This is a genomic window from Streptomyces sp. NPDC058052, assembly GCF_042885515.1.
In the GTDB taxonomy this organism is placed as follows: Bacteria; Actinomycetota; Actinomycetes; order Streptomycetales; family Streptomycetaceae; genus Streptomyces.
In genome coordinates, this window is the sequence record NZ_JBHVRX010000002.1 from 1 (window position 1) to 52,573 (window position 52,573).

The following is a 52,573-nucleotide window of genomic DNA, read 5'->3' on the forward strand; positions in this document are numbered from 1 at the left end:
CTGGGAACGGCGTGACGACATCCACGAAGCCTTCCTGGGCCTCGCGGCCTGCCTGATCACCCACCGTCATGTCCAACGCCTTTGTTAGGACCTCTTAGCCCCGGATGGCCACCGCACCGAAGCCCACCGCGATCTTGTCCCCGGGCCCAACGGATACTGCTGCCCCTACTGCCGTCACCCCGTGCACCTCAAGCGCGGACGCGTCAAGGTCGCGCACTTCGCTCACGCTGCCGGCGCCGACTGTCCAGCCGCATCCGAGCCGGAATCATCGGAACACCTGGCTGCCAAGGCGCTCCTCGCCGCAGAGTTCCGTGCGCTCGGTTACGACGTCATCCTCGAACGCCCCCACCCTCAGCACCGTCGTCGAGTCGACGTCGCCGTCCGCATCCCGGGTCGGGCAGGGCCGGTTCAGATAGCCGTCGAAGTCCAGGCGTCAGCGATCAACACCAAGGAGATCATCCGGCGCGAGCGTGCCGACCGTGCCGCCGGATACCTGTCGACCCTGTGGTGCTTCACCCGCTCTCGCGCCCCAGAACTGCTGACCCTCCGCCCCGACATCGAGGTCCGCGTCCCCGAAGAGATCAGGTTCATACATCGCACGCACACCACCGACGTCGCACTGCTGGACGTCAACGCCCGCACGCTGTGGCTCGCGCATCTCGCCGGGACGTGGCGCGACGGCAACAGCTGGTTCGACAGCTCCGGCAATGAGCAGTCCAGCCGCGGGCGACGGCCACGCACAATCCGCACCGTGGAACGGACACCGGCGACGTTCGCCCTTCGCCCCGTGTGGGTTACCCCGCCAAAGCAGACCCCTCGATGGGTCGCTGCGTTTAGAAGCCGTTGTCTCTCCGAGAGTGACGGGTGTGTTTCCGCTGGTCAGGTGTAGGTGCGGTGTTTCGGCGGCAGGGACGAGGTGTGGTGTCGTCTCTTTGGTGGAGGTGCCGGGATGCCGTCGGTGATGGGGTTGCTGGAGGAGCGTGAACGTGCTGCTCGGCAGCGGATGGAGGCTCTCCAGGCCGAGCTGCGGAGGCCGAAGCCGTGTGGGAGCGGTTCGTGATCGCTCGTGAGACGGTGGGCGAGGTGCTGGCAGAGCCGCGCGAGGGCGAGGACGTGTCGCTGGTCACGGCGGCCGGCGAACAGCCGGTGCAGGCCGCGGCGGCGGTGCCCGGTTCGATGGTGCCTCACTGGCACGAAGGGCTCGCCCCGACAGTTCTCGCGCCGGACTATCAGCGGATCATGGACGTCCTGTCCGGCGGTAGCAGGACGGGCGGGGAGGCAATGGACTGCCGGCAGCTCGCGGCGGCCATCGGTCTGGAGCCGGTGCCGGCGAAGGCCGAAGGGGTCCGGTCGAAAGCGAAGCGCCTGGCCGCGCGGGGCTGGCTGGCGGAGGAACGTCCGGGGTTGTTCAGCCTGCCGACCGGGCGAGCCGGTGGCTCATGACCAGGCTCATCGACCACCGGATCACCGCCTCCGAGGTGTCGGTGCGCGTCTCGTAGTCACGAGCCAGCCGGCGTGCATGCATCAGCCACGCGAACGTGCGCTCCACCAGCCACCTTTTCGGCAGTACGGTGAAACCGCTGGTGTCGTCGCTGCGTCTGACCACGGTCAGCGCGATGCGCAGGGCATCGCGGGCGAAGTCGACCAGGCGCCCGGTGTAGCCACCGTCGGCCCACGCCTGCGTGACGCGCCAGTGTCGCTCGCGCAGCCGGGCCAACAGCGCCCACCCCGCGTCCCGGTCGGTGACCGAGGCCCCGGGTCACCATCACGGCCAGCAGCAGTCCGAGGGTGTCCACCACGATGTGCCGCTTACGGCCGTTGACCTTCTTCCCGCCGTAGAACCCCCTGGTCGCGGCATGGACCGATGCAGCTGCCCTAACCGACTGCGCGTCGATGACGGTGGCCGTCGGCTCCCCGTCCCGGCCGAGGCCGTGCGGACCCGTTCCCGCAGCCGGTCGTGGAACTAGGCGGTCAGGCCCTTGTCGCGCCAGCGCTGGAAGAAGGCGTAGACGCGGTCCCTACAAGGCGGGGAAGTCCGCGGGCATCGCCCGCCAGCTGATGCCGCCCGCGACCAGGTAGCGCACCGCGTCGACCATCTGCCGGTGGCAGTAGCTCTCCGGCTGTCCGCCGCGGCCCTCCAGCCAGCCGGGAACCGGCATCGCCTCGCGTACGACGGCCCACTCCGCATCGCTCATGTCGGACGGATACCTCGGGCGCCTGTGCGGCCGGTCCCCGGCGTTCCCGAACCGGTGAGCGAGACAATCACACGTCGGAGCGGCCGAGTTGGACGGCAGCGATGCCGAGACGGAAAACTGCAGCACCAGGGGCCTCCTGTTGCTCGGTTGGATTCGACACCCACGAGCTGTGCGGGAGGCCCCGCTCTCATGCCCGAGCAGTCAGAAGATCACCCGACCGAGTCGACAACCTCGAAGTCACGCCCACCAAGATCGATAGAGCAACGGCTTCTGACACCACACCAGCCGGAGCGGCAGTCCCGCGTCGGGACCCGGTGGGCGTCACCACGTACGGGCGAGCAGCGGGCTCAGCCCGACGTCTCTTCGGCGGTGGCTGTCTGAGGTGTGAGGCAAGATGCTCTTACGCGGCATTTCGAGGCTGCCGCGTTCGTTCAGTCAAGGGGGCAGTGGTGTCCGGTGGCGGGGCTACGCAGGCGTTCGACTGGTTCAGCATCCGTTCATGGGCCGGCAGTCAGGACCGTGCCTTCGAGGAGCTGTGCTTTCAGCTGCGGGATGCTGTCCAGCCTGGGTGGCGGACGGTCAAGACCGCTGCACCCGACGGGGGCGTGGAGTGGTACGAAAAGGCCACCGATGGGCGTTGCCACGGCCATCAGGTCAAATTCGTTCATGACGTCCAGCGGCTATTGCCCCTCGCTACCGAGAGCATCGCAGCGGTGGGCCGTAACCGAGGGGTGCGGAACGTCGTCCGACTGACGTTCTGGGTCCCCTTCGACCTGCCTGACCCGGCTCACAAGGTCAAGGGCAGGCCAGTACGGGGGGCTAGACAGCGCTGGAACGACGAGGTCGCCAAGTGGAAGCGCGAGTTGCCTGGCGTTGCGGACATCGACATCGATCTGATCGACGGTGGCCACCTGCTGGAGCGCTTGTTGGAACCGGGCAATGAAGGGCGTCAGTGGTTCTTCTTCGAGCAGCGTGCGCTGGGCCTGGAGTGGCTGCGTGAGCGACAGCGAGTCGCTGAGGATATCGCCCACGACCGCTACACCCCCCAGCGTCATGTGGCGCTGCCGATCGCGTCAGTCATTGACGGCTGCGCCTTGTCGTCGACGTTCCGTGCGCGCTTGGAAGCGTGTGCACAGGATCTGGTGGACGCCATGCCTGGAGTGCCCTCCCTGGCTCGAGTCCTACCTGCCGGACTGAACGAAGCGGGCAGAGCCCCGTTCAACGAGCTGTACGCGCAGATGTCCGACGGGGTTGCCAAGGCCACCGAAGGTGCGGTTGAACTGCTCTCGGTGGCGCGTGAGGCTGGGCCGAGGTGGATGCCGGCCTCGAACTTGGCAGATGCAGCTGCGCAGGTAGCCCGTCTTCTGTCAAAGGCTCAGGAGGCGGGCCAGCGGATGCAAGATGTGTCCAACGAGGCAGCACATTCGGCGACCCGTGACGAGAAAGAGGCAGGCCCCCGAGGCTGGTCGCGAGAAGACACATCACGCATCGGCGGAGCGCGCCGGCGTGCGGAGAAGCTGCGGACGTTCTGTCTCAGCGACGCGGCCCGAGCAGCTGAAGCTGGGCGCTGGGTTCTGCTGGGCGAGGCGGGACAGGGCAAGACCCATCTTCTGGTAGATGCCACCCGCCGTGCGCTGGAGCAGGGCCGTCCCTCGCTGACGATCTTCGCTGAACAGTTGTCGGCTGTGGACCCTTTGACGCAGATTGCCCAGCAGTTGGGGCTCGGGGCGCTTCCACACGAGGTCCTACTGCAGGCGATGGATGCTGCGGGCGCGGCAAGCGACGCACGCTTCACGCTGTTTATCGATGCGCTCAACGACTCTGACGCTCCTGGAGGCTGGCGTGTGACGCTGCCGGTGCTCGCAGCCGAGATGGAACGGTACGAGCACGTGGCTCTGGTGGTCTCATGCCGGTCGTCGTTGGCTCGGGCTGTTCTCCCGGACGATCTGAAGGGAAGAGGGTTTCCCGTCACCGAGCATCCGGGGTTCACGGGCCATGAGGTCGAGGCGCTGGAGGCGTACCTGCGCGAAGCTCCTTCAGCGTTGCCGCGTACGCCGTTGCTGACTCCTGCGTTCTCCAACCCTCTGTTCGTCAAGCTGTACAGCGACACCGTGCTGTCCATGCCTGAAGGAAGACGTCACACCGCCACGACGACACTACATCGGAGTGCGGTGTTCGATGCGTTCGTAGACAGGCGCGCGCGACAGATCAGTGGGCGGTTGTCTCTGGACCCGGCCGAACGTTCCGTACATCAGGCGGTACAGGAGCTGGCCGCATTCATGGCAGCAAAAGGGCGGGAAGTGGTCTCGCACGCTGAGGCACGGACGGTGGTGGATTCCTTTGCACCCGGGCGGACGTCGTGGCCGGACACCATGCTGGGACAGCTAGTAGCCCATGGGGTGCTGGCCACCGACCGCTATATGCACAGCAGCGGCACTTTGGAGGCCGGCATCGGCTTCGCCTACCAGGCGTTCAGTGACGACCGTATTGTCCGCGCCATGCTCGATCAGCACAGCGAGGATCTAGAGCTGGCGAAGGCATCGGGTGTCTTGCAGGCCGGATCGGCATTGAGGGCATGGCTGGCCGACGCCTCGGGCAACCTCATCGACGCCGCCACCGTCCTCCTGCCCGAGGTCACTGGCCATGAACTGATCGACCTGCTTGCTCTTGGGGATGAGACAAACGAAGAGGGACGTCCTCGCAGCCATGACTACACGCTCTATCGAAGCGTGGTCCACACACTCGGGCTACGGAAGGGTGACCATGTCACCCAGCGGACGGTGGACCTGCTCAACGAAGCGGCCGACAAATGGGAGATGGACCAAGAGGTCCTGGAGGCAGTACTAACGGTTGCCACCCAGCCCGGCCACCGCCTCAACGCCGACCAGCTACATCGCAACCTGCTCAGCCACTCCCCCGCCGACCGGGACGCCTGGTGGGGCATCGACACCTACTCGATGCTGAACGAGACCTCGGCCCTGCACCGGTTGCTGCGCTGGGCCGAGCAGCTTCCCACCCCGGACCGCGTCCGCCCTCGACCGGCCCCCGCCACCACGTGGGTGCGGCGGCCGGGGGCCTTCATGGCTGCCACAGGTTCAACGCAGGAGCCACCCGAGGAAGTCGCGCGGCTCGCCGCCGTCACCCTGGTGTGGACGTTCACCTCCCCCAACCGCTTTCTGCGCGACCGCGCCACCAAGGCAGTCGTCCAGCTCCTCCTGGGATATCCCGATGTGCTGGTCGGGCTGCTCGACCAGTTCCTCGACCAGGACGCCGCGTTGGTGGACGACCCCTACCTCTTCGAAAGGCTCGTCCTGGCCGCCTACGGCGTTCTGGCCCGAACCGATGCATCGCGCACTCAGCCCGAACTGCTGGCCCGCGTTGCACGCCGGGTCCTCGGCAGTGTCTACGGTAATACAGCTGGGGCGGCTCACGCCTCGCGCAGCGCCCTGCTGTGCGATGCCGCCACCCGAATCGTCAGAATGGCACATCGAACAGGGGGTGTCAGTGACGAGGAAGAAGCACGAAGCCACCATCCCCATGCATGCCCGGAGGTGGGGGAAGCACCGGACGAGAACACCCTTGATGCCCGCTACCCCATTCGCGGTGAGGCCGGGGAGCGGCTATGGGCGAGCCTCAGGTCTTCTTTCTCGGGACTGGCGGACTTCACCAACTACGAGGTTCGCCCCGCAGTCGACCATTTCAGCGATCTACCTCTCACCACTCCCCGTCCTCCGCAGCCCGAGTCCGCACCGCTTGTACACGAGGCTGTTGCCCTGTTCCGGGACAGCTTGCCTGAAACCGTCCGAGACGTCCTGGCATCGGACGAGAGCATCAGAGCGCTCCTGAAGAACAGCTGGCGGCAGCAGCAAGTCCTCAACGAGGGGCAGCAGCAATTGCTCACCGCGTGTGCGCCAGAGCCGACCCGCGAACAGCTACTTGCCGCAGCCACTGTCGACAAGGAGTGGGCCAGCCGCTGGATCCTCGACAACGCCGCCCGCCGCGGCTGGAGCCCTGAGAGATTCGGTGCCATCGACGACATCTACGGTCAGGGCCGCGGCGGACGGGAAGGCCACAAGGCAGAACGCTTCGGAAAGAAATACTCCTGGCTGGGCCTGCATGAACTGGTCGAACGCCTCGCCAACCATCGACACATGAAACACGGACCGACCCGCCAGTTCACCCACTATCCAGGCGCTGCGGCACTGTACCTGACCGACATCGATCCCACGCTCCCGCCGGCCCCCCATCCCCTGTCCGAACCGGTCGACGCCGTCCCGGCACCCGACGCGGACACCCGTCACGACACCTTCCGCCCGACTGTCCTCGACAGTCAGTGGAACCCGCCCGCTCCCTCACTGCCCGAACGTGACCGACTCAAAGAGTGGATTGAAAGCACCGAACAGCTGCCAGACCTCGCACAACTGGGCAGCCGCACCCTGGACGGAGCCGCCTGGGTCGTACTCAACGAGTACGTCTCCGATCACGCCGCCGGGAAAGACTGGACCGGCCAGGCGGAACAGTGGCACATCGTGCACAGCTGGCTCGTCGAGGACGCCCAGCACGAACAGGTCATGGAGTTCCTGAGTTCGCGCAGTCTCATGGGCCGCTGGATGCCGGAACCCCCCGCCTGGCGTGCCGTCTACCTGGGCGAGCTTCCCCTGCTCGAACACGACGCGGATGACGACAACACGCTCTCCCACCCCGACTACGCAATCGGCGACGCCGAACCACCCGCCGCACCCAACGGCGGCCCCGCTACGAGCGGCGACAGCAGCTCTCCCGCAGTTGTCGATCCCAGCAATCTGGATGACGAGGAGATTTTCGACCTTCTGGAGCAGTTCAAGGGCCGCCGCACGAAGACAGCCCTCACTGACGAGGACCGGCTTGCCAATCTGCACAAGCTGACTGCCCAGTGGTCCAAACCTCTACCGGTCCGCGCGTCCCCAGAAGGGTTCGCCCGCACCACCGACGGCTCCCCCCTCAGGGCCTATCCAGCCTTCCAGGAGTACTCATGGAGCAGCAGCGGTCACGACTGCTCCATGGAAGCCCCTGCCGGCTTGCCCCTCCCCTGCACTCGGCTCATGAACGGAGCCGGTCTACACCGCGACCCCGACAACGGCAACTGGCATACCTCCGAAGGCCAACTGGTCGTGAAGGCCCTGCGAGGCATCAGGCCCACCGGAACGATCAACACACTCCTGGTCCGGCGGGACTGGCTCACCCAGCGTCTCGAGCAACTACAGATGCGGATTGTGCTGGGCATGTTTGGCGAACGTCAGCCCCGCAGCAGTGACCACCTGCGCACCTGGCGCGAGTACAGCCAGACCGCGCTCCTTACCCTAGATACAGGCGGGCTCGCCGCGTCCCGGCTCCTCACACAGGTTCGGCGGAACCCGGGACGCTGACTCCCGCATACGGCCGCTGCCCGGGGTGTGCCATGAACCAAGCGCAGAAGCATCGGGCCAGCTTGACCAAGGGCCACGGTACGCGACCAGCCGCGACAGGCCCAGGCGGCGGCCTCGGTGCGCGGGCAGCGGACGGCTGCCCCCTTCCGAGCCGTGGCACTTCGAGACCACCACCGTGCACGCGGCCGACGAGGAGATGCGAAACCTCACCGCCGAGCTCCACACGCTTCTCACGGGCACGGTCGAGTAGCTGGAGCGCGGGAGCTTAGTTTTTCGTGTAAGCCCTGGCGACTTTCTCTCTCGTGGCGCGTTGGATCGAGGCATGCGCTGTGGCGACCTGTCGGCCCGCCCCTCGCTTGCGTGCCAACTCGCCGCCACTGATGAGGATCCCGGAAGACGGCCAGGGCTACTCACGGTTCCTCACTACGTCATGCCTTCAACTGAGTGGGGAGTCTCAGCGAGCATGGCGCGCCTCGTGTCCAGGAAGTCGAAGTGGTACCCGCTCTCCGGGACGATGACCGCCACCTGTTCTGCGGCCCGGGTGAGGCTGGATTCCCGAGCCGCGAGCTCGCCACCGGCCTCCACGCCGCTGAGGGCAAGCGCCCAGCCGGTCCGGAGAAACCGGGTGCCGGGCGGCCCGGCCTACCGGAAGAATCATCGACTATGCCGCAGTCTGTCCCCGCGTCCGGCGTCCCGGACTCCCAGTACATCCGGCGCATCCAGCGCCACTCGCAGAGCTCGCTCGTGGAACTCATCGCTTCCACGAGCGCCCAGCTCCCGAACCCTCGTGACCTGCGAACTACCGAAGGGCTCGGCGTGTACGGCCCCTGGGCCCTCGCCGACGCTGCCTGGATCTCCCTCGCCCTCGGCCAGGAGCTCAACCGCGCCCCGGCGAAGCCACGCGACCTGGGGCAGATCCTCGGCTTCTACCTTGCCCTGGACGACCCCTTCTACCAGGAGTCGCCGGAGGAGAAGTTGACGCGCCTGCTTCTGCGGGTGGCCGGCCAGCAGTTCACCTGGCAGGTGGACGAGTACTCCGAGCTGAGCCGCGCCGTCACCCTCCTCACCCAGACCAGCACCCCGGAGCCCCTCAAGGTGATCGACCCCGGCTGGGCACAGGACGTACTCGGGTGCTCGGTGCCCGACTACGTCGGCCTCGCCCGCTACGTCTGGGCGACCGCCACGGGCCACCCGGTCCCGGAGTTCAAGGGTCGCTTCATCCCGGACATGATGCTCGCCCCGGCGGACTACTCAGGCTTCTCCACACTGCGATCCGCCGCCGATGCGACCGCGGTCCTGGAGCGCCACTTCGTAACCGACGCCTCCAGGCTCCGGGCGGCCTACCCGGCTTCCCCGGACCCGCTGTTGCGCCGCTACGGCCACAACCCCCTGCGGACGACCCCGCTGGTCGCCGGGTTCGGCGAGGGCTACCTGGTCCCGGTGCCGGCCGCCGTCCTGTCCAAGGCGAGCGTGCTCGGCCTCTACTACACCGGCGGCGAGGAGAACCTCACGTCGCGCGGCAAGGCGTTCACCAACGACCTCGGGACGCTCTTCGAGGCGTACGTCGGGCGCCAGCTGGACCTGCTCGACAACACGACAGTCCACCCTGAGATCAAGTGGCAGGGTGAGAAGAAGGGAGAGGGCGGCAAGTCCGTCGACTGGATCGTCGTCTTCCCCGACCTGGTGCTGCTGGTCGAGGTCAAGTCCGCCCGGCCGAACGCAGACCTTCGCCTTGGCGCGGAGAACTATGCCGAGAAGCTGGCCCGGACGCCCGGCGAGGCGTTCCCCCAGATCGAGAGGACCGACCGGCTCATCGCCGAGGGCAACCCCGCGTTCGCGCAGATCCCGGCCCACCTGCCGCGGCGGGGCATGGTGATCACGATGGAACCGTTCCACCTGCTCAACACCGCAGAGCTTCGCGCCGGGATCCAGCGCACCCCAAACCCGGTGACGGGCAAGACAATCCCTATCACCACGGCCTCGATCTTCGAGCTGGAGCACGCCGTCACCATCACCGACACCAGCTTGTCCCAGCTGCTGCTCAACAACCCGCCGAACGGCGCCCTGACGCTGCTCCAGCTGCTCGCGGGGCACGAGTTTCTGGAGCACAATCCGATCCTGGAGAAGGGCTGGACCGCCATCCCCTTCCCAGGTCATCCGCAGTCCTGACGCGATGCGGCAAGCGGAACGGTCACGGCCCGTCTCTGGGCGGCGGACCTCTCTATGAGTACGGCGGAGGGCCCGCACCCTGGAGTGCGGGCCCTCCGCCAAGGTCGTTCCGCCCAGTCCACCTGCCAGAGGTTCAGTGTGTGGGGGCGGAACGACCCTCCGCCGAGCCAGCGGCAGTGGGCGGGCCGCACTGGCCAGTCAAGGGCGCATGCAGCAGGCCGGCTATCGGGCACGGCCCCTTCCGGCCGCAGTCCAGTGCGATGCGGGTGGGGAATCGCGTGCGTAGGTCTGGGGAGCACCTGAGTGCGGGGTGGGGAAACCAAGGATCCTCATCACTGCCACGGGCCATGGCCAGAGGTCCTCTCCGTGCCGACCAAGATCCGGGCCATACGCGGACCAGCCGCTTGCAGCTTGGCCGGATAGTGGCCGTTTCCGCTGGTCAGCGGCCACGCGAGGCGTGTACCACCAGCACACGAAGAACCTGCTGGTGAGCTACTCGCCGAAGAAGCTGGGCTTCTTCTAGCGGCACGGAAGAAGGTGCCTGACCTGGGGTTTTCCCCGGGTCAGGTGCCTTCTTGGAGCGCTCAAGCCTTTCCATGGGGGATGCGTCTAAATACCCCTCTTCTCGCAGTTCACCCCACCCCCGTCCCAGTCCTGACCAGCAGTTCCGGGCCATACACGGGCCAGATCGCGGCTCAGCCCTTGGCGCTGCTGCCCTCGCTGCGCCGACCCCACACCTGCATCGACTCCTCGATGAGCCGGTTGGAATGCTCCTGCAGACCGTCCAGGAACTTGGCGTAGCGCCGACGAAGGCGTCCGGGGAGTGGGCAGCCTGGGCAACGCCGAGCCGCACCCCACCGGCCCGTACCGACGCCGGCCGGTGCACCACCCGCTCCGTCTCGGTGCCGACCGGGGTCCCCGCCGCGCAAACGGAAGGGGACTCCGTTTCCCCGTGAGACGCGGGCGGCCCCGCCCGCGATGGACGCCGCGGGCAGGTACGGACCCCCGCGCGGCGGCGCCCGCGGGCATCCGGCCAGGCACGATCACCCGCGGGAGCAGCGGCCAGTGCCCGCAGGGACGTGCCGGCGGGCGACCGCAGCGCGGCCCGCCGCTCACACGCTCGCGCCCGTTCCGGAATTTCCGGCCGGGCGGTGCGGCACGGCAGCACCAGGCACCTGTCACCGCGCATTGGCGGGGCCTTTTCTTGATCGAAAACGCCATTCCAGGGACGGTATTGTGCCACGAGAATCCCTTCGCTACGATCGCAACCCTCACCGGCCGTAAGTCCGCTCATTGCAGGGGGCGATGTGGGTGCGTCAGCGTCAGAATTACTTCCCGAGCGGGATTCTTGATGGGCGAGGTCGAGGGGAAATCCGCGTCTTCCGGCCCTGAATTAGCAGAAGACGAGCGATTACTGAAAGACTCGCTTTCTTCTCCTTTCCGAAGACGGGATTTCTCGCTCTTCTGGGCGGCGGGCGCCATCGACGGTCTCGGGACCTGTGCGTCGTCGCTCTTCCTTCCGCTGATCCTGCTGGGCGCCGGATACTCGTCCGGGCTCGCCGGCCTCGTCGCCTCGGTGGCCCTGGTCAGCGGGCTCGTCGTCTCGCCGATCGCGGGCGTGTTCGCCGACCGGTTGCCGCGCAAGCCGATGATGTACACGGCGGCCCTGGTCGCCGCAGGCGCCACGGGCACGGTGTTCGTGACGGTGGCACTCGGCCATGTCGTCCTCGTCCACATCCTCGTCGCGGCCGTCGTCGAGCAGGCGGCGAGCGCCACCTACGGGGCGGCCGCCTCGGGGACGATCCGGCGGCTCGTGCCTCCCGAGGAGTACCCCCGGGCGATCGGGTACCTCCAGGCGCGGGACCAGGCGGTGCAGATCGTCGGGCCGACGCTGGGCGGTGTGCTCTACCAGATGGCGCGGTGGGTGCCGCTGCTCGCGGACGCCGTGTCGTTCCTGCTGGTGGCCGTGCTGAGCCGGGCGATCCGCGCGGACCTGACGCCCGAGCGGGAGGGGCCCGCGGCATCCTTCAACCGTGAGCTCGCCGAGGGCCTGCGCTTCGTGTGGGCGGAGCCGTTCCTGCGCTTCGTGGTCGTGTGGACGGCCGGGATCAACGCCCTGCTGGGAGCGCTGTATTTCCACGCGGTCTTCGCCTCGCACGCCGAGGGCGCGAGCCCTTCCTCGATCGGTCTCATCCTCACCCTCGCGGGCGTCGGCGGGCTTCTGGGCGCGCTCGCCGCACCGTGGCTGGTGCGGCGGGTGCCGGCCACCCGGATCGTCACGGGCGCCTCGTGGGCCATGGTGCCGACGGCGGCCGGGCTCGCCTTCGCCTCCCAGACCTGGGCCTACGGGCTGCTGCTGTGCGGGGTGTCGCTGATCGTGCCGTCGGTGGCGGTCGTGCTCCAGACCCGGGCGGTGCTGGTGACCCCCGACCGTCTGCTGGCCCGGATGGGCACGGTGCTGGGCACCGCAGGACAGGGCGTCGCCGTGCTCGCCCCGGTGCTGGCCGGGGTGCTGGTGGCTGCGTACGGGGGCCGCTCGGTGGCGCTGGGCTGCGCCGGCGCGTTCGCCGGGCTGGCCCTGTACGCGACGGCCAGGTCCGCACTCGTCGTCCGGGAGGCGCCGTGACACCGCCCGCGCCGAGAACAGCGACCCGCACCTACGGCGTCTACCGCCCGGTGCTGCCGGTGACCAGCCCCCGCAACCCGGACCGGATGGTGTACACGGGGGACGCCGACGGCCGGTGCGAGATCTTCACCTGGGACCGGTCCAGCGGCAGCGGACGGCAGTTGACGGACCGTCCGCACGGCACGCTGCTGTGCGACATCGACGGCGACGAGGCCGTGTGGTGGTTCGACGAGGACCGCGGCGGCAGCGGCGCCTGGCGCACCCAGGACTTCGACGGCGGCCCGGACCGCACGGCGCTGGCCGGGGTGCCGGCCGGGCGGCCCGCCGGGCTGGCACTGACGGAACGCGGCACGGTGGCCGTCGGGATCCGCGGAGCCGAGGGATTCAGCGTGCACCTGGGGCGACGCGGCGGCAGGGGCACCCCCGTCCTGCGCACGACGGACTCCGCCACCCTGTGCGATCTGGCGCCGGACGGCGGACTGCTGGCGGTGTCCGGGCCCGCGCACTCCGCCCGAGCCGTGACGCTGCTGACCCCGGACGGTGCCACCGCCGCGGTGCTCTCCGGCACCGCGGAACGCACCTGGGCGCTCGGTTTCGCGCCCGCTGCCGCGTCCGCCTCCGGCCTCGGCGGTACGTCCGGCCGCACGCTGCTACTGGTCATGCGCGAACGGGCCGGGCGCTACCACCTGGGGGTCTGGACCCCGGGCGGCGGACTGGAGCTGCTGCCCTGGTGCTCCTTCGACACCGAGACGACCGCCCGCTGGTACCCCGGCCCGGGGAGTGCGCGGGTCCTGCTGCGGCAGGACCGGCACGGCCGCAGCAGGCTGTTCACCGCCGACTTGGACCGCGACGAGCTGACTCGGGTGCCCACCCCCGAGGGCAGCATCCTGGCCGCGTCGCCCGCCGCCGACGGCGACGTGCACCTCATCTGGACCGACGCGGTGAACGTGCCCCGCGCGATGTCCCTGTCGGGTGCGTCGCTGCCGGGGCAGAGCGAGTGGCGCCTCCCCCGGTTCGGCCACCGCCGGGACCTGTGGACCCCGGGGCCCGACGGGCCCGTGCACACCTTCGTCACCACGCCCTCGGACCGCCCCGCGCCGCACCCGCTGGTGCTGCTCGTGCACGGCGGCCCGGCCGACCACGACCGCGACGCCTACGACCCGATGGTGCAGGCCCTCGTCGGCTCGGGGTACGCCGTGGCCCGCGTCAACTACCGGGGTTCGACCGGCTACGGGCCGCGCTGGCGCTCCGCCTGGTCCGAGGGCGTCGGCCACACGCAGGTCGCCGACCTGGTGCGGGCCCGCGCCGACCTGCTGGACCGGGGCGTCGGCCGAGCCGGCGCCGTGGGCCTGTGCGGCACCTCGTGGGGCGGCTATCTGACGCTGCTGGCCATGGGCACCCGCCCCGACCTGTGGGACGTCGGGGTGGCCGTCAAGCCGCTCGCCGACTGCGCCACCGCCTTCCGGCACTCCACGCCCGCCCTCCAGGCGCTGGACACCTCGCTGTTCGGCGGCACTCCGGACGAGGTGCCCGACGCCTACGCGCACGCCTCCCCGTCCTCGTACGCCGCCGCGATCCGCTCCCCGCTGCTGGTCGTCGCCGCGCGGCGGGACGCCAAGTGTCCGCCGGAGCAGATCGAGGCGTACCTGGCCGTGCTGCGCGCGGGCGGTGTCCCCCACGAGGTGATGTGGCTGGACTCGGGCCACGACGGCTACGACGGAGCCGAGCACCTGGCCGTCATACGGCGGTCCCTCCAGTTTCTCGGCGGCGGGCTGCCTTCCGCGCCCGATCAGGCCGAGCCGCCCCCACCCCCGGAGAGGAGGTGAACATCATGCAGAAGGACATCATCCACGGCGACCCGCTCGACGGCGACGAGGAGAGCCGCAAGCCCGGCGTCGGCGTCGTCGTCTACCTCCGCTCCGCGGAGGAGATGGAGGACGAGGACAAGTAGCGGCCAGGGACTTTCGTCCGGATCAGGGCACGCGAGCCCGCCAGGATCCGCACGCGAGGCCCCAGGGGCCGGTCCGCATCCGTGCGCGGCCGGCCCCCACCCGGCCGGAATACCGGCCGGCGTCCGGTCACGGAGGTCGTCGGGCGCCCTGCCCGGCGCCCGACGAATTTCCGGCCGATGCCCGACCGACACGTCATTCCGTGCACTGATCACATGAGAAGAGGCGAGCCGTGCGCGTACTCCTGGTGAACATGCCCTGGGCCCCGATCGATCTCCCGTCGCTGGCTCTCGGAATTCTCAAGCGCAGTGTCGACGAGCGCGTGCCAAACGCCACGGCGGACGTTCTGCACGCGAATATTGAATACGTGGACTGGATCACCAAGAACACGGAATTCACTTTGGAGGACTACTCCTACTACGCGCTCGGCTCCTATTTCCTGGGATGCGGCGACTGGGTCTTCTCCTCCGCGCTCTACGACGATCCCGAATGGCGTGTACCCGAGTTCACCGAGGCGATGGCCAACCGGGTGCGCGGGGCCCGCATGGAGATGACGCAGGCACTGCACGTCACCGCGCCGGACTTCGTCCGGCACATCGCGGAACGCATCGTGGAACTCGCCCCGGACGTCGTCGGGTTCACCTCGACGTTCCAGCAGAACACCGCGGCCCTGGCGGCCGCCAAGTACGTCAAGCGGCTCGCCCCGCACATCGTGACGGCCATGGGCGGCGCCAACTGCGACGGCAAGCAGGGCGAGGCCGTCCACCGCAACTTCCCCTTCGTCGACCATGTGCTGCGCGGCGAGGGCGAGGTGTCGTTCCCCGCCCTGGTCAGAGCCCTGGACGCCGGCGAGCCGCTGTCGGAGATCCCCGGGCTGTGCTGGCGCGACACGGACGGCACCTCCGTGGTGAACGCCATGAACACCAAGCCGCTGCCGCCCGCCGCCATCCTGCCGCCGGACTACGCCGGGTACTTCGAGCGGCTCGCCTCCTCCCACGCCCGGAACTGGGTCGAGCCGAAGCTGGTCGTCGAGGGCGCGCGGGGCTGCTGGTGGGGCGAGAAGCACCACTGCACCTTCTGCGGGCTGAACGGCTCGTTCATGGAGTTCCGCAGCAAGAGCCCCGACGTGTTCTACGACGAGATCATGGAACTGGCGCGCAGGCACCGGGTCCTGGACATGTACGTCGTGGACAACATCCTGGACATGGGGTACGTGAAGTCGGTGCTGCCCCGCATCATCGACAGCGGGTACGACCTGCGGATGCACATCGAGATCAAGTCCAACATGCGGCGGGGACAGCTCCAGACCCTGGCGGACGCGGGGCTGATCTTCGTCCAGCCGGGCATCGAGAGTCTCAACAGCCGGGTGCTGACCCTGATGGACAAGGGTGTGACCGGCGGCCAGAACGTGCGGATGCTCCGCGACGCGGCCACCGTCGGCCTCTCGGTCGCCTGGAACTACCTGCACGGCTTCCCGGGCGAGGACACCGAGGACTACGACGACGTGGTGGACCAGCTCGCCGCGCTGGAGCACCTGAACCCGCCCGTGGGCCCCTCCTCCCGGATCGCGATCGAGCGGTTCAGCCCGTACTTCAACGACCCCGGCCTCGGCTTCTCCGAGCTGCGCCCCGCCGAGCCGTACCGGCTCACCTACGACCTCCCCGACGCCGAGATGTTCGACCTGGCGTACGTCTTCGACGTACCGCCCCGGGGAATCGGCGAGGACGTCGTCGCCCGGCTCGACGAGGGCATCGGGCACTGGAGGCGGAACTACGCCGGCAGCCGCCTCACCCACTGCGACCTGGAGGACCGTATCGTCCTGGTCAGCAGGCGACGGGCCTTCGACTGGACGCGCCTGGAACTGACCGACCCGGGCGAACTGGCCCTGTTCCGGCTGCTCGACCAGCCGCACACGGTGAAGGCGGCCGCGCGCAAGCTGGAGGCGGACCACCACTTCGGCGAGGCCGCCCTGCTGGGGGTCCTCAAGCGGTGGCGGGAGCTCGGCATCGTGTTCGAGGACAGCGGGCAGTTCGTGCAGATCGCGCCGCCGGCCCTGAACGAGGAGTTCCTGCGGATCGACTTCATGCGGCACACCGCCGCCCGCGAGGCGGAACTCGCCCCGACGACCGTCTGACAACCGCGCGACCGCCCGACCGAGGGACGACGATGACTCCTGTTCTCACCGGCACCGCCCCCTTCACCGTGACCGCCTCACGGGACTACGACCCCGAGGTGGGCACCCTGCCCGCCATGTCCCTGGGCCGCTTCGAGATCGACATGTCCGGCGGCGAGGCCGCCCGGCGGCTGTTCGCCGCCGGGGCCCGGCACGTCACCCTGCCCCGCCCCGTGGACCTGACGGACACCGCCGACGCGGCCTGGACGGTCAGGGCGCTGAGCTTCGTGGGTGACCTCTCCAGCCTGGCCGTCTCGGTCGACTGGCAGATCCACACCGGCTCCGACCCGGACGCCTGGCGCCACTTCGGGCACCTCCACCCCCCGACCGCCGTCCTCGGCACCGCGGACCCGGTGGCGACGGCGCTCGCCTGGCGCACCACGTACTACATCTGCAAGTGCGTCTTCCGGTACGGCCCCGGGTTCATCCAGGTCCGCGACCGGCGCTACGGCGAGCTGCGCCGCTTCACCATCGACGAACCGGAGTACCACGAGGCCGTGGCGGCCCTCACCGACGGCGCGACCGTCGACGCGATCGGGCGTCCGATCCTGGACGACCTCATGGCGGAGACCCTCGTCCTGCGCTTCGGCGACCACCTCTGGTGGGCGCCGTACCGGGTGCGCCGCTGGTCGGAGGCACCGCTCGTGATCTGAGCCGGTGATCGCCGAGGCCCCGCGGAGAGGCGTCCCGCGGGGCCTCGGGCATGTCCGCTCCCGGGTCAAGCGGGGATGTTCCGTCGTGCATGTCGGTGACGGGGGTGTCGGCGGCGTGGTCCGGCGCGAGCGAAGGTTCCTCGACGGGAACGTCCCTCGCCAGATGGTGCAGAGGTACCGCCCCTCCGGATCGAGTTCGTCCCCCCAGGGGTAGCGCTTCTGCTCCAGGCCGCCGCGGGCCGCGTACTCCCACTCGGCCTCCGTGGGCAGGCGCTTGCCCGCCCAGCGGCAGTACGCCTGAGCGTCGTTCCACGAGACATGGACCACGGGATGGTCCCACCGGCCCGCCGTGGTGGCCCCCGGCCCTTCGGGCCGGTCCCAGCGCGCTCCGGCGACACCACACCACCACGGAGTGCGGGCCGGGCGAGGCGCTCTTCGACGCAGGACGGCGGGCAGGAAGCCCGCGAAGACGTAGGACCAGCCGATGCGTTCCGCGTCAGTGACGTATCCAGTGGCATCGACGAAGCAGGCGAACTGCTCGTTGGTGACCGCGCAGATGTCGATGCGGAAGGGCGCCAGAATCACCCGGCGTACCGGCCCCTCGCCGTCACCGGGGAAGCCCTCGGAGTCTTCGGCGCCCATGAGGAACTCGCCGCCGGTCAGCGCCACCATTCCCTCTGCCGACCGGCTGCCGCCGAAGGCCACGGGCACGGGTTCGGCGGTCCGGACGGCGGCCGGATTCCCCCTGGCCGTGCAGCAGCTACCGGGCAGCTGGGTAGGGGTGTCCATGACGAGCATTCTTCCGTGTCATGAACGGCCGAATCCAGTCCTGGGACCGTCGTGCCGCAACTCCCTGCGCTACACCGTGAGGGCAGTTGATGAGCCGTCAGTAAAGTCAGCGATGGGTCAGCGATGGGTCAGCATATGGGGCGGTTGGCCTGGTCCCCTACACCGTCGAAGACCGGGTCGGCTCTGGGAGTCGACCCGGTCTAGTGAAGGTGCGCGGTGTACAACCGGGACCTGGATGCCTCGGGTGTCGGCCGCACCTCGGAGATCCACACCGGCACCGTCCACGGTTTCACCCCTGCCCGACACCGACGCCGACGCCTTCAGCGTCCGGACCGAAGCGCCACTGGAATCGCCTGCTTCCGCTCCTGCGCCGCATCAGGCCCTGACCAGGCGAGACGGACTGCTCCGACTGGCGCTCCCCGGTGGTGGACGTCCTGGGGACGGCTGACGCTGGCACGGCGGTGGCCGCCGCCCGACGAACGGGACGCGCGGAGCCGCGCCGCATCGTCGTCGGGTCTCGGCGCGGCCGAGGTCCTCAGAAGGACGGGACCGCATGGCGGAACAAGACATCGGAGCAGGCTGCCTGGCGTTCGCTCGTGGGAGCGGCATGCTCGTACGGAAGCGGAGGCAACGGTCCCGCGCACCACGACCCGCCCGGCGGTCGCCCGCCAGGATGATGATCGTCGCGGCCGGTCTGGCGCTCCTGGGCGCGGTCGGCACGGCACCGAGCGGTGCCGTGTCGCCTCCCCCCGTCGAACCCCGTCCGGGGGGTCCGGCACGGTTCGTCCCCGGTCCCTGCCCGGCCACGCCCGACCCGGTTCCCGGACACTGCGGAACCCTGGAGGTGCCCGAGAACCGGACCCGCCGCGGCGGACGGACCATCAAGCTCACGGTCGCCATCGTTCCGGCCGCGTCGACGACTCCGGCGCAGGACCCGGTGGTGTTCATGGAGGGAGGCCCCGGCGGCGAGGCGATCAGCGCCATCCCCTTCCTGATCGACTCCGGCCTGAACCGGGACCGCGACCTGATCGTCATGACCCAGCGCGGCGCGCTCCACTCGCAGCCGAACCTCGCCTGCCCGGAGATGGACCGGTTCAACGCGAAGGCCGTCGGACTGCCCTACGACGCCCCCTCGACCGGGCGGCTCCTGGTGCGCGCCGCGAAGGAGTGCCGGGACCGCCTCACGGCCGACGGAATCCGGCTGAGCGACTACAACACCACTGAGAACGCCGCGGACTTCGCCGACCTGCGCAAGGCGCTCGGCATCAGGAAGTGGAACGTCTACGGATACTCCTACGGCACCGACCTGGCCCTCACCTACCTGCGCCGGCACCCCGAGGGGATCCGCTCGGTGGCGATCGACTCGGTCGTGCCGCCGCAGATCGTGAGCCTGCCCTGGGCCTGGGACAGCGCGCAGGAGGGAATTCACGCGATCTTCGCGGCATGCGAGGCCCAGCCGGCCTGCAAGAACCGCTACCCGGACCTCTCCCGCACACTGACCGAGCAGGTCCGGCGCCTTGAGGCGAACCCCCTGAGGCTGACGGTGCAGCCGCCCGGAGGGGGCGGCCCGGTGAAGGTCGTCCTCGACGGCGGCACGCTGATCAACCTGCTGGTCGCCGACGGCGCCGCCCTGCCGTCCGTCGACGTCCCCGCTGCACTCGACGAACTCGCCCACGGAGACCCCCAGCGCTTCGCCCAGGCCCAGGCGGCCGGCGCGACGCCCGCCATCGGCGAATTCGCCCACGGTCTGACGCACTCGGTGGCGTGCGGCGAATGGGCGCCGGGCTTCACGAAGGCCGACCTCCTGGAGGCCGGGCGCCGGGCGTTTCCCGGCTGGCCGGACACGGTCCTGGCCCACGCGCCGCAACTCCCCTTCGAGTACGACCTGTGCCGCGTCTGGAACGTCCCGGACCGCACCGCGATCCAGCGGGTGACCACCTCCAGCAAGGTGCCGACCCTGATCATCTCCGGGACCTTCGACGCGAAAACGGGGGCGAGCTGGGGACCGTACACCGGTCGTACGCTGCCCCGCTCGACCGCCGTACAGATCCCCGGGATCGGCCACTTCGTGGTCCCGCAGTCGCCCTGCGCGCAGCGCGTCCTGGCGTCCTTCCTCACCCGTCCGACCGCGCCCGACACCGGCTGCGTGGCAGGACTCACGCCGGCACCCTTCACCCTCACCCCCGAACTGGAGACCCGATGACGTCCCCCACCCCACCCCGACGCGGGCGCCCCTCGCGCCGGCTCCCGGCCGCGCTGGCCGGAGCCACGGCCGGCGCCCTCGTCCTCGGCCTCGCCGCGCTCCCCGCCCGGGCCGAGTCCGGCACCGGGGCGCCGCTCGGCACGGTTGCCCGGACTGCGGGCGGCGGCCACTTCGAGCCGGGCCCGTGCCCGAGGACGGCGGACCCGATCCCCGATCTGGCGCGCGCCCGCTGCGGAACGCTCACCGTGCCCGAGAACCGTTCCCGGCGCCACGGGCGAAAGATCACCCTCGCGGTCGCGATCATCCCCGCGGTCGGCAAGAGACCGGCGTCCGACCCGATCGTGTGGCTCGCCGGCGGGCCGGGGGACGACGCGGTGTCCGAGATCCCGATGGCGGTCGCCGGCGGCCTGAACCGCGACCGCGACGTGATCTTCATGTCCCAGCGCGGAACCTACTCGGCCGACCCGGAGATCACCTGCCCGAACATCGACGCGTTCAACGCGCGCGCCCTCGGCCTCGTCTCCAACGCGCCGTCCACCGGGCGCCTGCACGTCGAGGCGACCAGGGAGTGCCGCGACCGGGTGGCGAGCCAGGGCGCCGACCGCAGTGCCTACAACGACATCGAAAGCTCGGCCGACTACGACACCCTGCGCAAGGCTCTGGGCGTCAGGCAGTGGAACGTCTTCGGCATCTCCTACGGCACCCACCTGGCGCTCAACTACATGCGCCTGCACCCGAAGGGCATCCGCTCGGTCGGCATCGACGGCGTCCTGCCGCCGTCCCTGGCCGGCGGGGCGGTGACCTGGAAGGCCGCGCGCGAGGGCTTCGACGGCCTGTTCAAAGCCTGCGAGGAGCAGCCCGCCTGCCACACCCGCTACCCGGATCTGAAGGGCACCTTCCTCCGCCTCGTCAGCGAGCTGGAGGCCCGACCGGTCACCACCACCGTGACGGTCCCGGGCCACCCGGAACCGGTGAGGGTCGTGCTCGACGGCAGCAACCTGGTCACCTGGCTGACCTCGGCCACGCACGTGGCGGCCGGAGTGCCCCGCTCCCTCGACGAACTGGCCCACGGCAACCCGCAGCGGATCGCCGAGCAGCTCGCGGGCGGCAAGTACAGTCCGCAGGCCATGGGACGGACCGCGCACGGGCTCGTCTACGGCATCTTCTGCAGCCAGTGGACCCCGTACGAGAGCCGGGAGGACATCGTCCGGGGCGGACGCCGCGCGTTCCCGACGTTCCCCCGCTCGATGCTGGCCAACGCCCCGCAGCTGGCCTGGCTGCACGACGACTGCCGTGCCTGGGACGTTCCCGCGGCACCGCCCTCGATCCGGGACGTGACCCGCAGCGACATCCCGACCCTGCTCCTCTCCGGCGGGTTCGACGCCCAGACCGCGCCGAGCAGCGGGGCGTACGCCGCCCGGACGCTGAGCCGGTCCGTCGCCGTGACGGTTCCGTACGTCGCGCACGTGGTCTTCGCCGACTCGACGTGCGCGCAGACGATGACCGTCTCGTTCTTCGACCGTCCGGACGCGCCGGACACGCGTTGCCTCGCGGGGCTCCAGCCGCCCGCGTTCGAGATCGCTCCGTAGACCGTCCCAGGCGGGTGGCATGACCAGGCCCTTGCGACGGGTCGTGGGGTACCGGGCTCCGATGATCATGGACGCCGCCGGCGCCCACATCACCATCATCATGAATGCCGCGAGGACGGTCAGGCTGCCCGATCGCGATCCCCACAGCCCCCGCGGCGACCTCCTGCCGGGCGGCCGTGGGGGTCGCGCAGACCGAACAGAGCGTGTCGTCGTCGGAGAACGGCATCCGCACCGGGACCTGTTCGCCGCCCAGCGGCGCCCGGAACCCGACGTCGGTCCCGCCTCCGCAGGCGACTCGACCCGGGTGCTCCTGATCGGCGCCGCGCCCGCGCGCCGTCGCCCCGCCGGACCGGGCCGTGAGGGCAGGTACGCCCACGGCCTCCGCGAGGCGTCGAACGGGTCCTGAGGTGCGCGGGACGCGAGAGGGGCCGAAAGTGGAAGTGGCTCGATCACGGCCGGCACGGCCGAGGTCCGGGCGGCGAGCCTTTTTCTCCGCCGAAGCCGATCAGCCCGTCCGTTCCAGCCCCCATGCACGAAGGCCCACGAACTCTCCGGAGGCCATGCACCATGTCCACCGCATCCGACACCCCCGTCCTGGACACCCTCGCCGCCATGACCATCGACTCGGTAGAGCGCTGCGGTCTGGCCCCGGACATGCTCATCCTCACGCGCATCGCGGCCCTCGCCGCCTCGGACGCCCCGCCGATCTCCTACGCGGCCCACATCGAGCCCGGCATCCGGGCCGGCCTGACCGCCGAGCGACTGCAGGACGTCCTGGTCGCCATCGCGCCCATCGTGGGCACCGCCCGCGTCATGACGGCGGCGGGCAACATCGCCGCGGCACTCGGCATCGCGATCGCCGTCGCCGACGCCGAGATCGAGGGCGAAGCCTGAGAGCGCACGCCCCACCCGGCATCGCGGCCGGCTCGTCCGGCATCGGAGGAGACCGCAGTGCCCTTCCGGCCATCCGGGCCGGTGCCGGACATTCCGACGGCCGCGCGTCCGGACAGGAGAGTCTTCGATGCCCCAGAAGTCGACCACGGCACTGCGTGCCGCACCTCACGCCACGCCCGAGGAGCGCGCGGCGCTCGGCAAGGCGGCGAGACGTCGTGCGCCGCGATCCGGCCATGCGGTGTACGAACCGTCTCCTGACAGGCCGGACCCGCTGAAGATCCTGGAGGCGCAGTCCGCGACGCGCGTGCCCGAGCTCGTTCCTCTCCGCTACGGCCGCATGACGGAGTCCCCGTTCCGCTTCTACCGGGGCGCCGCCGCGATCATGGCCTCCGACCTGGCCGCCGCCCCGCGCTCGGGGTTCACGGCCCAGCTGTGCGGGGACGCCCACATGCTCAACTTCCGCCTCCTCGCCTCGCCGGAACGACGCCTGATGTTCGACATCAACGACTTCGACGAGACGCTGCCGGGCCCCTGGGAGTGGGACGTCAAACGGCTGTCGGCGAGTTTCGTCATCGCCGCCCGGGCGAACGGCTTCGACGACGCCGAGCGCGACCGCATCGTCCGGCACACGGTCCGTTCGTACCGCGAGGCGATGACCGGCTTCGCGGCCATGCGCACCATCGACGTCTGGTACGCGAAGATCGACGAGGACCGTCTGGCGTCCCTGGCCACGGACCGGCTCTCCAAGAGCGGCCAGAAGAATCTGGCCCGTGCCATCGAGAAGGCCCGCGGCCGCGACAGCCTCCAGGCATTCGACAAGCTCACCGAGACGGTCGGCGGCCGTCCTGTGATCGCGGCGGATCCCCCGCTGCTCGTCCCCGTCGGCGACCTGCTGCCGGACGTCGAGCGCCATGCCCTGGAGCGCCAGTTCCGCGGCCTGATCGAACGGTACGGTTCCACCCTGACGTCCGACCGGCGCACGCTCCTGTCGGACTACCGTCTGGCCGACGTCGCCCGCAAGGTGGTCGGCGTCGGCAGCGTCGGTACCCGCTGCTGGATCTTCCTGCTCCTCGGCCGGGACGACCGGGATCCCCTCTTCCTCCAGGCGAAGGAGGCCGACACCTCCGTGCTCGCGGCGCACGTCGGCGCGAGCGCGTACCGCAACCAGGGCGAACGGGTGGTCTCCGGCCAGCGGCTGATGCAGGCCGCCAGCGACATCTTCCTCGGCTGGGAGCGAGTGGACGGCATCGACGGCAAGAAGCGCGACTTCTACGTCCGCCAGCTGCGCGACTGGAAGGGCATCGCTCTTCCCGAGACGATGGATCCGAGGCGCATGCGCGCGTTCGGCGAAGTGTGCGGGTTCACGCTGGCGCGTGCGCACGCACGGTCCGGCGACCGGATCGCGATCGCCGCGTACCTGGGCGGCGGCGACTCCTTCGACCGGGCACTCGCCACGTTCGCGGAAGCCTATGCCGACCAGAACGAGCGCGACCACCAGGCCCTCGTCGATGCCGTGGCCGCGGGCCGGCTGCCCGCGGAGCAACTGCCGACGACCTGACCGGGGGAAGGGACCTCGGGGCCGGACCGTCCTACGACGGACGTGCGGCCCGGCGCGGAGCCGTTTCCGTCACGTGGTCGGCCGGTACGTGTCGAGGACATGGGCGTGGTGCGCCTGCACCTCGTCACGTCTCGCCTCTGGGCCGATGACGATCACCAGGTGGTAGCGGCCCGCGACGAGGAGGGCGGCGTTGCGGACGAACACCTCGCGCCCCTGGTCGTCGATCCAGGTGTAGCTGCCGGTGGCGAGGCGGGTCCGGCCGGTTTCCACCAGAGCGGTTCCCGGACTGCCCTGTCCCCGCCGGCCGGCCGCCCCGTCAGCGCGCCGAAGACGCCCGGGCCGCGCTCGGTGTGCGGACGGTGACGGCCGCCCCGCGGGCGGTGGAGCACCCTGCGCGGCCTTCGGTCACCTCGGGTGACCGATCCCGCGATCGCGGCCTCCCGGGCCGGCGGGCCCGGCCGCGTGTGGGGGCCACTCGTCACGTCGCTGAGCGGGCCCCTCGCGGATACGCTGGGATTCATGATCGAGTCCGGACGGTCGCGGCTCCGCCGGAGCAACGGCTACGGCATGCTCGTGCGGCTGTCGCCGGTGTTCCTGACCGTCGTGATCGGCAGCCTGGCCTACGCGACTCCGCCGGAGCTGGCCTTCAGCCGCCTCCTGCCCGCGGCACCGGCCCTGGCCGCCTCCATGTGGCCGGTCCTCCCGACCGTGCTCCTCGGGACGGTGTGTCTCCTCCTGATGATCGGACTCAGCCTCGTCTTCCCCGATCTCGGGACGTGGTGGACGTGCGGGGGGATCATCGCGGTCACCGTGGCCGCCGCGTACGGCAGCCATGTCCGGCTCAAACGGGAGCGCACGCTCTTCCAGGTACGGCTCGTCGCCGACGCGGCCCAGCAGGTGGTGCTGCGGCCGCTGCCGCGCCGTTTCCGGAACGTCGAGATCGAATCGCTGTACCTCGCCGCCGCCGCGGAGGCCCGCATCGGAGGGGACTTCTACGAGGTGGTGGACACGCCGTACGGGGTAAGGCTGCTCATCGGCGACGTGCGGGGCAAGGGCCTGCCGGCGGTGGGGGCGGCCGCGGCGATCGTCAACGCCTTCCGGGAGGCGGCACACGGCGAGGCATCCATGGCCGACATCGCCCGCAGGCTCGACGCCAGCTGTGCCCGGCACAACGCCGCCCATCCGCCCGAGGCGACGATGGAACGCTTCGCCACCGCGCTGCTCGTCGAGATCCCGCATCACGGCGGTCACCTCACCATCGTCAACTGCGGGCACCCTCCGCCCCTGATCCACGGCCTCGAGAACGTGCGCGTCCTCGAGCCGTCCGCCCCCTCGCCCCTGCTCAGCCTCGCGGACCTGATCGGCGACCAGTACCGTGCGGACGCCTTCTCCTTCGCTCCCGGCGAGCTGCTCCTCCTCTACACGGACGGGATCGTCGAGACCCGCGCCCGGGACGGCGCGTTCTTCCCCTTGACGGCGTGGATGCGCCGGCAGCCCCCCACGCCGCCCCGCGACCTGCTCACGGCCCTGCACCGCGATCTCCTCCGCCACAGCAGGGGCAGCCTCGACGACGACATCGCCGCCCTGGCCGTACGCCTGCACACGCCGTGAACCGTGCCCGCGGGCGGTCCTCAGGGCACGGGCAGGGCCTGCTCCACCCAGATCGTCTTGCCCGACGGCATGTACCGCGTCCCCCAGTGCTCGGTGAGCTGGGCGACCATGAACAGTCCGCGTCCGCCCTCCTCGTCATTGCCGGCGTAGCGGGCGTGCGGTGAGGTGTGCTGCGAGTCGGAGACCTCGCAGATGAGGGAGCGGTCCCGGATCAGGCGCAGACCGATCGGACCGGCGGCGTAGCGGATCGCGTTGGTGACCAGTTCGCTGACCACCAGTTCCGTGGTGAAGGCCAGATCCTCCAGGCCCCACCGCGCGAGCTGTTCCGCGGCCATCGAACGGGCGCGTGCGACGAGCGCGGGGTCCGAGGGCAGCTCCCAGTCCGCCACCTGGCACGCGTCGAGCGCACGGGTGCGCACGACGAGGAGCGTCGCGTCGTCCCGCACATGCTCCGGCACCAGCTCCGCCGCGATCTGGGCGCACAGCAGGTCGGAGGACGATCCCCGCTGCTCCCCGAGTACGGTCGCCAAGCGGGCGAGACCCACGTCGATGCCCTGCCCCCGGGCCTCCACGAGGCCGTCGGTGAACAGGACGAGCAGGCTTCCCGCGGCGAGCGTCACGTCCGCGGCCTCGTACGGAAGCCGTCCCACGCCCAGCGGAGGCCCTGGTGGCAGACGGAGGAAGCTGACGGGACCGTGCGGCTGCACCACCGCCGGCGGCAGGTGTCCCGCCGCCGCCCAGGTGCTCGTGCGGGAGACCGGATCGTAGATCCCGTACACGCACGTCGCTCCGACCGCGCCACTGCCGTCCGTGCCCTTCGCGTGCTGGTCCGACGCGTCCTTGCCGACCTGGTCGTTCAGCCGGGCCAGGAGTTCGTCGGGCGCGAGGTCCAGCTCGGCCAGGGTGCGCACCATCGCGCGCAGGCGCCCCATGGTGGCGGCGGCTCCCAGCCCGTGGCCGACCACGTCGCCCACGACGAGTCCGACACGTGCGCCGGACAGGGGAATGACGTCGAACCAGTCGCCGCCGGCGCCGAGGTGGCTGTCGGCGGGCAGATAGCGGCTCGCCGCCTCGACCGCGCTCAGCTCGGGCAGCGAGCGTGGCAGCAGGCTGCGCTGGAGCATGAACGCGGCGGTGCGTTCCCGGCGGTACCGCCGGGCGTTGTCGATGCACACGGCGGTCCGCGACGCCAGCTCCTCCGCCACTGACCGATCGCCGTCGTCGAAGGGCTCCGAGTCCTCGCCCCGCACGAAGGTGACGAGGCCCAGGGGCGCCCCCCGCACGATCAGCGGGACGTACAGGTGCGTCGGCGCGCCCCCGCCGTCCGCGTCCTCGGTGGCATCGCCTCCGTCGTCCACGGTCGCACCGCCTCCGTCGTCCGCGGTCGCACCGCCCTCGGCGTCCGCCGTGCCATCGCCCCCGGCGTCCGCGAGGGCACCGCCCCCGGCCAGGCTCTCGGCCTGCGACGATCCGGCGGGGTACGCGACCCGCTCCCCCACCCGGGAGGGTTCTCCGTCCGAATCGGCCACGCGCACCAGGTCCCCTGCCGTGGCGGGCCTCGGTTCCTCGCCTTCGAGCACCTCCGCCGCCACGTCGACCAGCACGGTGTCGGCATACTGCGGCACGGCGATCTTGGCGAGTTCCGCCGCCGTACCGAACGGGTCGAGCGTCGACCCGATCCGTGCGCCGGCCTCGGCGAGGAGCGCCAGGCGCTGCTGCGCACGGTAGTGGTCGGTGACGTCGATGGACTGCTCGCACACGCCCACCGGCTCTCCCCTGCCGTCCAGCAGCCGGAAGTAGGACGAGGACCAGACCCGCTCGCGCCTCGGGTCGGCCGGGGCGCGCCCCCGGAAGTGCACGTCGATGACCGGCTCGCCGGTCTCGAGGATCTGTCGGACGAAGTCCTCGGGAGGCCCCAGATGCTGGGTCGTGAGGACGTCTCCGGGAAAGAGTTCGGTCATGGAGCGGCCCAGCGACGCGGTGAGGTCGCCGCCGAGCTCCCGGACACTGGACGCGTTGGCCCACAGGAGGCGCGCGCCGGGCCCGTAGATGGTCAGCGCCACGGGCGACTGGGTCACCAGCCCCTGGAGCATCGCCTGCCGGGTCTCCCACCAGCGGAGCCCCTCCAGCTCGACCGCCATGAGGACGGCGGAGGGGGCGCGGCCGGTGGGCTCCCCGTCGGAGGCGGGCGTCAGGGGGCGCAGGATCACCGCCACACGTACGGTGTGTCCGCCACGGTGGCGCACGTCCACGACGGCGCCGCGTGTCCCGCCGAACCACGGTCGCCGGTCCGTCCGCCCCTGGTCCGTGCGCCCCTGGTCCGTCCGCCCCTGGTCCGTACGCCGTTCCTCCGGTCCGCCGCGATCGGCGGACGGGGTCACGAGCAGGTCCGCCGCCCGGCGTCCCCGTACCTGCGAGGCGGCATACCCCAGGAGGGCTTCGGCCTCAGGGCTCCACCCGACGATCACTCCGTCCGCGGCGAGCAGCGCGAAGGCGGCCGGGGGCGGACCGAGGTGCCCGCCTTCGTCCGCCCCGGCGGGAGGAGTGAAAGGTAGCCCTTCCATGGACCCATCATCCTTCGGGGCGGTCGCGATCGCAGTGCGTCCCGTCCCGCCCTGACGGTCGCGATCGCCGTACGCCCCGTCCCGCCCTGACGTCGCGACGCGAGGCGGGAGGGGCGCGGCCCCGAGGTGCCTTCGAGGTCCGGTGGCCCGCGGGACGGCGGACACGGCCGGCGCGGCACCGGCCCGGGTCCCGGGGCCTCGGCGGTCGGCCCGTCCCTTACGCCGCCCCGTGTGACCGGTCAAGGGATCCGCGGGTCGTGAAGGGGGTCCCCTCCGGTCAACTCCGCCACGACAGGTAACGGATCGATCACGTGCCGTGCGGGACGGCCCCGCCGTCGGAGAGGCTCACCGGCGCCGGCGCCACTCCGCGCGCCGGCGCCCTGCCGGGGCGCGGACACCGAGAACCGGGTGTGCCCGCCACCGGACCCGAACCGACGGGGGACCGACGTTGACCCGCAGACGCCGCAAGACCGTTCGATCGCTCCTCACGGGGGCCCTGGCCCTCGGACTCGTCACCACCGCCACGGCGGCCGTCCACGCCGGGGCGCCCGGCGCCGTCGCGGGCGCCGGCACCGTACGCGCCGCGTCCGCGGACGCCGACTGCTCCGGTTCCGTCTCCGTCTACGGTGCCCTCGCCGACGGCCGCCTGACGTACTCGCAGATCGATCCCTCCAGCGGCGACCGCGTCAAGACCCACATCGGCCCCGACCTCGGATTCGAACCCAAGGCCCTGGCGACGCTGAACTTCAACACGGTCCTCGCCACCGACGCGTCCGGAACCCTCTACCGGATCGACGTCAAGACCAACAACCTCTCCCTGGCCCTGGCGAGCCCGCCCACCCCGATCGGGACGGGCTGGACCCACGACAAGCTCGTCCACGACGGTCATGGACACCTCTACGGCACCGCCGGCGGCGTCCTGCTGCAGTACCTCGTCTCGCAGCCGAAGCCCGCCGGGTCCCAGCACATCGGCCAGCGCCGTGAGATCGGCAGCGGGTTCGTCCTCAAGGCGCTCACGTCCACCGGGGACGACCGGCTCCTCGCGAACACGGCCGACGGCCGGCTGCTGGAGTACCGGATCGACGACGCGGGGACCTGGACCGGGAAGCAGCTCGTGGCGTCCGGGTGGTCCGGCTTCGGCAAGCTCCTCTCGCCCGGCGGCGGCCTCTACTACGGCGTCACCTCGGCGGGAGGCATGTACTGGTACCAGGACCTCGCCCCCGACGACGGCTCGGGCAGCGACATCGTCTACCACAACGACGATCCGGTCGACGTCTCCGGATGGACGCAGACCCTGCTCTCCGCCGAGCCGGAGACCGCCGACTGCGTCGGCCGGCGGTACGCCTACGTCCTCCCCCGGTCGGCCGTCCCCCGCGGCGTGCTGGACGACCCGCACCACGACTACGCGGCGATCGACATCGCGGTCCCCGTCGGCACGCCCGTGCACGCCGTCACGCGCGGAACCGTGGGGTACATCGACGGCGGCTTCGGAAACGGCATCACGCTCACCGACGCCGACGGCGTGACGTACATCTACGGCCACCTGGACTCCCGGGCCGTCGCCGCCGGGACCACCGTCACCCCCGGCCAGTACCTCGGCGAGTCCGGCAACACGGGCCGGTCCGAGGGACCGCACCTCCACTTCGAGATCCGCATCGGCGGCGTCAAGCACTGCCCGCAGCCGCTGCTCCTCGCCCTGTACGACGGCACCACGCCGCCGGCCCCGGGCTCCCTGCCCACCAGCGGCTGCTCGTACTGACCCGGCGCGGGCCCCGGCGCCTCACCCGGCCCCGGGGCACCGCGGACCCCGCGAGCCCCAGGTCGGCCCGGGCCTCAGGCGTCCAGGGCGAGGATCAGGAGGGTCACGTCGTCCTGGATCGCGGGGGCGAAGCCGCTGAGGTCGGACCAGATCTCGTCGGGCAGCTCGTCCAGGCCGACACCGGTCATGCGGGCCAGCCGCTCGACGAAGGGGTAGAAGGCTCCGGAGGCGTCCCGCGCCTCCAGGACTCCGTCCGACGCCAGGAGCAGCCGGTCCCCGGGCCGCAGCGACATCGTGGCGGCGGTTCCGGGCGCGACGTCGGCCAGGCCCGTCCCCAGGGGTGGTCCGGGGTCGAGTTCCAGGGCGTGCGCGGCGCCGCCGCGCAGCAGAACGGGCGGGGGGTGGCCGCAGGCCAGGACGCGGACCTCCCGCCCGTGCGGCGCGAAGTCCAGGAGGACGGCCGTGGCGAAGAGTTCCGCGTGCTCCGTCGGCGCCGAGTCGACCACCAGCCTGCGGTCCAGGCGCGCCGCGATCGACTCCGCGTCCACGTCGTCCAGTACGGCCTCGCGGAACGCCCCCATGACGGAGGCGACCGTGGCGACGGCCGACAGACCATGGCCCTGTACGTCGCCGAGGACCGCCCGGACCCCGTGGGGGCCTGGTCTGACGTCGAAGAAGTCGCCTCCCACGAGCGTGCCGCGTTCGGCCGCCCGGTAGAGGCTCGCGCAGCGCACGGGACCGACGCGCCGCCGGACGTCCGGGACGATGGCCCGCTGGGCCGTCTCGGCGACGGCCCGTTCCAGGTCGAGCTGCGCGTCCCGGCGCCCGCGGACGAAGGACACGAAGACGCTCAGGGTCGCCACGAAACCGAGGGTGAACAGGTCGGTGTTGCCGGGCCGGTTCAGATGGAAGACGGGAACGGTCAGCAGCACGATCGTCGCGGCCCCGAGGAGGGCCGTGGCCAGCGGCCCGTAGGCCAGGACGGCCAGCGGAGACACCGCCCCGAGCAGGAAGCCGATGTCCAGCGGAACGGAGTCGGTGAGCGAGGCCGCCCCCACCCCGACGAGCAGCAGCACGGGCAGGATCCGCACCCAGCGCGGCGGCGGGGCCCCGCGCAGCCAGCCCCGCCGGTACGCGCCGGCCGCCGCCTTCCTCGGCTTCACCACACCACCAGGCTCCTACGCCGCTCTGCACCCCGCACGCCACGCCCACTCCCGCGCCGGTGCCCCGCACCGCCCCCGGGAACACGCCGGCACCCGGCCGCTGTCACGGATCGACCACGGGACCGCGACGCGGTGCCGAAACTGCTGGCAGCCCCGGCGAAGGCCGGCTTCCCCGCACGTCACACCGAACGCCGCCCAGCGGTGACGTCGGACGTCGAGTCGTTCCTGACATGGCTGGTCGCCCATCCCCTGCGGGCACGGGCGACCGTTCCCAGAGTCGAGGCCCCGACCGCAATCCCTCGAACGACTCCAGCGATGCGATAGCTCGCGCGTAGATCGGCGAGGGCGAGACCGGCAGGATCTCGGACCCGCTCGGCGACCGCCTGACAGCAAGCCCCCTGCACTTCCCATGGACCGCGGCCGGAAACCCACGGAGACCGTCGCCGTGCCGACCCCTGCCCGGTGGATCGGCGTCGTGGCCCCGGCCGCTTCCGCGGATGGTCCTTACCCGGCCGGAACTTTGTCCGTGAGGTCGTAGCCGCCCTTGATCACCATGGAGTCGGCGGCCGGCGCCATGCACTTGCTCAGCAGCGGCTCGCCCTCATCGGTGCCGCCGGAAAGCCCGATGCGGCTGGGACCGCTGCCCTTGCCTTCTGCCACGTAGAAGCTGATCCCCATGCGGACATGCCTCTTCAGATAGTCGTCCCAGCCGCCGACGTTACCGCCGGTACGGACGATGCGCCCGGTCACGGTGGCGGTGGGGCCGCCGCTGGTCAGGCAGTCGACCTTGAAGTCGCCCCAATTGACCTTCTCGGGCTCGCCCTTGGCGGCCGGCATCCGGTGGTAGATGCGGAAGGTGCCCCAGGCTTTGTCGGGCTCGGCCCAACCCACACCCTTGAAGGTGGCGTGGGCGTCGACGGTGACCTGGATGTCGTGGCCGGCGTCGGGATAGTCGATGCGGCCCCAGCCCTTGAGGCTGGAGGTGAGCGTCCCGGAAGGGGCGGAGGACCGCGTGGTCCCGGCAGGCTCGGGCGTGGATGCCGTCGACGCGGAGGCGATCCCCGCGGTGGTCGCCACCACGGCGGTCGCCGCGAGGAACGAGACAGCACGGTGGGACAGCGTGAATCTGGACATGGTGGGACTCCATTCGGGGTCGTGGAACCGAAGCGCCGGAGTGAGAGAACCTCCGCTCTGCCACGACCGATCCTGCTCAACACCCGCTCCGCACACGTCAGTCACCGGTCGCGACCTCCCTCAGCCGTGCGGTTGAGCCCGCCGGTGGAGCCATCCCCCTCACGACGTACGCGACAACAGCCATGGCGCCGGACCAGCGGCTGCCCTCCAGGTCCTCACCGGAGCCACGGCCGGATCGCGGCGAAGTTCGCGGTCCACGCGTCCGAGAACCTGCGCGAAGCGGTCGCTTCACGCGAGGTGATCGTCCTGGCCGCCACCGGTCAGGAGTCCTGACGTCCCCGGCCGGCCGCGTCGGGCACCGCTCCCTCCCGCTCCGGCCGGCTGTGGGACTGCACGGCGAGGACGAAGGCGTGCCCGGCCGGGTCCATGAAGCGGCGCACATCGGTACGCCGGTCCGTCCGGCTGCCGTGGTGCTCGGCGGTCACCGGGCGGGCGCCCATGGAGACCGCTTCGCGCTCGGCCTCGTCGAGCGTGCCGGGAGCGACGAGGATCCACAGGTGCGACTGCTGGGAGTCCTCCGGCCGGGGCCAGCTCGGAGGTGCGTGGCCGGGGTCGCGGCGGATGCCGAGGGCGAATCCGTCGGCGCCGGAGACCATCAGCAGGTCGTGGTCGACGCCGCTCGGCTCGACGGTGCCGTCGAGCAGGGCGGCGTAGAAGCGGGCGAGGGGCTCGGGGTCGGTGCTGTCGAGGACGAGAACGCCCATCTTGGAAACGGTCATGGCCTCCGTGTGCCCGCTCCCCTCCCCCGCAGTCACGGGGCGACAGGACGGTCCGCCTCACCTCCACCGGCCCCGAGACCAGCGCCCAGGCCGGTACCGATGGCGGCACGAGCACCAGCACGAGCACCGGGACCGGCACCGGCACCGGCATGGCAAGGGGCCGGCTTGATGCCGGGTCAGCCGGCGACGGTCACGTCCGTGAGGCCGGCGCGGGCGAGGGCCCGTGCCACGGCGGACGGGTCCGGCTCGGCGCCGTCGGGGTCGCGCACCCGCGCCAGCAGCGCGTCGACGTCCCGGAGCGGTCCGGTCGCGGCCTCGGCCTCGGCCCCGGCGAGGACGGCTTCGGCGTCCGGGCCGCCTTCCGCCGGCGCGAGCCGCTCGACCAGCAGGCGCGCCGCCTGTGTGCGGTCGGCCAGCTCGCTCATGCCGCAGTCCAGGCCGTCGTCGGCGAGGTCGTCCGGGTAGGGGGCGCGGGCCCAGACCCCGTCCTCGTACCAGTAGACGCAGCCGAGTTCGTTGCCGGACAGCCGGTCGTTCAGTTCGTCCCACGGCAGCCACGCGGGGCCGCCCGCGAGGACGTCGACGGGAGGCCGATGCCATTTCGTCCCGCTGGACTCGTCCTCGCCGTACAGCACGTACCGGCCCTCGCCCTCGCGGGAGAGCACCCACCAGGTGCAGCCGCCGTCGTCCCGGTGCAGTCCCTCGTCGTCGATCCAGTGGCCGGTGCGGTGCGCGCTCGGCCGGTGTTCGTTCGCGGCCGTCGTGCCGAAGGCGGCCACCAGGGCCCAGCGGGCCCACAGCGTTTCGGCGGGCGGGAGGTCCCCGGGAAGTCCCGGACGGTTGATCGTCATGACCGCCACCGTACGTCGGCCGGGCCGCGCCGCCGCCCGCCCCGGGAGCGGCTCACCAGGCGCGGTCCAGCAAGTCGGCGCACAAGGCGTCCAGTTCCTGGGCGGCCGGGTGGCTCGGGGTGGCGGCGCGGAGCGTGGCGCGGGCGGCGTCCAGGCACCGGTGGGCCTCCTCGTGGGCGGCGGTGCGGCCTCCGGCCTCTTCGACGAGGGCGGCGAGGTGCGCGGCTGTCGCGTCGTCGATCCGCCGGGACGAGGAGAGCAGCGCCCCGAGTTCCCGCGCGGCCGGGCCTCCGTCGGCGAGGGCGGCGAGGACCGGGTAGGTCTTCTTGCCCCGGCGCAGATCGGCGTGGACGGGTTTGCCGGTGGTCTCCGGGTCGCCCCAGATGCCGAGGACGTCGTCCACCGCCTGGAAGGCGAGGCCGAGTTGGCGGCCGGCGTGGTCGAGCGCGGTCACGGTCGGCCCGGGGGCGCCGCCGAGGACCGCGCCGAGGGCGAGGGCGCACCCCAGCAGGGCGCCCGTCTTGTGCGCGGCCATCGACCGGTACCGCTCCGGTGTGACCGCGCCCGGTCCGTACCAGGGCCGGTGCTCGAACCGCAGGTCCTCCGCCTGGCCGGACACGAGGGCGTTCAGGGTGCCGCAGAGGCGGCGTACCGCGGCCGCCGCGTGGTCGCTCCGGGCCTCGGCCAGGCCGGTCACGGCCTGGGCGAGGAGCGCGTCGCCGGCGAGTACGGCCGGGCCGGTCCCGTAGGTCTTCCACACGGCCGGGCGCCGCCGGCGCAGCGCGTCGGCGTCCATGATGTCGTCGTGGAGCAGGGAGAAGGTGTGGACGAGTTCGACGGCCACGGCGCCCGGGACGCCGTCGGCCGCGTCGCCGCCGACGGCCTCGGCCGCGAGCACGGCGAGGGCCTGCCGCACCCCCTTGCCCTCGGATCCGCCCGGGTCGGGGGTCCCGTCGGTGCCGGTCCAGCCCAGCGCGTACGCCGCCATCTCGGCGGTCCAGGGGTGCAGTCGGCCGACCGCTTCCACCAGCGCCGGCCGGACCAGCGCGCGGCAGCGCCGCAGGGCGTCGGTCGCGGGCGCGTCCGGGCGGCGAGAGGCGGGTGCCGGGCTCCTCGGGTCCGTTCCGTGGCCTCCGTGCCGCGCTCCGGTCGCGTCGGGCCGGGTCGCGGTCCCCGCCACGCCGGCGGACGGACGGGTGCGGGCCTCGGGCGTCGGCGGGGCGCTCATCGCAGCGCCCCCGGGGCGGCGGTCCGCAGGGTCTCCGGGGCGGCGGTCCGCAGGGCTTCCGCCCCGGCGTGGGGCAGCGTGGGCGCACCCGTTCCCGGTCCGTCCCCGGCGGGTTCCGGAAGCGGTCCGATGCCCAGTTCGGCGGCGGCTCCGTCCACCAGCTCCCGGGCGTGGAGGAGTCCGATGCGCTCCAGGGACGTCCGCAGTTCGGCCAGTTCGGCGGCGGTGCGGGCGGCGTCGCGGCCGAGGCGGGCGTCGGTCTTCACCAGCCCCAGCCGGGCCAGCGCGGTGCCGCGCGGCTCGTCCATCGCGCGGAACTCCGTGAGGGCGCGGTCGTACGGGGCGCGGGCCTGCGCGTACCGGCCCGCCCGGTACAGGACGTTGCCGCGCATCTTCTGGTTGTAGGCGAGCGCACTGCGCAGCCGTATCTCCCGGCACGCCTCCTCCGCCCGCGACAGGAGCGCCAGGGCGCGTTCGACGTCGCCGTCGCGTGCGGACACCACGTCGGCGATGCCCCGCAGGGCCCACGCCCAGCCGCGCCGGTCCTCGGCCCGCGAGGCGGTCTCGGCCGCCTCCTCGAAGAGCGCGAGGGCCTCGTCGAACCGGCCGGTGTTGCGGTGGATCTGCGCGATGCCCTCCAGTGCCCAGACGGTGTGCCGGGCCTCGCCGCGGCGGCGCGCCTCCGTCAGCAGCTGTTCGTGCAGGCGCGCGACGGCCTCGTAGTCGCCCTGGATGCGGCCGGTCTCGGCGAGTCCGGCCAGCGAGTAGCCCCGGGCGACGACGTCCCCGCCGCGCTCGCCCGCCTCGGAGGCCAGCTTCAGCAGCCGGTACGCGAGCCGGAACGCGCCGCGCTGCCGGGCCAGCGTGCCGCCGCTCCACAGCGCCCAGGCCATCGCCCCTTCGTGGCCGGCCGCGCGTGCCGCCCGGTAGCTCGCCTTCCACGCCCGGTCCGCCTCGTCGATCCGCCCGAGCCGCCGGCACGCCTCCGCGACGGCCAGGCGGCAGCGCGCCGCCTCGTGGAGGTCGCCGGACCGTTCGGCCGCGCGTGCACCCCGCAGGCCCTCGGCGAGCACGTCGGGGAGCGAGGAGTTCACGGACAGGGACCCCAGGGCCCCTTGGTACTCGGGCGCGGACGCCTTCGCCGGCCGCTCGCTGATCTGACCCGCCATCGGTTCCTCCTTCTCGGCCGGCTCGACGATCGGCCGGCGCGAGGGACAAGACGGAGGCGGCGGGCGGGGGTTCCGCTTCGGGGACGATCTCCGTCTCGATGGGGGCGCGGTGTCCGTCTCAGGTGCTACGCGCGGTGGCGCGGTCTCCTCAATGAGACCTACGCGGGGCGGCTCGCCCCGCCTCGTCCGCACCGGGGGCGGCAGGCGGGGAGGGGGTGACCGGGCGCGGCCGTGCGCGTGGGTTCCGTGCGGTGGCGCAGCGCGTCGCGCGGGAGGCGGCCGTGGTGCGGGTAGCGTGCCGCGCGTGTCCGAGCACCCGCGCGATCTCGTCGGCTACGGCGCCGAGCCGCCCCGGGCCGCCTGGCCCGGCGGCGCCCGTGTCGCGGTCAGTCTCGTCCTCAACTACGAGGAGGGCGGCGAGCACTGCGTCCTCGACGGCGACCCCGCTTCGGAGGCGTTCCTGCACGAGGTCGTGGGGGCGCCGCCGGTGACCGGCGGTCGTGACCTGAACGCCGAGTCGATGTTCGCGTACGGGTCTCGGGCGGGGTTCTGGCGCGTGCACCGGACGCTCCTCGCCCACGGGACGCCGCTCACCGTCCACGCCGTCGGCCAGGCGCTGGAGCGCAATCCGGAGGCGGCGCGGGCCATGGCCTCGGCCGGCTGGGAGGTGGCCGGCCACGGCTGGCGCTGGATCGACCACCGCGAGGTCCCCGAGGACGTCGAGCGTGCCGATGTCGCGCGGACGGTGGCGACGATCCGGAAGCTGGTGGGGCGGCGGCCGGTGGGCTGGTACACGGGCCGGACGAGCCCGGCGACGCGGCGGCTGGTCGCGGAGGAGGGCGGATTCCTCTACGACTCCGACGACTACGCGGACGACCTGCCGTTCTACGTCGAGGCGGCGGGCCGCCCGCACCTCGTGGTGCCGTACAGCCTGGACGCGAACGACTTCAAGTTCCTGCTCGTCCACGGGTTCACGACGGCGGACGACATGCTCGCGTACCTGGTGGACACGTTCGACACGCTGCACGCCGAGGGCGCGGAACGGCCCCGCATGATGAGCGTCGGGCTGCACGGCCGCATCATCGGCCGGCCGGGCCGGATCCGGGCGCTCGACGCCTTCCTCCGGCACGTGGCCCGGCGTGGTGGGGCGTGGTGCGCCACGCGCGAGCAGATCGCCCGGCACTGGCTGGCCGCGCACCCTCCGCCGTAGGGGCGCGGGGAGCGATGTGATGCTCGGTCACTGTCTTGCGGTCGTTCGCCGGCCGGGCCCTGCCCGCCCTGGCGATCGGTGTGGTGTTCGCGGGAGCCGTGGCTGCCGTGCCGGTCCTGGACGACGGCACGCAGGGGGGAGGAGGTGACCGTGTTCGGGCATGGCGTCCCGGACCTGACTTACCACTGGGTTCGAGGGCGAGGTCCTCGTAGCGGACGGCCTGCCGCGGCATCGCGTCGTTCTGCGGCGGCCGCGACCGCGGACCGCTGCCCTTCCTCGTTCCATTATGGCCACGCCCCGCCGCCCCGTGCGAGTCGGCTCCGCCCTGCCGGCGGTGTGCGCGGCCTGTGGTCTGACCAGGGACGACCGCCGTTCCGACATGCGCTTCACCACACCCGGGTGAACCATGGAGGGAGGTCGTGCGGGTGCCGGCCGCCGGCGAGGGGGAGTCAAGGGAGCTGTGACGGCTCCGACTTCCAGAGGTGGCGAGCGTGGACGTTTTCGATGCCGTCGTCGTCGGGTCGGGCTTCGGCGGGTCCGTGACGGCGTATCGCCTGGCCGACGCCGGGCTCCGGGTGTGTGTCGTCGAGAGAGGGAAGCCGTTCCCTCCCGGGTCCTTCCCCCGCAGTCCCCACGAGGCGGCGAAGAACTTCTGGGATCCGGATTCCGGGCTGTACGGGATGTACGACATGTGGAGTTTCTCCACGATGGACGCGCTCGTGTCCAGCGGGCTCGGCGGCGGGTCGTTGATCTACGCGAACGTGCTGATCCGCAAGCCGGAGAGCTGGTTCGTCCACGAGTCGTTCGACGGCGGCTACGAGAACTGGCCCGTCACCCGCGAGGACCTCGATCCGCACTACGGATCCGTCGAGACCATGCTGGGCGCGCGGAGGTACCCCTTCGACGTGGAGCCCTACCGGAGCACGCCCAAGACGCTCGCCATGCGCCGGGCGGCCGAGCGGCTGGGGCTGCCGTGGGAACTCCCGTTGCTGGCCGTCTCCTTCGGGGATCCCCCGGTGCCCGGCGCGCCGCTCGACGGCGGCGAGGACAATCTGCACCACAGCCCGCGCTATGCGTGCAGGCTCGTCGGCGAGTGCGACCTGGGCTGCAATTTCGGCAGCAAGAACAGTCTGGACTTCACCTATCTCAGCGCCGCGCAGCGGCTCGGCGCGGACATCCGGACCCTCTGCGAGGTGCGCTCGTTCGAACCGGTCCGCGAGGGGTTCGAGGTCACGTACATCGAGCACCGCGCCGACGGGGACGAGGATCCGCCGGCTCCTCCCGTACGGCGGACCCTCCGGGCCCGGCGGCTGGTCCTCTCCGCCGGCACGCTCGGCACCACGTACCTGCTGATGCGGAACCGCAGCGCCTTCCCGGCGATCGGCCCGGCGCTGGGCACGCGCTTCTCCGGGAACGGGGACTTCCTCGGCCTGGTGCTCAAAGCCCGGGAGGACGGTCGGGACCGGCCGGAGGAGACGGTGCCGCGGCTGATGGAACCGAGCTTCGGGCCGGTCATCACCAGTGCGATGCGGGTGGACCGCAAGGGGAGCGGCGAGAGGGACCGGGGGTTCTACATCGAGGACGCCGGGTACCCCGCGTTCCTCGACTGGCTCGTCGAGCACAACGTCGTCACCCTGTCCAACCGGGTCGGAAGGTTCCTGCTGCGCCGGGCGTGGTCGCGGCTGACCGGGACCGCCCGCAGCCGGGTGGGACGCCAGCTGGGCGACGCCATGGGCAAGGGCCTGTTCACCGCGACGTCCCTGCCTCTGCTCGGCATGGGGAGGGACGTCCCCAACGGCCGGATGTTCCTCCGCGACGGACACCTCGACCTCGACTGGCGACTGGCCGCGTCCGACGCGTACTTCGACCAGATGAACGAGACCATGGAGCGGGTGTCCCGGAGTCTCGGCGGGTGCTACGCCGCGAACCCCCTGTGGCTGCTCAACCGACTCATCACCGTGCATCCGGTGGGCGGCGCTCCGATGGGGCGCACTCCCCGCGAAGGCGTGGTGGACCCCTTCGGCCGCGTGTACGGGTACCCGGGACTGTCGGTCGCCGACGGCTCGGTGCTGCCCGGCCCCGTCGGCCCGAACCCCTCGCTCACCATCGCGGCGCTGGCCGACCGGTCGGCCACCCGCATCCTCGAAGAACGCTGAGGGCCCCTCATGACGACAGGACAGGGCACCGCGCCCCGCGGCGGATCCCCGCGCAGATCCCTCCTCCTCGCCGGCGGCGGCCTGAAGGTGGCCTACCAGGCCGGTGTCCTCCAGGTCCTGCTCGACGAGGCCGGGCTGACCTTCGACCACGCCGACGGAGCCAGTGGCGGCGTCTTCAACCTCGCGATGTACTGCCAGGGGATGTCCGGGCGCGAGATCGCGGACAACTGGCGCACGCTCTCCCCGCTGAAGGGCGTCACCCCGAACTGGCGCGAGCTGCCGAAGGGGCCCTATGCCCGTTCCCTCTTCACGCTGGACGGCTACCGGCGCCACGTCTTCCCGGAATGGGGGCTGGACTGGGAGCGGATCCGGGCCACCGACCGCGAAGCCACCTTCAACCTCTACAACTTCAGCGCCAACGCACTGGAGCCGGTGACCGCCGATCGCATGGACGAGGACCGGTTCTGCGCCGGGGTGGCGCTGCCCATGTGGTTCCCTCCGGTCGTCATCGACGGGCAGACGTACATCGATCCCGTCTATCTGACCGACGCGAACGTCGAGGAGGCGATCCGGCGGGGCTGCGACGAGCTGTGGATCATCTGGACGGTCAGCCGGAGGCACCGCTGGCGCAACGGCTTCGTGGCCAACTACTTCCACATCATCGAGACGACGGCCAACGGCGGCCTCCAGCACTGGCTGCGCCGGATCGAGACCAACAACGCGGCCATCCGCGACGGGAAGGAGGGCGAGTTCGGGCGCCCGATCGAGGTCCGGCTGCTGAGCGGCGAGGTCCCCCTCAACTACCTCATCAACTTCAGCCGGGACCGGTTCGCCCAGGCCGTGGAACTCGGCGTCCACCACGCGCGCCGCTGGTGCACGGACCAGGGGATCCCCTGGAAGGCCGGTGAGCCGCCGGACCTCCCCGACGACCCGACCCGCATGCGCTTCACCGAACGCATGGTCGGCCGTGTCGTCTTCGGGGAGGACGACCCCCGGAACGTGGCCTCGACGGCGGGCGGAGCCGCCGCCGACCTCGCCCTGCACGTGACCGTGGACATCCGGGGCATGGACCGCTTCCTCTCCGGCCCGGAGCACGAGGCGGAGCTGCGCGGGGAGGTCGTCTGCCAGGAGCTGGGCGGACGTCTTCCGGTCGAGCACGGCACCTTCCAGCTGTTCGTGGAGCACTCCGGCCCGCAGCACCTGCGGATGCTCTACCGCCTCTTCTTCACCGACCGGGCCGGGCACCGGCTCACCCTCAGCGGCCACAAGGACGTCGGCGAGGACTCCCGCCGGGGGATCTGGAAGGACACGTCCGTCCTCTACACGCGCGTCCTCCGGGGGCACGTCGGCGCAGGCGAGGAGGCCGGAGCCGAGTCGGTGGCCGCCGGAACCGTACGCATCCGGCCCGCCGACTTCCTGAAGCAGCTCACCACCTTCCGGGCCGAGGCACCGACGCTGTCCGGCCGGGTGACCACCCTGAGACGCTTCGGGCAGTTCTTCGCCGGCAAGCTGTGGGACGTGTACGCGCAGAACGTCCTGCCCTGGTCCCCGCTGTGACCGAGGAGGAACCGCCATGGACTTCCGGGAGCTGCGCAGACGCGCGGAGGAGCTCCGGTTCACCCCCCAGGAGCCGGTGCGCTGGCTCGCGCCGAAGGAGCTGGCGCGGACGGCGGTGAAGGTCGGCCTGGCCGCCGTCTTCGCCGGCTACTCGGACAAGCGGGAGATCCAGGGCGCGCTGGAGGCCGGTCTGCTGCGGGCGCCGCTGTCGGATCCCCGCGCCGAGGAGATCTGGATCGACTTCGTCGCGGACCTCGGCGACGGGTTCGAGGCGACGGCCTCGGTGGCCTCCGCCCTGGGGGCGGACCGGCTGACCGTCGAAGGGCCCGGCGCGCTCCCCCGTGGTGCGCTGCTCGTCCTCGGCGGGGACCAGGTGTACCCGGTGGCCTCGGCGACCGCGTACGAGGACCGGATGAAGGGGCCCTACCGCGCGGCGCTCCCGTCGGCGGAGGACCGGCCGCTGATGGTCGCGCTGCCGGGCAACCACGACTGGTACGACGGACTCACCGCGTTCCTGCGGATGTTCGCCCAGGGGAGCGCGATCGGCGGGTGGCGGACCGGGCAGACCCGGAGCTACTTCGCCGTGGGACTGCCGCAGCGCTGGTGGCTCGTCGGACTCGACAGCCAGCTCGGCAGCTATTTCGACGATCCGCAGCGGCGCTACTTCGAGACCCACCTCTCGCAGCGGCTGCGGCCCGGCGACAGCGTGATCGTCTGCTCTGCCGAGCCCACCTGGGTGAAGAGCGACGAGCGGCCCGACGCGTTCAACTCCCTGCACTGGTTCGACCACCACATCGTGCGGACCCGCCTCGACCGGACGACCGGGAGGCGCGAGGAGACGGGGGCGTCGATCCGGTTGTGGCTGACCGGCGACAAGCACCACTACGCCCGCTACGCGGAGCTGCTGCCCGGGGACGCGGCCGGGGCCGGGGCCGACGACGACCTGCCCCCGGACCCCCGGAGGCGCCAGCTGGTGACGTGCGGTCTGGGCGGGGCCTTCCTCTCGTCCACGCACAGGCTGCCGAGGGCCCTGCCCCTGCCGCCGTCCACCTCGCGCATGCAGAGGAAGGACCGTCCGCCGACGGCGTTCGCCCTCGCCCAGCACACCTACCCGGACGCGGCGGAGTCCCGCTCGCTCGCCCGCGCGATCGCCAAGCCGTGGTCACGGTACTGGCTCCCGCGGCGCAACCCCGGATTCGCCCTCCTGGCCGCGGCGGTGCAGGTGGTGCTCGCCCTCCTCGCGGGCGGCGCGTTCGCGCTGGCCGAGGGGCGGCAGAGTCCGGTCGGGGCGCTGCGGAGCGCCGGTCTCGACGACGTGTTCGGGCTGCTCCTCGCGGGTGCCGCCCTCTTCCTCCTGCCCTTCGTGCTCCTGCTGCTCCGGGCGCTGTTGCGCCTGCGGCGCCCCAGGGTGCCGTCCGGTCCGGTCGTGGCCGGACTGTTCCAGGCGGCGGTCGCCGCCGTGGCCCTGGGCGTCACCGTCGCCGTCACCCGGTCGCTTCCCTCCTCGTGGAACGGGTTGGTGTTCCTGGGGGTCATGCTGGTCGTCGCCGCCGTGCTGGGCGCGTCGCTCGGATCCGAGGTCTTCGCCCTGTGGGTGCTGTGGACGAACCGGGGCACGGTCGCCGACTGGCAGATGTCCGGGCAGTCCATCGACGACCGCAAGGGCTTCCTCCGGATGCACCTCGCGCGGGACGGCACGCTCACCCTCTACCCGCTGGCACTCCACGGGACCTGCCGGAACTGGACGTTGGGCGAGGTCACGGACGACGAGGGGACGTGGAAGCACCCCGTTCCCGACCCGGCGCCGACCGTGCGGCTCATCGAGGATCCCGTCGTGATCGCGCGGCACGGTCAGGGGTGACCGCGACCGGGCCTCAGCGGCCCGCGCCGGGGCCCAGAGCGGTGAGCAGCGCGTCGAGGCCCGCGGTGAGCTGTTCCTCGCCGCCGCGCTCGGCGAGGGCGGGGCCGTACGCGCGGAGCATGGGGAAGTCACGGGCCGGGAGGCGGTGCAGGCCGAGCCGGAAGGCGGGGTCGGGTTCGTCGGGATCGTCGACCACCGCGCGCAGGTCGATCACGATGTAGCCGAGCACCCAGGAGATGAAGGCCCGGTACACCCGCAGTGCCGCTCCTTCCTCCAGGCCGGCTTCCCGCAGCAGCGCCAGCAGGCGTTCGTGGACGCGCAGCACCGCCTGGGGCCGGCGGGCCAGAGGGACCGTCAGGGGGCGGCTCGCGCACAGGGAGATGACGTTCGGGTGCTCCACGGCGACCCGGTACAGCTCGCGGGCGATGCCGTGCAGGGCGTCCCGCAGCTCCGGGGGCTGTTCGGTCGCCCCGCCGGCGTCCGGGGGTGAGGTCCTCGACAGCCGCTCCTCCACTTCCAGGAAGAGGGTCTCGACGAGTCCGTCGAGCAGATCGTCCTTGCTCTCGGTGTACCGGTAGAGCGCCATGGTCTCCACGCCGAGCTCCACGGCCACCCGTCGCATGCTCAGCGCGGCCAGGCCCTCGGCGTCCGCCACCGCGAGGGCCGTGCGCAGCACGCGCTCGCGGGTCAGCCGCTCCCGGCGCGGTGCCGACGGTTCGTCGCTCATGATCAGGACCACCCTTGACGACTCGCCCCCTGTGGGAGCAGCATATACGACATAAACGTATGGAGTACGCATATGTCACATACGTAGGGTGGTGGTCCTGTCATGGACGCCTGGTGGCTGCCCCTCTTCCTCTGGATCGTCCTGCTCTCCGGTGCCGTGCTGTTCCTGGCCGCGCCCGTCGTGTCCCGGTGGACCAACCGGCTGTTGCTCCTGGTGGTCCTCGTCACATGGAGCGCGCTCGCCGTGAAGGTGTCCCTGGCGTCGGTGTCCTCGTCCGCGAGCAGAACCATCGACGTCTCCGTCGTCGACGGGATCGGCGTCACCGCGGGCTGCGTGATGGAACACGGACTGTTCTGCTTCGGCCCGCAGGAGAACCTGTCGTACCCGTTCTCCCCGGGCTTCGTCACCTGGGTCGTCCTCGGCGCGCTGCTCGTCGGGTTCGTGCGGCTCCTGGAGATCCGCAACGCCCGCGTCGGCCCCATCGCCATCGAGGTGGAGGACCTGCTCTACGCCAATCCGCAGAGCGACGGCGACAGCCCGGGCTCGACGGGACGCCACGCGGCGACGTGCACCGCGAAGATGCGCACCATCCTCGCCACCCAGGTGCAGACCCCGCCGCCCCTGCCCGGAGGCGAGCCGGTCCTGAGCCTCCCCACCGTGCTCTACGAGGCCAAGCCCAAGGACGGCGACCTGTTCACCAAGCTGCTCGCCCTGGCCTGGCACGCGGCGTTCCCGCAGCGCGGCTGGCGGCTGACCGGCCACGTCCAGCGCTCCGGCCCGGGGTACGGCGTGACCGTGAACATGACCGAGAAGTCCACGCACCGCAGCGTCCTCCAGGACACCTACTGGGCGCGACGCGAGGAGGAGGCGGTGTACAAGGCCGCGTACACGGTGGCGCAGCTGGCCGTCGCGAGCACCGTGGGGATCCCCCGCTGGACCAAGTGGCGCGCCAAGAACGGCCGCGGGCTGCGGCACTACCGGGACGGCGTCGATCTGCTGCGCAACGGCGGCAGGAAGCACCGCGCCGAGCGGGAGTTCAGCGCCGCGGTGAACCTGGACCCGGCCAACGGGCTGGCCCGCTCCGAACTGGCCCTGCTCAAGGAGGGCACGCCCGAGGGGTACCTCCAGGCCCTGGAGATCTACCTGGAGCTCATCGCGGCGTACCCGTTGATGGCACAGCCCCGCTACCGCGCCGGCGTCGTCCTGGACCTGGTCGACGAGTGGCTGGACACCTGGCTGGACGACGCGGCGTGGCGGAAGCGCCTGGACCGGGCCCTGACCGGGGCGGGCCTCGCGGCGGCGTGCCGGCCGGGCCGGGAGGTGAGCAGGCCGGCGGCGCGGGAGCACTTCCTCGGCGTCTCCCTCCGCGTGCTCACGTCCCTGCGCGCGCGCATGTCCCTGCTCCCGCTGATCAGGGCCTGGTGCGCGATCGAGACCCGAGGGCTCTCCCACGAGCTGGTCCGCCCGAGGGGGATCATGCGCGCCCAGACCCAGGCGGCCGTCGACGCCGCGATCCTGTCGCGGGGCCTGCACGACAGGTTCGACAAGGAGGCGCGCGTGCCCTCCCTGGCGCAGCTCCGGACGGACGGCAGCGACTTCGCGGAGAGCGAGCGCCGGCTCCTCGCCGCGTGCGCCCGCGCCAAGAGGAAGAGCCGCAGGTACCGGGCCTCCTCCGCCCGCCCCGCCAGCGACGGCGAGACCCAGGGCCGGATCCAGATCGCGGGGCTCGTCCAGTACAACGCCGCCTGCTTCTACGCCCGGCTGATCGGCCCGCCTCCCGGGGACGGCGATCCCGGCTGGGCGGTGCGTACGGAACAGGCCGCGGTCCTGGCCCTCGAACACCTCACGGCGTCGGTGCGGAACGCCGAGCTCCTGGACGACTGGTTCGTCTGCCTGGCGGGCGACCCGGACATCCGGCGCCTGTGGAGCCACCCGGAGTTCCAGGAATGGGCCCTGAGACGACAGACCGACAACGACATCCAGGTGGGGAACGACGCACGAGGAGGAAACGGTCATGACCGTGGAGAAGTTGGCGCCATCGTTGGCCGCCGCGTATGAGCGCTACGTGCAGGAAGGGCGCCGCCGCGCGCCGCTGAGGAGGCCCGCGGGCATGATGGGGCTCGTCTCCGTCGAGCAGCGCGCCAAGCCGGTACGGGTCGTCGTCTCGGTGGAGTGCGACCCCGACGCCCCGCCCGTCGGCACGGGCGACACCGAGATCAACGAGGGCGGACGGTCGATCCGTACGGGCATCGTCCCCCTCGACGCGCTGGAGGAACTGGCCGCGCAGCCGGGCGTCCGCCGGATCGTGCCGGCCTCGCAGCTGCGGCCGTGTCTGGACCTGGCCCTGACGAAGGTCGGCGTGCCCGAGTTCCGCACCCGTCTCGACCGGACCGGGGACGGCGTGCTCGTCGGCGTGGTCGACACCGGCATCTTCCTGGGCCACCCGGACTTCTCCGGGCGGGTCGAGCGCATCTGGGACCAGACGCTGGCCGGCGGCACCGGGGTCCCCGAGGGCCGGTACGGGGCCGAGTTCACCGGCCTCGCGGCGGGCGGGAACGCGCTGTCCCGGGACGTCGACGGCCACGGCACCCATGTCGCGGGGATCGCGGCCGGCACCGAGGGGGTCGCCCCCGGGGCCCGGATCGTCGCGGTCAAGACCGACTTCCAGGACGCCCACATCATCGACGGCATCCAGTACGTGTTCCGGCTGGCCGACGAGTTCGACCTGCCGGCGGTCGTCAACCTCAGCCTGGGCGGCCACGCCGACCCGCACGACGGCACGGACGTCATGTCCCTCGCCATCGAGGAGGAGAGCGGCCCCGGCAGGATCGTGTGCTGCGCCGCCGGCAACGAGGGCGAGGACGACATCCACGCGCGGCTCGCGGTGGCCCAGGGCGCCACGCTCTCCGTGCCCTGCCACCCGGGGCGGGTCGGCGGCTTCCCCGACCTGTTCTGGCTGAACGGCTGGTACGCGGGCGGGGACCGGCTGGAGGTGGCCGTCGCGTCGCCGTCCGGCGACTCGACCGACTTCCAGCCCGTCCTGACGGCCGGCTCGCCGGTCCGCGCGTACGAACTGGCGGACGGCGTCGTGCAGATCGTCACGCCCGGCCCCGATCCGGCCAACGGGGACCACAACTTCTTCGTGACCGTGGAGCCCACCGCGCCCGTCCCGGTCGCCGGGGCACGGTGGCGGCTCGTCCTGCGCGGGGCGGACGTCGGCGGCCAGAGCTGCCGGGCGGACGTGTGGATCCTGGGCCGGCAGGAGGCACAGCCCGCGCCGCAGTTCAGCGGACCGGCCGTGCAGGACGCGCTCAAGATCGGCTCGCCGGGCGCGGCGACGTCGGCGATCACCGTGGCCGCGTCCACGACCCGCACCGAGTGGCGGGACATCGACGGCACGCAGCACCTGGCCACCTGGCTGGTCGCGGACGACATCGCGGGCTTCAGCAGTGAAGGACCGCGCCGGGACGGGATGCCCAAGCCCGACGTCACGGCCCCGGGAGCGATGATCGTCTCCGCCCTCTCCCGCGACGCCGTCGGAATGCGCCGGGCCTTCATGCTCGACGACCGTCACCTGGCGCTCCAGGGCACGAGCATGGCCTGCCCCTTCGTCGCGGGACTCACCGCGCTGCTCCTGGAGGGCGACCCGAGCGCCGATCCCGACAAGATCCGTTCGTTCCTGACGGCCGCCGCGGCGGTCCCCGGCGCCGCACCGGGCGCCTTCGACCCCAAGTGGGGACACGGGCTCGTCGACGCCTCCCGTCTGTGACCCGCCGGGGCAGAATCGGGCCATGGACTACGCCAAGCTCGATCCCTCCCTCTCCGCCGCCGTGGACGCCGGCGCCGACGGCCCCGAGGCCAGGAACCTCCTGGTGACCGTGGTCCTGGAGCTGGCACCCACGGAGGCGCAGCGCGAGGTGCTCCGCGGCGCGGGAGTGGACGCCGGGACCGCGGACCGGACCGTCGTCAGCGGCACGCTCTCGCGCCGCGGGGTCGAGGAGCTCTCCCACGAGCCGTGGGTGCGCTCCCTGACCCTGTCGGCGAGCCGCCGCCCGCTCTGACGCACAGACGCACCCGGCCGTCCTCGCCGGAGTGCGATGATGGCGGCATGGGACGACAGCGGACCAAGCCGGCCCCGACGCCGCCGACCACGACGCGTGGCCGGCGCACCCGTGACGCCCTGGTCCTCGCCGGCCGGGAGATCCTGGAGCGGCAGGGCCGGTCCGCCTTCAGCCCCGAAGCGGTGGCGCAGGCGGCCGGCGTCTCGTACGGCACGTTCTACACGTACTTCGAGTCCCGGGACGATCTCCTGCACCACGTCGTCCGGTCGGTCGCGGGCGAGATGCTGGCCGCGAGCCTGGCCCCGCCGGACATGACGGACGACCCCTACGAGCGGCTCGTGGAGTCGAACCGGCTGTACCTCCGGGCCTGGGACAGGGCGTCGAAGGTGCTGCGGCTCGTGGACCAGGGAGCCTCGGCGGACGAGGGCCTGCAGCAGATCGTCCTGGAGATCCGGGAGTTCTACGTCGGCCGTGCCGCCAAGGGCCTGAAGCGGCTCCAGGACGCGGGCCTCGCGAACCCGGACCTGAACCCGAGGCTGACCGCCCTGGCGCTGGGGTCGATGGTCGAACAGGTCGCCCACGCGCACTCCTCCCTGGAGGAACCGTTCGACGAGGACACGGTCGTCGACCACCTGTCGCGCCTGTGGGCGTCGGCCATCGGTCTGCGGGGCGCTCCTGACGCGGCGTGGGCCGCCCGCGGGGTCAGCGCCCCGTGAAGACGGGTGTGCGCTTCGCGAGGAAGGCGTCCATCCCGAGGCGGTGGTCCTCCGAGGCTCCGGTGTGCGCGATCCGGGTCGCCTCGTACTCCAGCGCGGCGTCGAGCGTCGCTCCGGAGGCGAAGGTCACGGCCTCCTTCATGGCGGCGTAGGCACGCGTCGGGCCGGCGGCCAGCGCGGCGGCGGCCCGCCGCACGGTGGCGTCGAACTCCCCGTCGGCGGCGACCTCGTGCACGAGCCCCAGGGAGAGCGCTTCCGCCGCGCCGAGGAGGCGGGGGCGCAGCAGCAGGTCGAGCGCCGTCGCCCGGCCGGCGATGCGGGGCAGCGTCCAGGAGATGCCGGTGTCGCAGGACAGGCCGATCCCGGCGAAGGCGGTGGTGAAGGCCGCGGAGGTGGCGGCGATCCGGACGTCGCACGCCAGTGCCAGCGCCATGCCCGCACCGGCGGCGACCCCGCCGACGGCCGCGACGACGGGTTTGGGCATCGTCAGCAGGGTGCGGACCAGCGGGTTGTAGTGCGCGCGCACGGCGTCGGCCATGGCCTCGGAGCCGTCCACGGCCCGCGCTTCCCGGAGGTCCTGGCCGACGCAGAAGGCCCGTCCTGTTCCGGTGAGGACCACGGCGCGGACGCCGGGGTCGCCGGTCGCCGTCCGCAGGGCGTCCAGGAGCCCGGTGCGGGCGTGCGCGTCCAGGCTGTTCATGCGGGCCGGCCGGTCGATCCGGATCGTCAGGACGCCGTCGTGCGTGGAGGCGGTGACGGCGGGGCGGTTCGTCATGGGGGGTCCGTTCCTGGGAGGCCGGGGGACGGCAGCGATTGTGCAACTCGTTGCACAATCGGGCAAGAGGAGACGGCGCACCCTCCGCGCACCCCCTCGCGCCTCCAGGGCCGCGACGCCCCCGGCCCCACGCACCCCACCTGCGACGTTCCCCGTGAACACTCCACACGGAACTTCATCTGACTTTTTTGTCAGAGAGATGGGCGTCACATACAGCGCGTTCCGCAGGATCAGTAGACCCATTGGGCACGCATCTCCCTGATCCCTGACTCGATACTTGACTATTTTGTCGAGTTCCTTGACGCTGCCGTCATCGCAGCTCCGGCTCGCCCCGAGCGGAGCGGTCGACCACGTCGGACACCCGAGGAGCAACGCGCATGGACATCCGGTTCGATTTCAGCGGCAGGACGGCGGTGGTCTTCGGGGGCACCTCCGGCATCAACCTGGCCATCGCCGAGGCGTTCGCCGCCCGGGGCGCGAGCGTGGCGGTGGCCAGCAGGAAGAAGGTCAACGTCGACGCGGCCGTCAGACGGCTCGCCGCACACGGGAACCCCGTGCGCGGGTTCGTGGCCGACGTACGGGACATGGGGGCGGTCGAAGAGGTCTTCCGTTCGGTGCGCTCGGAGTTCGGGCCCGTCGACGTCCTGGTCTCCGGAGCGGCGGGCAACTTCCTCGCCGAGGCGAAGGACCTGTCGGCGAACGGCTTCGGGGTCGTGGTGGACATCGACCTCAACGGCACGTTCCACGTCATGCGGGCCGGGTTCGAGCACCTCGCTCCGGGCGCCTCGGTCATCAACATCACCGCGCCGCAGGCGGTGATCCCCGTGCGCTACCAGGCCCATGTGTGCGCGGCGAAGGCGGGAGTGGACCAGCTGACCCGCGTGCTCGCGATGGAGTGGGGCGGCGCGGGCATCCGGGTGAACGCGATCGCGCCGGGCCCGATCGCCGGTACGGAGGGTCTGACGCGGCTGTCCCCGGGAGACGACCCGCAGGGCGAGAGGTCGGCCGGGACCGTTCCGCTGGGCCGGTTCGGAACGAAGGAGGAGATCGCCGATCTGGCGATGTTCCTGGCGTCCTCGGCCGCCGCCTACATCTCCGGGGCGGTGATCCCGTGCGACGGCGGCGGGTCGTTCGAGAGCGTCCGGGGGATCGAGGAGGCCGGCCGCCTCCTCGCCTCGCTCCCCCGGTGAGCGGCGCGGGCCGGAGCCGTCTCCCGGCTCCGGCCCGACCGTCGCGTCCGGCCCTGTCCCGCGTCGTGCGCGGGGTTCCCTGATCGGCGGCGTGGGTCCTACGCGTCGGCCTCGGCCCGTACGGCCTTGGCGATGCGCTCGCCGATGGTCGGGTCGATGTTCGTCCAGTAGGCGAAGGCGCGCTCCAGGACCGGCTCCGTGACGCCGTCGAGCAGGTGGCCCACCACGTTGTCGACCAGACGGTCGCGGGCCTCGTCGTCGAGGACCTCGCGCACGAGGGTGCCTGCCTGGCCCCAGTCGTCGTCCTCGGGGTGGGAGACGTAGGCCGACCGGGTGATCTCACCGTCCGCCACCCAGCCGGGCGGCGTCCCGTAGCGGTCGGTGTCGGCGGCGGGCCCGCCCTTGGAGTTCGGGGCGTAGACCGGATCGGTGGTCTTCCGGTACGCCATCGCCCCGTCCTTCGAATACGTGTGGACGTCGACGACGGGCGCGTTCACGGGGAGCTGCTGGTAGTTGGCGCCGATGCGGTGGCGGTGGGCGTCCGCGTACGAGAACAGACGGGCCAGCAGCATCCGGTCGGGGCTCGGTCCGATGCCCGGCACGAAGTTGTTGGGCTGGAACGCGGCCTGCTCGATCTCGGCGTGGTTGTCGGTGGGGTTGCGGTCGAGCGTCATGCGGCCGACGGGGAGGAGCGGGTAGTCGCCGTGGGGCCACACCTTGGTGAGGTCGAAGGGGTTGAACCGGTACCCGGCGGCCTCCTCGTACGGCATGACCTGCACGTGCAGCGTCCAGCTCGGGAAGTCGCCGTCACGGATGTGCTCGAAGAGGTCCCGCACGTGGTGGTCGGTGTCGGCGGCCGCCATCCGGTCGGCCTCGTCCTGGGTGAAGAACTCGATGCCCTGGTCGGTCTTGAAGTGGTACTTCACCCAGAACCGCTCGCCGGACGCGTTGATCCACATGTAGGTGTGGGACGTGTAGCCGTTCATGTGGCGCCAGGAACGCGGGATGCCCCGGTCCCCCATCAGCCAGGTGACCTGGTGGGCGGACTCCGGGGAGAGGGTCCAGAAGTCCCACTGCATGTCGTGGTCGCGCAGGTTGTTGTCCGCGCGGCGCTTCTGGGACCGGATGAAGTGCTGGAACTTCATCGGGTCCTTCACGAAGAACACCGGCGTGTTGTTGCCGACCATGTCGTAGTTGCCCTCGCCGGTGTAGAACTTCACCGCGAAGCCGCGCGGGTCGCGCCAGGTGTCCGGGCTGCCCCGCTCACCGGCGACCGTGGAGAACCGGACCAGCAGGTCTGTCCTGGCGCCGGGCTGGAACAGCGCCGCCTTGGTGTAGCCGCTCACGTCGTGGGTGACCTCGAAGTGGCCGAACGCGCCACTGCCCTTGGCGTGCGGCTGGCGCTCGGGGATCCGTTCGCGGTTGAACTGCGCCATCTGCTCGATCAGATAGGCGTCCTGCATCAGGATCGGACCGCCCGGGCCGACGGTGAGCGAATGTTCGTCGCTCTCCACCGGGGCACCGGAGTCGGTCGTGGTGGCGGGTCGGCTGTCGGTCATCGGTCGTGCTGCCTTTCCTCGTTCTCGACGGTGCGGCCCTCGCACGAGCGTCCCGTCCGCCCCGCACCTACGCGTCCCAGCCTGAGGCCACTCCCCGGAAGCCACCACCGGGGCGCGGCCGTGTGCCGACGCGCGCAGGCACGTCGTCGGGCTCTCTCCCGCCCGCGCAAAAGCCCCGGCGTCCGGGAGCACCCGGCCGCCGGCGGCCGTGGCGCACCCGGCCGGGCGTGGGGGGGGGCCCGCCACCCCCCGCCCGGCCCACCCCCCCACCGCGCGCACGCCCACAGGGCCCCCCCAGGG

General features: G+C 71.7%; 35 protein-coding genes and 3 pseudogenes. 23 read left to right on the plus strand and 15 right to left on the minus strand.

Features of this window, described 5'->3' with window-relative positions:
- Positions 1 to 163: 163 nt before the first annotated feature.
- Together ACFVU3_RS02620 and ACFVU3_RS02625 are read left to right on the plus strand one after the other, a co-directional pair.
- Positions 164 to 889: pseudogene (locus tag ACFVU3_RS02620) on the plus strand (competence protein CoiA); the annotation flags it as partial.
- Positions 890 to 1,056: 167 nt separating this feature from the next.
- On the plus strand, positions 1,057 to 1,443 hold the full coding sequence (locus ACFVU3_RS02625) for a hypothetical protein (protein ID WP_390063025.1): 387 nt from the start codon (positions 1,057 to 1,059) through the stop codon (positions 1,441 to 1,443).
- On the opposite strand, the gene ACFVU3_RS02630 is transcribed toward ACFVU3_RS02625, so the two are convergent.
- The 3 genes and pseudogenes from ACFVU3_RS02630 to ACFVU3_RS02640 all read right to left on the minus strand — a co-directional run bounded on the left by ACFVU3_RS02630 (position 1,409) and on the right by ACFVU3_RS02640 (position 2,195).
- Entirely contained in the window at positions 1,409 to 1,717 is a 309-nt protein-coding gene (locus tag ACFVU3_RS02630; protein ID WP_390063027.1) for a transposase, read from the minus strand. The genes ACFVU3_RS02625 and ACFVU3_RS02630 overlap by 35 nt on opposite strands.
- A gap of 94 nt (positions 1,718 to 1,811) precedes the next feature.
- Positions 1,812 to 1,991: pseudogene (locus ACFVU3_RS02635) on the minus strand (hypothetical protein); the annotation flags it as partial.
- Positions 1,992 to 2,018: 27 nt separating this feature from the next.
- A complete protein-coding gene (locus ACFVU3_RS02640; protein ID WP_390063029.1) occupies positions 2,019 to 2,195 on the minus strand; it encodes a transposase in 177 nt (58 codons plus the stop codon).
- 449 nt (positions 2,196 to 2,644) lie between these two features.
- Here ACFVU3_RS02640 and ACFVU3_RS02645 point away from each other — a divergent pair, with 449 nt between their 5' ends.
- From ACFVU3_RS02645 to ACFVU3_RS02670, 6 genes are all read left to right on the plus strand, one after another.
- Positions 2,645 to 7,600: a hypothetical protein gene (locus ACFVU3_RS02645; protein WP_390063031.1), complete on the plus strand. Its 4,956-nt coding sequence runs from the start codon at positions 2,645 to 2,647 to the stop codon at positions 7,598 to 7,600.
- 663 nt (positions 7,601 to 8,263) lie between these two features.
- Positions 8,264 to 9,769 (plus strand): hypothetical protein, encoded by a 1,506-nt coding sequence (locus tag ACFVU3_RS02650; RefSeq protein ID WP_390063032.1) that lies wholly within the window; start codon positions 8,264 to 8,266, stop codon positions 9,767 to 9,769.
- 1,351 nt (positions 9,770 to 11,120) lie between these two features.
- Positions 11,121 to 12,395, plus strand: coding sequence for an MFS transporter (locus ACFVU3_RS02655; RefSeq protein WP_390063034.1), 1,275 nt, complete (start codon positions 11,121 to 11,123; stop codon positions 12,393 to 12,395).
- Positions 12,392 to 14,221 (plus strand): prolyl oligopeptidase family serine peptidase, encoded by a 1,830-nt coding sequence (locus ACFVU3_RS02660; protein ID WP_390063035.1) that lies wholly within the window; start codon positions 12,392 to 12,394, stop codon positions 14,219 to 14,221. The genes ACFVU3_RS02655 and ACFVU3_RS02660 overlap by 4 nt, the downstream gene beginning before the upstream one ends.
- 355 nt (positions 14,222 to 14,576) lie before the next feature.
- Positions 14,577 to 16,478 (plus strand): RiPP maturation radical SAM C-methyltransferase, encoded by a 1,902-nt coding sequence (locus ACFVU3_RS02665; protein ID WP_386469954.1) that lies wholly within the window; start codon positions 14,577 to 14,579, stop codon positions 16,476 to 16,478.
- 32 nt (positions 16,479 to 16,510) lie between these two features.
- Complete coding sequence (locus ACFVU3_RS02670) at positions 16,511 to 17,170, plus strand: DUF5825 family protein (RefSeq protein ID WP_329858561.1); 660 nt, start codon at positions 16,511 to 16,513, stop codon at positions 17,168 to 17,170.
- 135 nt (positions 17,171 to 17,305) lie between these two features.
- On the opposite strand, the pseudogene ACFVU3_RS02675 reads toward ACFVU3_RS02670, so the two are convergent.
- Positions 17,306 to 17,842: pseudogene (locus ACFVU3_RS02675) on the minus strand (SUMF1/EgtB/PvdO family nonheme iron enzyme); the annotation flags it as partial.
- A gap of 961 nt (positions 17,843 to 18,803) precedes the next feature.
- Here ACFVU3_RS02675 and ACFVU3_RS02680 point away from each other — a divergent pair.
- The 4 genes from ACFVU3_RS02680 (at position 18,804) to ACFVU3_RS02695 (ending at position 24,203) form a co-directional block, all read left to right on the plus strand.
- Positions 18,804 to 20,162, plus strand: coding sequence for an alpha/beta fold hydrolase (locus ACFVU3_RS02680; RefSeq protein WP_390063037.1), 1,359 nt, complete (start codon positions 18,804 to 18,806; stop codon positions 20,160 to 20,162).
- The gene (locus ACFVU3_RS02685; protein ID WP_390063039.1) at positions 20,159 to 21,751 is read left to right on the plus strand and encodes an alpha/beta fold hydrolase; all 1,593 of its coding nucleotides are present in this window, start codon (positions 20,159 to 20,161) and stop codon (positions 21,749 to 21,751) included. Before ACFVU3_RS02680 ends, ACFVU3_RS02685 begins: the two co-directional genes overlap by 4 nt.
- Before the next feature lie 567 nt (positions 21,752 to 22,318).
- The gene (locus ACFVU3_RS02690; RefSeq protein WP_390063041.1) at positions 22,319 to 22,645 is read left to right on the plus strand and encodes a carboxymuconolactone decarboxylase family protein; all 327 of its coding nucleotides are present in this window, start codon (positions 22,319 to 22,321) and stop codon (positions 22,643 to 22,645) included.
- A 127-nt stretch (positions 22,646 to 22,772) separates the two neighbouring features.
- The gene (locus ACFVU3_RS02695; RefSeq protein ID WP_390063042.1) at positions 22,773 to 24,203 is read left to right on the plus strand and encodes a DUF2252 domain-containing protein; all 1,431 of its coding nucleotides are present in this window, start codon (positions 22,773 to 22,775) and stop codon (positions 24,201 to 24,203) included.
- A 69-nt stretch (positions 24,204 to 24,272) separates the two neighbouring features.
- Here the strand turns inward: ACFVU3_RS02695 and ACFVU3_RS02700 are convergent, their stop codons facing one another.
- Complete coding sequence (locus ACFVU3_RS02700) at positions 24,273 to 24,473, minus strand: hypothetical protein (protein WP_390063043.1); 201 nt, start codon at positions 24,471 to 24,473, stop codon at positions 24,273 to 24,275.
- Positions 24,474 to 24,722: 249 nt separating this feature from the next.
- Between ACFVU3_RS02700 and ACFVU3_RS02705 the strand changes: the two genes are divergently transcribed.
- Positions 24,723 to 25,814 (plus strand): PP2C family protein-serine/threonine phosphatase, encoded by a 1,092-nt coding sequence (locus ACFVU3_RS02705; protein WP_390063044.1) that lies wholly within the window; start codon positions 24,723 to 24,725, stop codon positions 25,812 to 25,814.
- Between the two features lie 20 nt (positions 25,815 to 25,834).
- Here the strand turns inward: ACFVU3_RS02705 and ACFVU3_RS02710 are convergent, their stop codons facing one another.
- Positions 25,835 to 28,378 (minus strand): SpoIIE family protein phosphatase, encoded by a 2,544-nt coding sequence (locus tag ACFVU3_RS02710; RefSeq protein WP_390063046.1) that lies wholly within the window; start codon positions 28,376 to 28,378, stop codon positions 25,835 to 25,837.
- A gap of 448 nt (positions 28,379 to 28,826) precedes the next feature.
- Here ACFVU3_RS02710 and ACFVU3_RS02715 point away from each other — a divergent pair, with 448 nt between their 5' ends.
- A complete protein-coding gene (locus tag ACFVU3_RS02715) occupies positions 28,827 to 30,137 on the plus strand; it encodes a peptidoglycan DD-metalloendopeptidase family protein (protein ID WP_390063047.1) in 1,311 nt (436 codons plus the stop codon).
- Between the two features lie 74 nt (positions 30,138 to 30,211).
- Here the strand turns inward: ACFVU3_RS02715 and ACFVU3_RS02720 are convergent, their stop codons facing one another.
- From ACFVU3_RS02720 to ACFVU3_RS02745, 6 genes are all read right to left on the minus strand, one after another.
- On the minus strand, positions 30,212 to 31,303 hold the full coding sequence (locus tag ACFVU3_RS02720) for a PP2C family protein-serine/threonine phosphatase (RefSeq protein ID WP_390063049.1): 1,092 nt from the start codon (positions 31,301 to 31,303) through the stop codon (positions 30,212 to 30,214).
- Positions 31,304 to 31,804: 501 nt separating this feature from the next.
- A complete protein-coding gene (locus tag ACFVU3_RS02725) occupies positions 31,805 to 32,434 on the minus strand; it encodes a hypothetical protein (protein WP_390063050.1) in 630 nt (209 codons plus the stop codon).
- A gap of 320 nt (positions 32,435 to 32,754) precedes the next feature.
- Positions 32,755 to 33,213, minus strand: a complete 459-nt coding sequence (locus tag ACFVU3_RS02730) for a VOC family protein (protein WP_390063052.1) — start codon at positions 33,211 to 33,213, stop codon at positions 32,755 to 32,757.
- Between the two features lie 176 nt (positions 33,214 to 33,389).
- A complete protein-coding gene (locus ACFVU3_RS02735) occupies positions 33,390 to 34,064 on the minus strand; it encodes a hypothetical protein (RefSeq protein ID WP_390063053.1) in 675 nt (224 codons plus the stop codon).
- Between the two features lie 52 nt (positions 34,065 to 34,116).
- The gene (locus ACFVU3_RS02740; RefSeq protein ID WP_390063054.1) at positions 34,117 to 35,292 is read right to left on the minus strand and encodes a polyprenyl synthetase family protein; all 1,176 of its coding nucleotides are present in this window, start codon (positions 35,290 to 35,292) and stop codon (positions 34,117 to 34,119) included.
- A complete protein-coding gene (locus ACFVU3_RS02745) occupies positions 35,289 to 36,461 on the minus strand; it encodes a tetratricopeptide repeat protein (RefSeq protein ID WP_390063055.1) in 1,173 nt (390 codons plus the stop codon). The genes ACFVU3_RS02740 and ACFVU3_RS02745 overlap by 4 nt, the downstream gene beginning before the upstream one ends.
- A gap of 304 nt (positions 36,462 to 36,765) precedes the next feature.
- Between ACFVU3_RS02745 and puuE the strand changes: the two genes are divergently transcribed.
- From puuE to ACFVU3_RS02765, 4 genes are all read left to right on the plus strand, one after another.
- Entirely contained in the window at positions 36,766 to 37,671 is a 906-nt protein-coding gene (gene puuE, locus ACFVU3_RS02750) for an allantoinase PuuE (protein ID WP_390063057.1), read from the plus strand.
- 491 nt (positions 37,672 to 38,162) lie between these two features.
- Complete coding sequence (locus ACFVU3_RS02755) at positions 38,163 to 39,827, plus strand: GMC oxidoreductase (protein WP_390063059.1); 1,665 nt, start codon at positions 38,163 to 38,165, stop codon at positions 39,825 to 39,827.
- A 9-nt stretch (positions 39,828 to 39,836) separates the two neighbouring features.
- The gene (locus ACFVU3_RS02760; RefSeq protein ID WP_390063061.1) at positions 39,837 to 41,384 is read left to right on the plus strand and encodes a patatin-like phospholipase family protein; all 1,548 of its coding nucleotides are present in this window, start codon (positions 39,837 to 39,839) and stop codon (positions 41,382 to 41,384) included.
- 16 nt (positions 41,385 to 41,400) lie between these two features.
- Entirely contained in the window at positions 41,401 to 43,245 is a 1,845-nt protein-coding gene (locus ACFVU3_RS02765) for a hypothetical protein (RefSeq protein ID WP_390063063.1), read from the plus strand.
- Positions 43,246 to 43,258: 13 nt separating this feature from the next.
- On the opposite strand, the gene ACFVU3_RS02770 is transcribed toward ACFVU3_RS02765, so the two are convergent.
- On the minus strand, positions 43,259 to 43,972 hold the full coding sequence (locus ACFVU3_RS02770; protein WP_390063065.1) for a TetR/AcrR family transcriptional regulator: 714 nt from the start codon (positions 43,970 to 43,972) through the stop codon (positions 43,259 to 43,261).
- A 102-nt stretch (positions 43,973 to 44,074) separates the two neighbouring features.
- Between ACFVU3_RS02770 and ACFVU3_RS02775 the strand changes: the two genes are divergently transcribed.
- The 4 genes from ACFVU3_RS02775 to ACFVU3_RS02790 are packed head-to-tail and all read left to right on the plus strand — an operon-like array spanning position 44,075 to position 48,749.
- Positions 44,075 to 46,030, plus strand: a complete 1,956-nt coding sequence (locus ACFVU3_RS02775; protein WP_390063066.1) for a hypothetical protein — start codon at positions 44,075 to 44,077, stop codon at positions 46,028 to 46,030.
- A gap of 52 nt (positions 46,031 to 46,082) precedes the next feature.
- A complete protein-coding gene (locus ACFVU3_RS02780; RefSeq protein ID WP_390063067.1) occupies positions 46,083 to 47,741 on the plus strand; it encodes a S8 family serine peptidase in 1,659 nt (552 codons plus the stop codon).
- 22 nt (positions 47,742 to 47,763) lie between these two features.
- Positions 47,764 to 48,033, plus strand: a complete 270-nt coding sequence (locus ACFVU3_RS02785) for a hypothetical protein (RefSeq protein WP_390063068.1) — start codon at positions 47,764 to 47,766, stop codon at positions 48,031 to 48,033.
- 47 nt (positions 48,034 to 48,080) lie between these two features.
- Positions 48,081 to 48,749, plus strand: coding sequence for a TetR/AcrR family transcriptional regulator (locus ACFVU3_RS02790; RefSeq protein ID WP_390063069.1), 669 nt, complete (start codon positions 48,081 to 48,083; stop codon positions 48,747 to 48,749).
- On the opposite strand, the gene ACFVU3_RS02795 is transcribed toward ACFVU3_RS02790, so the two are convergent.
- Positions 48,736 to 49,524 carry an enoyl-CoA hydratase-related protein gene (locus tag ACFVU3_RS02795; RefSeq protein WP_390063071.1) on the minus strand — a complete coding sequence of 263 codons (789 nt, stop codon included), beginning with the start codon at positions 49,522 to 49,524 and terminating at the stop codon, positions 48,736 to 48,738. The two genes, ACFVU3_RS02790 and ACFVU3_RS02795, sit on opposite strands and share 14 nt — an antisense overlap.
- 377 nt (positions 49,525 to 49,901) lie before the next feature.
- On the opposite strand from ACFVU3_RS02795, the gene ACFVU3_RS02800 reads away from it, so the two are divergent.
- Entirely contained in the window at positions 49,902 to 50,714 is an 813-nt protein-coding gene (locus ACFVU3_RS02800) for an SDR family oxidoreductase (RefSeq protein WP_390063072.1), read from the plus strand.
- A 98-nt stretch (positions 50,715 to 50,812) separates the two neighbouring features.
- On the opposite strand, the gene ACFVU3_RS02805 is transcribed toward ACFVU3_RS02800, so the two are convergent.
- Positions 50,813 to 52,273 carry a catalase gene (locus ACFVU3_RS02805; RefSeq protein ID WP_390063074.1) on the minus strand — a complete coding sequence of 487 codons (1,461 nt, stop codon included), beginning with the start codon at positions 52,271 to 52,273 and terminating at the stop codon, positions 50,813 to 50,815.
- Positions 52,274 to 52,573 lie beyond the last annotated feature (300 nt).

Coding starts and splice junctions, on each gene's coding strand:
- ACFVU3_RS02685 (WP_390063039.1), top strand. CDS start 20,159: ATGACGTCCCCCACCCCACCCCGACGCGGGCGCCCCTCGCGCCGGCTC.
- ACFVU3_RS02775 (WP_390063066.1), top strand. CDS start 44,075: ATGGACGCCTGGTGGCTGCCCCTCTTCCTCTGGATCGTCCTGCTCTCC.
- ACFVU3_RS02780 (WP_390063067.1), top strand. CDS start 46,083: ATGATGGGGCTCGTCTCCGTCGAGCAGCGCGCCAAGCCGGTACGGGTC.
- ACFVU3_RS02785 (WP_390063068.1), top strand. CDS start 47,764: ATGGACTACGCCAAGCTCGATCCCTCCCTCTCCGCCGCCGTGGACGCC.
- ACFVU3_RS02650 (WP_390063032.1), top strand. CDS start 8,264: ATGCCGCAGTCTGTCCCCGCGTCCGGCGTCCCGGACTCCCAGTACATC.
- ACFVU3_RS02640 (WP_390063029.1), bottom strand. CDS start 2,195: ATGAGCGATGCGGAGTGGGCCGTCGTACGCGAGGCGATGCCGGTTCCC.
- ACFVU3_RS02710 (WP_390063046.1), bottom strand. CDS start 28,378: ATGGAAGGGCTACCTTTCACTCCTCCCGCCGGGGCGGACGAAGGCGGG.
- ACFVU3_RS02670 (WP_329858561.1), top strand. CDS start 16,511: ATGACTCCTGTTCTCACCGGCACCGCCCCCTTCACCGTGACCGCCTCA.
- ACFVU3_RS02745 (WP_390063055.1), bottom strand. CDS start 36,461: ATGGCGGGTCAGATCAGCGAGCGGCCGGCGAAGGCGTCCGCGCCCGAG.
- ACFVU3_RS02655 (WP_390063034.1), top strand. CDS start 11,121: ATGGGCGAGGTCGAGGGGAAATCCGCGTCTTCCGGCCCTGAATTAGCA.
- ACFVU3_RS02795 (WP_390063071.1), bottom strand. CDS start 49,524: ATGACGAACCGCCCCGCCGTCACCGCCTCCACGCACGACGGCGTCCTG.
- ACFVU3_RS02800 (WP_390063072.1), top strand. CDS start 49,902: ATGGACATCCGGTTCGATTTCAGCGGCAGGACGGCGGTGGTCTTCGGG.
- ACFVU3_RS02690 (WP_390063041.1), top strand. CDS start 22,319: ATGTCCACCGCATCCGACACCCCCGTCCTGGACACCCTCGCCGCCATG.
- ACFVU3_RS02725 (WP_390063050.1), bottom strand. CDS start 32,434: ATGTCCAGATTCACGCTGTCCCACCGTGCTGTCTCGTTCCTCGCGGCG.
- ACFVU3_RS02695 (WP_390063042.1), top strand. CDS start 22,773: ATGCCCCAGAAGTCGACCACGGCACTGCGTGCCGCACCTCACGCCACG.
- ACFVU3_RS02730 (WP_390063052.1), bottom strand. CDS start 33,213: ATGACCGTTTCCAAGATGGGCGTTCTCGTCCTCGACAGCACCGACCCC.
- ACFVU3_RS02805 (WP_390063074.1), bottom strand. CDS start 52,273: ATGACCGACAGCCGACCCGCCACCACGACCGACTCCGGTGCCCCGGTG.
- ACFVU3_RS02740 (WP_390063054.1), bottom strand. CDS start 35,292: ATGAGCGCCCCGCCGACGCCCGAGGCCCGCACCCGTCCGTCCGCCGGC.
- ACFVU3_RS02790 (WP_390063069.1), top strand. CDS start 48,081: ATGGGACGACAGCGGACCAAGCCGGCCCCGACGCCGCCGACCACGACG.
- ACFVU3_RS02705 (WP_390063044.1), top strand. CDS start 24,723: ATGATCGAGTCCGGACGGTCGCGGCTCCGCCGGAGCAACGGCTACGGC.
- ACFVU3_RS02770 (WP_390063065.1), bottom strand. CDS start 43,972: ATGAGCGACGAACCGTCGGCACCGCGCCGGGAGCGGCTGACCCGCGAG.
- ACFVU3_RS02735 (WP_390063053.1), bottom strand. CDS start 34,064: ATGACGATCAACCGTCCGGGACTTCCCGGGGACCTCCCGCCCGCCGAA.
- ACFVU3_RS02760 (WP_390063061.1), top strand. CDS start 39,837: ATGACGACAGGACAGGGCACCGCGCCCCGCGGCGGATCCCCGCGCAGA.
- ACFVU3_RS02765 (WP_390063063.1), top strand. CDS start 41,401: ATGGACTTCCGGGAGCTGCGCAGACGCGCGGAGGAGCTCCGGTTCACC.